The organism is Caballeronia sordidicola, assembly GCF_002220365.1.
Taxonomy (GTDB): domain Bacteria; phylum Pseudomonadota; class Gammaproteobacteria; order Burkholderiales; family Burkholderiaceae; genus Caballeronia; species Caballeronia sordidicola_C.
This window is the reverse complement of the sequence record NZ_MTHB01000102.1, coordinates 1-57,671: the sequence shown is the minus strand read 5'-3', so window position 1 is coordinate 57,671 and position 57,671 is coordinate 1. Positions and strand designations below refer to the sequence as shown.

Annotated in this window: 45 protein-coding genes and 4 pseudogenes (1 of these 49 running past the window's edge); 13 read left to right on the top strand and 36 right to left on the bottom strand. The window is 56.7% G+C overall.

Annotation, left to right across the window (positions count from 1 at the left end; all coding sequences use genetic code 11):
- The 11 genes from BSU04_RS15715 to istA form a co-directional block, all read right to left on the bottom strand.
- Nucleotides 1-869, bottom strand: the 5' portion of a protein-coding gene (locus tag BSU04_RS15715; RefSeq protein WP_089161461.1) for a dihydrodipicolinate synthase family protein. It extends 22 nt beyond the left edge of the window; the window shows 869 of its 891 coding nt (coding positions 1-869); it begins with the start codon at nucleotides 867-869; its stop codon lies beyond the left edge, outside the window.
- 135 nt (nucleotides 870-1,004) lie between these two features.
- On the bottom strand, nucleotides 1,005-2,300 hold the full coding sequence (gene glyA, locus BSU04_RS15710; RefSeq protein WP_089161460.1) for a serine hydroxymethyltransferase: 1,296 nt from the start codon (nucleotides 2,298-2,300) through the stop codon (nucleotides 1,005-1,007).
- Nucleotides 2,301-2,450: 150 nt separating this feature from the next.
- Nucleotides 2,451-3,332, bottom strand: coding sequence for a glycine betaine ABC transporter substrate-binding protein (locus tag BSU04_RS15705; protein ID WP_089161459.1), 882 nt, complete (start codon nucleotides 3,330-3,332; stop codon nucleotides 2,451-2,453).
- A 102-nt stretch (nucleotides 3,333-3,434) separates the two neighbouring features.
- Complete coding sequence (locus BSU04_RS15700; protein WP_089161458.1) at nucleotides 3,435-4,322, bottom strand: ABC transporter permease; 888 nt, start codon at nucleotides 4,320-4,322, stop codon at nucleotides 3,435-3,437.
- Complete coding sequence (locus BSU04_RS15695; protein ID WP_089161457.1) at nucleotides 4,319-5,602, bottom strand: quaternary amine ABC transporter ATP-binding protein; 1,284 nt, start codon at nucleotides 5,600-5,602, stop codon at nucleotides 4,319-4,321. The genes BSU04_RS15700 and BSU04_RS15695 overlap by 4 nt, the downstream gene beginning before the upstream one ends.
- A 548-nt stretch (nucleotides 5,603-6,150) precedes the next feature.
- A complete protein-coding gene (locus BSU04_RS15690; RefSeq protein WP_089161456.1) occupies nucleotides 6,151-6,846 on the bottom strand; it encodes an ATP-binding protein in 696 nt (231 codons plus the stop codon).
- Entirely contained in the window at nucleotides 6,833-7,729 is an 897-nt protein-coding gene (locus BSU04_RS15685) for a Mu transposase domain-containing protein (RefSeq protein ID WP_256982813.1), read from the bottom strand. The genes BSU04_RS15690 and BSU04_RS15685 overlap by 14 nt, the downstream gene beginning before the upstream one ends.
- A 41-nt stretch (nucleotides 7,730-7,770) precedes the next feature.
- On the bottom strand, nucleotides 7,771-8,766 hold the full coding sequence (locus BSU04_RS15680; RefSeq protein ID WP_089161455.1) for a tyrosine-type recombinase/integrase: 996 nt from the start codon (nucleotides 8,764-8,766) through the stop codon (nucleotides 7,771-7,773).
- Nucleotides 8,759-9,700: a tyrosine-type recombinase/integrase gene (locus BSU04_RS15675; RefSeq protein WP_086383060.1), complete on the bottom strand. Its 942-nt coding sequence runs from the start codon at nucleotides 9,698-9,700 to the stop codon at nucleotides 8,759-8,761. The genes BSU04_RS15680 and BSU04_RS15675 overlap by 8 nt, the downstream gene beginning before the upstream one ends.
- Nucleotides 9,697-10,938, bottom strand: a complete 1,242-nt coding sequence (locus tag BSU04_RS15670) for a tyrosine-type recombinase/integrase (protein ID WP_075358822.1) — start codon at nucleotides 10,936-10,938, stop codon at nucleotides 9,697-9,699. The genes BSU04_RS15675 and BSU04_RS15670 overlap by 4 nt, the downstream gene beginning before the upstream one ends.
- Before the next feature lie 65 nt (nucleotides 10,939-11,003).
- The gene (gene istA, locus BSU04_RS15665; protein ID WP_256982812.1) at nucleotides 11,004-11,759 is read right to left on the bottom strand and encodes an IS21 family transposase; all 756 of its coding nucleotides are present in this window, start codon (nucleotides 11,757-11,759) and stop codon (nucleotides 11,004-11,006) included.
- Nucleotides 11,760-11,971: 212 nt separating this feature from the next.
- On the opposite strand from istA, the gene BSU04_RS15660 reads away from it, so the two are divergent.
- Nucleotides 11,972-12,190 carry a hypothetical protein gene (locus BSU04_RS15660; protein WP_062003996.1) on the top strand — a complete coding sequence of 73 codons (219 nt, stop codon included), beginning with the start codon at nucleotides 11,972-11,974 and terminating at the stop codon, nucleotides 12,188-12,190.
- Between the two features lie 1,134 nt (nucleotides 12,191-13,324).
- Nucleotides 13,325-13,816 carry a DUF883 family protein gene (locus BSU04_RS15655; RefSeq protein ID WP_306427194.1) on the top strand — a complete coding sequence of 164 codons (492 nt, stop codon included), beginning with the start codon at nucleotides 13,325-13,327 and terminating at the stop codon, nucleotides 13,814-13,816.
- A gap of 164 nt (nucleotides 13,817-13,980) precedes the next feature.
- Here BSU04_RS15655 and BSU04_RS15650 read toward each other — a convergent pair.
- From BSU04_RS15650 to BSU04_RS15640, 3 genes and pseudogenes are all read right to left on the bottom strand, one after another.
- A pseudogene (locus BSU04_RS15650) lies at nucleotides 13,981-14,403 on the bottom strand (transposase); the annotation flags it as partial.
- A gap of 111 nt (nucleotides 14,404-14,514) precedes the next feature.
- Entirely contained in the window at nucleotides 14,515-15,987 is a 1,473-nt protein-coding gene (ltrA, locus tag BSU04_RS15645; protein ID WP_089161453.1) for a group II intron reverse transcriptase/maturase, read from the bottom strand.
- Between the two features lie 557 nt (nucleotides 15,988-16,544).
- A pseudogene (locus tag BSU04_RS15640) lies at nucleotides 16,545-17,126 on the bottom strand (IS5 family transposase); the annotation flags it as partial.
- A gap of 80 nt (nucleotides 17,127-17,206) precedes the next feature.
- Between BSU04_RS15640 and BSU04_RS15635 the strand changes: the two are divergent.
- A pseudogene (locus BSU04_RS15635) lies at nucleotides 17,207-17,332 on the top strand (GlsB/YeaQ/YmgE family stress response membrane protein); the annotation flags it as partial.
- A 147-nt stretch (nucleotides 17,333-17,479) separates the two neighbouring features.
- Here BSU04_RS15635 and BSU04_RS15630 read toward each other — a convergent pair.
- The 6 genes and pseudogenes from BSU04_RS15630 to BSU04_RS15605 form a co-directional block, all read right to left on the bottom strand.
- The gene (locus BSU04_RS15630; RefSeq protein WP_089161452.1) at nucleotides 17,480-18,097 is read right to left on the bottom strand and encodes a TetR/AcrR family transcriptional regulator; all 618 of its coding nucleotides are present in this window, start codon (nucleotides 18,095-18,097) and stop codon (nucleotides 17,480-17,482) included.
- 201 nt (nucleotides 18,098-18,298) lie between these two features.
- Complete coding sequence (locus BSU04_RS15625; protein WP_089161451.1) at nucleotides 18,299-18,967, bottom strand: MarR family winged helix-turn-helix transcriptional regulator; 669 nt, start codon at nucleotides 18,965-18,967, stop codon at nucleotides 18,299-18,301.
- 225 nt (nucleotides 18,968-19,192) lie between these two features.
- Nucleotides 19,193-20,223, bottom strand: a pseudogene (locus BSU04_RS15620) (threonine aldolase family protein).
- Between the two features lie 107 nt (nucleotides 20,224-20,330).
- A complete protein-coding gene (locus BSU04_RS15615; RefSeq protein WP_089161450.1) occupies nucleotides 20,331-21,140 on the bottom strand; it encodes an AraC family transcriptional regulator in 810 nt (269 codons plus the stop codon).
- Between the two features lie 24 nt (nucleotides 21,141-21,164).
- Nucleotides 21,165-21,458 carry a DUF1330 domain-containing protein gene (locus tag BSU04_RS15610; protein WP_089161449.1) on the bottom strand — a complete coding sequence of 98 codons (294 nt, stop codon included), beginning with the start codon at nucleotides 21,456-21,458 and terminating at the stop codon, nucleotides 21,165-21,167.
- A 385-nt stretch (nucleotides 21,459-21,843) separates the two neighbouring features.
- Complete coding sequence (locus BSU04_RS15605) at nucleotides 21,844-23,103, bottom strand: aromatic ring-hydroxylating oxygenase subunit alpha (protein ID WP_089161448.1); 1,260 nt, start codon at nucleotides 23,101-23,103, stop codon at nucleotides 21,844-21,846.
- 520 nt (nucleotides 23,104-23,623) lie between these two features.
- On the opposite strand from BSU04_RS15605, the gene BSU04_RS15600 reads away from it, so the two are divergent.
- The 3 genes from BSU04_RS15600 to BSU04_RS15590 all read left to right on the top strand — a co-directional run bounded on the left by BSU04_RS15600 (nucleotide 23,624) and on the right by BSU04_RS15590 (nucleotide 26,979).
- A complete protein-coding gene (locus BSU04_RS15600; RefSeq protein WP_218827294.1) occupies nucleotides 23,624-24,502 on the top strand; it encodes a LysR substrate-binding domain-containing protein in 879 nt (292 codons plus the stop codon).
- A gap of 238 nt (nucleotides 24,503-24,740) precedes the next feature.
- On the top strand, nucleotides 24,741-25,976 hold the full coding sequence (locus BSU04_RS15595; protein ID WP_089161447.1) for a M24 family metallopeptidase: 1,236 nt from the start codon (nucleotides 24,741-24,743) through the stop codon (nucleotides 25,974-25,976).
- Nucleotides 25,977-25,995: 19 nt separating this feature from the next.
- On the top strand, nucleotides 25,996-26,979 hold the full coding sequence (locus BSU04_RS15590) for an Ldh family oxidoreductase (RefSeq protein WP_179258331.1): 984 nt from the start codon (nucleotides 25,996-25,998) through the stop codon (nucleotides 26,977-26,979).
- A 65-nt stretch (nucleotides 26,980-27,044) separates the two neighbouring features.
- On the opposite strand, the gene BSU04_RS15585 is transcribed toward BSU04_RS15590, so the two are convergent.
- The 9 genes from BSU04_RS15585 to BSU04_RS15540 all read right to left on the bottom strand — a co-directional run bounded on the left by BSU04_RS15585 (nucleotide 27,045) and on the right by BSU04_RS15540 (nucleotide 41,617).
- Nucleotides 27,045-28,103 carry a proline racemase family protein gene (locus tag BSU04_RS15585; protein ID WP_089161445.1) on the bottom strand — a complete coding sequence of 353 codons (1,059 nt, stop codon included), beginning with the start codon at nucleotides 28,101-28,103 and terminating at the stop codon, nucleotides 27,045-27,047.
- Between the two features lie 430 nt (nucleotides 28,104-28,533).
- On the bottom strand, nucleotides 28,534-29,757 hold the full coding sequence (ltrA, locus tag BSU04_RS15580; RefSeq protein ID WP_256982808.1) for a group II intron reverse transcriptase/maturase: 1,224 nt from the start codon (nucleotides 29,755-29,757) through the stop codon (nucleotides 28,534-28,536).
- Between the two features lie 537 nt (nucleotides 29,758-30,294).
- Nucleotides 30,295-31,497: a formaldehyde dehydrogenase, glutathione-independent gene (gene fdhA / locus BSU04_RS15570; protein ID WP_089161443.1), complete on the bottom strand. Its 1,203-nt coding sequence runs from the start codon at nucleotides 31,495-31,497 to the stop codon at nucleotides 30,295-30,297.
- A gap of 175 nt (nucleotides 31,498-31,672) precedes the next feature.
- Nucleotides 31,673-32,803 (bottom strand): hybrid-cluster NAD(P)-dependent oxidoreductase, encoded by a 1,131-nt coding sequence (locus tag BSU04_RS15565; RefSeq protein ID WP_089161442.1) that lies wholly within the window; start codon nucleotides 32,801-32,803, stop codon nucleotides 31,673-31,675.
- Nucleotides 32,804-33,249: 446 nt separating this feature from the next.
- Entirely contained in the window at nucleotides 33,250-34,326 is a 1,077-nt protein-coding gene (locus BSU04_RS15560; protein WP_218827293.1) for an ABC transporter substrate-binding protein, read from the bottom strand.
- 138 nt (nucleotides 34,327-34,464) lie between these two features.
- Entirely contained in the window at nucleotides 34,465-38,193 is a 3,729-nt protein-coding gene (gene putA / locus BSU04_RS15555) for a bifunctional proline dehydrogenase/L-glutamate gamma-semialdehyde dehydrogenase PutA (RefSeq protein ID WP_089161474.1), read from the bottom strand.
- Between the two features lie 65 nt (nucleotides 38,194-38,258).
- Entirely contained in the window at nucleotides 38,259-39,095 is an 837-nt protein-coding gene (locus tag BSU04_RS15550) for an ABC transporter permease (protein WP_089161440.1), read from the bottom strand.
- 3 nt (nucleotides 39,096-39,098) lie between these two features.
- Nucleotides 39,099-39,974: an ABC transporter permease gene (locus BSU04_RS15545; protein WP_256982807.1), complete on the bottom strand. Its 876-nt coding sequence runs from the start codon at nucleotides 39,972-39,974 to the stop codon at nucleotides 39,099-39,101.
- A 557-nt stretch (nucleotides 39,975-40,531) separates the two neighbouring features.
- Nucleotides 40,532-41,617: an ABC transporter ATP-binding protein gene (locus tag BSU04_RS15540; RefSeq protein ID WP_089161439.1), complete on the bottom strand. Its 1,086-nt coding sequence runs from the start codon at nucleotides 41,615-41,617 to the stop codon at nucleotides 40,532-40,534.
- 653 nt (nucleotides 41,618-42,270) lie between these two features.
- On the opposite strand from BSU04_RS15540, the gene BSU04_RS15535 reads away from it, so the two are divergent.
- Nucleotides 42,271-42,954 (top strand): TetR family transcriptional regulator C-terminal domain-containing protein, encoded by a 684-nt coding sequence (locus tag BSU04_RS15535; RefSeq protein WP_256982806.1) that lies wholly within the window; start codon nucleotides 42,271-42,273, stop codon nucleotides 42,952-42,954.
- A 31-nt stretch (nucleotides 42,955-42,985) separates the two neighbouring features.
- Here the strand turns inward: BSU04_RS15535 and BSU04_RS15530 are convergent, their stop codons facing one another.
- Nucleotides 42,986-44,659 carry an electron transfer flavoprotein-ubiquinone oxidoreductase gene (locus BSU04_RS15530; protein ID WP_089161472.1) on the bottom strand — a complete coding sequence of 558 codons (1,674 nt, stop codon included), beginning with the start codon at nucleotides 44,657-44,659 and terminating at the stop codon, nucleotides 42,986-42,988.
- A 351-nt stretch (nucleotides 44,660-45,010) separates the two neighbouring features.
- Between BSU04_RS15530 and BSU04_RS15525 the strand changes: the two genes are divergently transcribed.
- The 4 genes from BSU04_RS15525 to BSU04_RS15510 are packed head-to-tail and all read left to right on the top strand — an operon-like array spanning nucleotide 45,011 to nucleotide 48,511.
- Nucleotides 45,011-46,198, top strand: coding sequence for an NAD(P)/FAD-dependent oxidoreductase (locus tag BSU04_RS15525; protein WP_089161437.1), 1,188 nt, complete (start codon nucleotides 45,011-45,013; stop codon nucleotides 46,196-46,198).
- The gene (locus tag BSU04_RS15520; RefSeq protein ID WP_089161436.1) at nucleotides 46,176-46,835 is read left to right on the top strand and encodes a HutD/Ves family protein; all 660 of its coding nucleotides are present in this window, start codon (nucleotides 46,176-46,178) and stop codon (nucleotides 46,833-46,835) included. The genes BSU04_RS15525 and BSU04_RS15520 overlap by 23 nt, the downstream gene beginning before the upstream one ends.
- A complete protein-coding gene (locus BSU04_RS15515; RefSeq protein WP_089161435.1) occupies nucleotides 46,832-47,581 on the top strand; it encodes an electron transfer flavoprotein subunit beta/FixA family protein in 750 nt (249 codons plus the stop codon). Before BSU04_RS15520 ends, BSU04_RS15515 begins: the two co-directional genes overlap by 4 nt.
- Nucleotides 47,582-48,511, top strand: coding sequence for an electron transfer flavoprotein subunit alpha/FixB family protein (locus tag BSU04_RS15510; RefSeq protein ID WP_089161434.1), 930 nt, complete (start codon nucleotides 47,582-47,584; stop codon nucleotides 48,509-48,511).
- Nucleotides 48,512-48,603: 92 nt separating this feature from the next.
- On the opposite strand, the gene hutG is transcribed toward BSU04_RS15510, so the two are convergent.
- From hutG to BSU04_RS15490, 4 genes are all read right to left on the bottom strand, one after another.
- Nucleotides 48,604-49,410 (bottom strand): N-formylglutamate deformylase, encoded by an 807-nt coding sequence (gene hutG, locus BSU04_RS15505; protein ID WP_089161433.1) that lies wholly within the window; start codon nucleotides 49,408-49,410, stop codon nucleotides 48,604-48,606.
- Nucleotides 49,411-49,585: 175 nt separating this feature from the next.
- Nucleotides 49,586-51,199, bottom strand: a complete 1,614-nt coding sequence (gene pruA / locus BSU04_RS15500; RefSeq protein WP_089161471.1) for an L-glutamate gamma-semialdehyde dehydrogenase — start codon at nucleotides 51,197-51,199, stop codon at nucleotides 49,586-49,588.
- A gap of 183 nt (nucleotides 51,200-51,382) precedes the next feature.
- Nucleotides 51,383-52,384, bottom strand: coding sequence for a LysR family transcriptional regulator (locus BSU04_RS15495; RefSeq protein ID WP_179258334.1), 1,002 nt, complete (start codon nucleotides 52,382-52,384; stop codon nucleotides 51,383-51,385).
- Nucleotides 52,385-52,457: 73 nt separating this feature from the next.
- Nucleotides 52,458-53,354, bottom strand: a complete 897-nt coding sequence (locus tag BSU04_RS15490; RefSeq protein WP_179258330.1) for an N-formylglutamate amidohydrolase — start codon at nucleotides 53,352-53,354, stop codon at nucleotides 52,458-52,460.
- 301 nt (nucleotides 53,355-53,655) lie between these two features.
- Between BSU04_RS15490 and BSU04_RS15485 the strand changes: the two genes are divergently transcribed.
- Nucleotides 53,656-54,588 (top strand): DMT family transporter, encoded by a 933-nt coding sequence (locus BSU04_RS15485; protein ID WP_089161469.1) that lies wholly within the window; start codon nucleotides 53,656-53,658, stop codon nucleotides 54,586-54,588.
- Nucleotides 54,589-54,656: 68 nt separating this feature from the next.
- The gene (locus tag BSU04_RS15480; RefSeq protein WP_089161431.1) at nucleotides 54,657-55,247 is read left to right on the top strand and encodes a dimethylsulfonioproprionate lyase family protein; all 591 of its coding nucleotides are present in this window, start codon (nucleotides 54,657-54,659) and stop codon (nucleotides 55,245-55,247) included.
- Nucleotides 55,248-56,207: 960 nt separating this feature from the next.
- Here BSU04_RS15480 and BSU04_RS15475 read toward each other — a convergent pair.
- A complete protein-coding gene (locus BSU04_RS15475) occupies nucleotides 56,208-56,477 on the bottom strand; it encodes a hypothetical protein (RefSeq protein WP_089161468.1) in 270 nt (89 codons plus the stop codon).
- A gap of 99 nt (nucleotides 56,478-56,576) precedes the next feature.
- Nucleotides 56,577-57,671: tyrosine-type recombinase/integrase (locus BSU04_RS15470; protein ID WP_144021247.1), on the bottom strand; the 1,095-nt coding region annotated here is incomplete at its 5' end.

The following is a 57,671-nucleotide window of genomic DNA, read 5'->3' as shown; positions in this document are numbered from 1 at the left end:
GGTTGCACAAGATTCGCGAAATCGCGTTTTTCAGCTTCCGTGAGCACACCGAGCGGCTTGCGAGCATCACCCACAGCTTTTCCGGCCAGCTCACATCCGTAACGGACATACTGGATAAACTTACCGCTGCGCTCAAGCAATTCCAGGACAGGCAGCAGTTGCGTCATCAACGCACGCGCAGCAACGAAGTCACCCTTTTTAACGCAGGTTTCAAGCAACTCAACGTGGACTTCCGGGAGGAAATTCGCAGCACCGGCCACCCAGCTTCGTGCGCCCCAAACGAAGAATTCGAGCGCCTGGTCATCCATGCCACAACTAAGGATGAGTTTCTTCTCGAAATGCGTAGCCAGATGGTGAAGATGAGCAATATCGCCCGTGCTTTCCTTCATGGCTTGGAAGTTCGGACGCTCGAGCAGCTTCTCGAGAACTGCGTCGCTGATGTCGGTCCCCGTCCGCGCTGGAAAGTTGTAAAGCATGATGGGCATGTCGAGACTGTCGTCAATCGCAAACAGGTGCGCCAACAACTCGTCCTGAGTCGGTTGAGCGTAGTACGGCGCCGCCACCAACAAGGACGAGAGCCCCGCGCTTTTTGCTTCCTTGCCGAGCCGAAGCACTTCGTCGGTGGTGGTCGCGTTGATGCCAGCGGTAAGATGAGTCTTGTCGCCGGCTGCTTCCACAACCGTATGGAATGTACGCACGCGTTCGTCGAAGCTCAATGCATAATATTCGCCCGTCGTGCCGCCGACGCCTAGGCCCGTGAGTCCGCGGCCAGCGAGGTCGACTGCATGTTTCCCTAGCAGCTCGTGATTGATTTCACCGTTTGCCTTGAACGGGGTGATTAATGGTGCGTGTACGCCTTCGAAGCTCATGTCTTTCTCCTAGATGCGACAGCGAGCAAGCCCGAGTCTTGGCAGCGAAGTGAGAGCTGCGCTGCCAGGGCTGGCCAACTGCCGTGTTGGGTCAATCGCCGATATGCGGATGTCCTGAGACGCCCGGCGCGAGTTTTAAATCGAAGCGTCCGCGTACGAATAGATGGGGAAGCGGCTGCACAGGTCGCGTACTCGGCTTCGAACAGCCAACTCGACCGCTTCATCGCCATCCTGTCCTGTTGCAAAAGCACCCAAGACCTGAAGGATGAGCGTGCCAACCTCTTCAAATTCCGCTGTCCCGAAGCCCCGCGTCGTCCCGGCCGGCGTTCCAAGCCGAATCCCCGAGGTTATGGTCGGGCTTTGCGTATCAAAGGGAATTCCATTTGCGTTGCAGGTAATGCCTGCCCGCTCCAGGGCTTTTTCAACCTGAGTCCCCGTCAAGCCTCTGGAACGCAGGTCGACCAGCAGAAGATGGTTGTCAGTACCGCCGGTCACAAGGTTCACACCGCCGAGCTTTAAAACCTCTCCAAGGGCTTGGGCATTCTTGAGGACTTGGTCGATGTAAGCCGTGAAATCTGGGCGCAGCGCTTCACCGAACGCCACCGCTTTCCCCGCAATCACGTGCATTAGCGGACCGCCCTGCAACCCAGGGAACACAGCGGAATTGATTTTCTTGGCGATGTCGGCGTTATTAGTGAGAATGAAGCCGCCTCGTGGGCCGCGAAGGGTCTTGTGCGTAGTAGACGTCACAACGTCGGCGAAGCGCACCGGATTTTGGTGTCGGCCAGCGGCGACGATGCCCGCGATATGCGCCATGTCCACCATGAGCATTGCCCCGACGCTGTCGGCGATTTCGCGAAACTTGGCGAAATCGAGTGCGCGCGGGTAAGCCGAATAACCCGCGATAATGAGCTTGGGACGATGCGTCTCAGCCAAACTACGAATCTGGTCGTAGTCGATAAGAAAAGTTTCTGGGTCGACACCATACTGCACGGCATTGAACCACTTGCCAGACATAGCCGGGCGTGCGCCGTGCGTAAGGTGGCCGCCGGCATCCAGAGACATGCCGAGAACCGTGTCACCTGGCTTTAGCAGCGCAAGCATTACCGCTCCGTTTGCCTGAGCGCCGGAGTGGGGCTGAACGTTGGCGTACTCGCATTCGAACAAGGCTTTCACCCGGTCAATTGCCAGCGCCTCGATGCGGTCGACATGCTCGCAACCACCGTAGTACCGCTTTGAAGGGTAACCTTCCGCGTACTTGTTCGTCAGCACAGTCCCCTGTGCTTCCATTACCGCGGCCGAGACAATGTTCTCGGACGCAATGAGTTCAATTTGGTTCTGCTGGCGACGTAGTTCAAGCATGATTTCAGATGAAATCACCGGGTCGCGGTCTTGCAGGGCCTCAGAGAAAAATCGAAGGTTATCGTTCACAGACGTACTCCGTGTTGCTATGACAGGTTCATATCAGGCACTGACTTATCAAGGTGCTGCGCCGGCACTACGGCCGACGTCTCTCAATAAACGGATAGCCTGCCATGGGACGGACAGCGAGGTAACCCCGCCGTCGCGCCCGCAAAAATTTTACTGCTGAAGCCATGCGCTCACTTTGTCCGGATGAGCATCAACAAACTTCTTGGCCGCCGTCGCGTAGTCGTTCGTGGAGTTACCCTCGAGCTCGATGGCCTCGACGTCAGCAAGCGTCAATTTGAAATGTTTCATGAAAACATCGGCACGCGGAAACTTGGATGCGAATTGCTTCGAGGCAAAAGCGTGCACCTGTTCTTCGCCGCCCAACGTGCCCTTCGGGTCCTTGAGATAGCGCATTGGGAACTTCTGGAACAACCAATGGGGGCTCCAAACCGTCGCAACAATCCATTGCTTGGACTGCGTCGCGCGCTGGAGTGAAGCAAGCATGCCCGCTTCACTCGACGACTGCAGGGTGTAGCCTGCCAGGTTGTATTCCTTGATGGTCTTTTCGGACGCAGTCATCAAACCGCCGCCCGGCTCGATACCTTGAATCACCCCCTTCGTCTTGGTCTTCACATCCGGCTTGTTGAGGTCTTCAATCGACGATAGCTCAGACTCCGGCACGTATTGGGGCACGGCCCAACCGTTCTTGGCGCCGGAATAGATGATGCCTACGTCATCCAGGGTGTCTTTGTATCTCGCGTAATACGCTGCATGCGTCACCGGAAGCCAGCCGCCGACCATCAGGTCTACGTCCCCACGCGATACGCCCTGATATTGAATGCCGATGTCCGCCTGAACAAACGTGACAGGCTGCTGGAGCTTCGTTTCCATGACATATTTCGCAACGTTTGCAACGGCAAGAACGTCTGCCCAGTTGGTAATCGTGATTTTCACGGGTTCTGCTGCAACTGCAGCACTGCCATAAAGGCCCAAAACACACAGCGCCGACGCGGTCAATTTCGTAAGATAAGACTTCAGATTTTCAATTGTCATTTGGTACTCCTCTTTATGTAAAGTGGTTGCTTTTTTGCTTTATTTTGGTACTTTGCTGCGCCTTTGTTATGCCTTGCAAGAATCTACGCGACGTATGGCGAACTAAGGCTGGGCTTGCACAGTTTCAGTAGTGGACTGCTTGATAGCGCGCACCTTGGACTTCTTCTTGGCAGATTTAATGCCGAAGCTTTCAGTCAGCCGGTCGAGAATAATCGCCAACAATACGACACCGAGGCCTCCCTCAAAACCAATCCCGATATCCAGGCGCTGGATGCCACTCAGAACATACTCACCAAGACCACCAGCACCAATCATCGAGGCGACGACAACCATCGAGAGCGCCATCATGATGGTCTGGTTAATGCCAGCCATGATGGAAGGCAGCGCGTTCGGAAGCTGAATCTTCCACAACAATTGCGAATCCGTGCTGCCAAATGACCTACCCGCCTCGACGAGCTCCTCGCGGACTTGCTTAATGCCGAGAGTAGTCAGTCGGACGACTGGAGGCATAGAGAACACAATCGTAGCGATGACAGCCGGTACCCGACCGAGTCCAAACAGAATCACTGCGGGAATGAGGTAGACGAAGGCCGGCATTGTCTGCATGAAATCGAGCAGCGAGCGTAAGCCGACTTCGGCCCTTTTGTTACGCGCTCCCCATATTCCAAGCGGGATACCAATTATCAAACTGAAAAATGTCGCAGCAATTACCAGAGCAAGAGTGGACACCGTTTGGTCCCAGAGCCCCATGAAATGGATGGTCATAATCGCAAGGCCGACGAAGGCCGCGAAGAAAATCCCCTTCCGCCAAAGAGCAAGCGCCATGAAGGCTACTAGCATCACTACAAAGGGAATCGCAGCAAGCCCGTCCTGAAGAAGCTTAACAACCGCGTCCAGGGCTGCCGAGAAGGTGTCGAAGCCACCGCGAAAATGCAGAAACAGGAAGTTCACTCCATGCTCTGCTGCCTGTCCGATGAATGATGAGTTCAAGCTGCCCTCCGTTCCATAACCTGTTTCAGAATCGTTCGGCAAGACACGATGCCCGCAAACTTGCCCGTGGCATCGACGACCGGTACATCGTGTTCTTGTCTGAGCGCGACGGTCGATAACTCGTGTAAGTCAGCATCAACGGATACTGAAGCGATGTCGCGGAGTAAGGCATCTCGAATCGGCGCGTTGCCGCACTTACGCAACGACGTGGACGTGACCAAGCCTTGATATCGCCCGGCCTCGTCGCAAACGTAGCCGCACTCAACGCCCGCGTCGACCAGGGTGTTCGCATAACCTGCCGCAGATACCCCGGTGTCACACGTGATGACTCCCCGGTCAACCCTTGATAGAAGACTTGCTGCCTTTTGAAAGCGCGAAGTGTCGACGTTCCGGAAAAAGTTGCGAACGTAGTCGTCAGCGGGCGACTGAATAAGCTCAGCCGGCGTGCCGACCTGCACGAGCCGGCCATCCTTCATCACGCCCACGCGGCCACCAATCTTCAACGCTTCGTCAATGTCATGCGAAATAAACACAACCGTCCGCTGCTCTTCTTTTTGCAAGCGAAGGAGTTCATTTTGCATCTCGAACCGAATGAGCGGGTCGAGGGCCGAGAATGCTTCATCCATCAGCAGCACAGATGGATTCACCGCCAGCGCGCGAGCAAGACCTACACGTTGCTGCATGCCACCCGAGAGCTCGCTCGGATACAGCTTTTCGTACGAGCCGAGACCCACCCGTTCAAGCGCACTACGTGCAACTTCATATCGCTCCGCCTTCTTTTGTCCGGCTACTTCGAGACCGTAGGCCACGTTCTCGATAACAGTACGGTTCGGCAAGAGAGCGAAAGACTGAAACACCATCGCCATCTTCCGACGCCGCACTTCGCGCAATTCAGGGGTCGACATTGGGGCGATATCGCGCCCTTCGAGGACTACCTTGCCCGAAGTCGGCTCGATGAGGCGGTTCAGGAGGCGCACGAGTGTCGATTTACCCGACCCCGATAACCCCATGATGACGAAAATCTCTCCGGCACGAACATCGAGGCTGACGTTGTCAACCGCCACCATATTGCCCGTCTGCTGAAATATTTCGTTCCGTCCAAGTCCCTGCTGGAGCATTTCGGCCGCGCGCTCAGGCTTCGGCCCGAATATCTTGGACAAGTCTTTAACGGTGAGAATTTCGTCTGCAGTCACAGGCGCCGCGTCCAAAGAAGTTGAGCGCAAACCGAGCGCGCGCGGAGGAGCCGCTTGGTGCGATTCGAATGTAAGGTTTGTGGGCATTCTTTCATTCCAATTAGCAGTTCCAGGTTCTGGCAGCGCGTTGTTCAATGACTTTCGGAATTGCACCGTCGATACAAAGGCCCTGTTGAAACTCACGCGCGAGAGAAAAAGTCGAAGAGCGGGTAAGAGTTGTCGCGCAGGCAATTGCTCGCATAAGATTCGAATTAAATGATTTAAGCCAGATTAAAGCGCTTTATACTTCCAAATTATCGTGAATTCTTGCGTCTAAACAAGAGTAACTCGCCAATTTGACTTGCCCAGCTACATTTTTTGCACGCTATGCCCTACCTGTGGTTATGGGTTGGAGAATCACACGCAGCAAGACACCCAGCCAGTCAGCGGAGAAGTCCGCCAGCAAACGGTTCCAGAGCCGGTGTGCCCAAAACTTGAATATCCGGCGTCGCGACGACATCGGGAAAATACTGAGTCGGATATAAGTGTCGGCAGAGGGTGAAAAAGACCAACTGCGAGCTGTACCCCGGCAGTCGCAAGTAGATAGCGCGCGGTCGCCCTACTCCCGGCCCTTGGCAAGTGCTCAAAGCGCACGCTCAAGCCGTTTTATCCACGCTCATCCTTCGCTTTGGACATCGCCGACCTCGGTCGTCGCGGTGCGGCCGTCTTCGTCTTGTCAACGTGTGCGTAATTGAGCGGTTACCTTTAAATGGTCTGTTTGTCGTAACCACGGTCGAGGTGACCCCGTACCTTCTGCTGACGAGTTCGAACAGCAGATCGGCGTGGCGGTTTGAGTACGAGAGGTAGCCAACCTCGTCGATCACGAGCACATCGGGCGAGGCATAGCGATTCAGTCGGCGGCGCAGGGCAGAATCGCTATCGAGCGCGGCCAGTTCACCGAGCATCTGGCCGGCGGTGGTGAACAACGCTGTGTGGCCACCTGCGATTGCCTGATAGGCGAGATTGAGCGCCAGTGTGGATTTACCGACGCCGTTCGGGCCGATCAGTACGACGTTGGCGGTGTCTTTGATGAACTCAAGCGACATTAACTCTTCGACGGCGACACGATCGCACCGCTTAGGCCAGGCCCAATCAAAGTCGCACAGCGGTTTGAAGCTGCCTAAATGCGCGTCACGGATACGGCGCTCCAGTGAGCGGCGACCGCGCTCGTCCTCCTCCCACTGCAGCAGAGGTGCGACCCACTGTTCGCCCGCAACGTCGGGCCAATGCGCCAGGAGTCCATACAGGCGCAAGGCGTGCGCGCGGGTTTGTAGTACATCAGGCGTGTTCATCAGAGTCTCCCGTGATCTGGTCGTAAATGTCGAGCCGATGGGGCGTTACCAACGTGTCCTTCTTGCGTACGTGTTCGGGCAACGGGACTGCGACGGGTGGAGGCGCTTGCCGCGCCGCGCGCCGGCGCTCAAGCGCCAGACGTACCGGATTCGGATGAGGTGCCGCGCCACTGGCGAGGGTCTCCTCAATGGCCGCCTGCAGTTCGGCGGCGCCATAGCGATCGAGCAGGCGCAGCAGATGAGATGTGATGTTGCCCAGATTACCGCCGCGTTCAGCGGCACGCAGCATCAGGGCCTGACTGGCCGGCGCGGCCCGGCTCAGATGGTCCAGGCCGCGATGATGACGTGCTTCGCGTTTGCGCTCGACGAGGCCGTCGATGTGCGCTGCAATCTCGATCTGTGCACCGCGATCGTAACTGCGCTCATGAGTGGCGAGCAGATCGGCTCCGTCGAGAATGCGGACCTGCCGCGGATTGGCCCGTACCGTGAGCGTGCGCCGCACGTGCGTATGCGGGATTGTGTAGTCGTTCAGATCGAAGCGAACATACGGCGTCTTGTTGACCTGCACAGCCAGTTGCAGTTCGCAGGGGTACGGATTCTCCGGCAGGGCCAACAGACTGGGCTGTTCGCGGGCGAAGGCCTCACGCACGGTGATAGCGGGCTCTTCCCGGCACGGTCGATCGGCCGCAGGTCCGGCGCACCAGAGCGCGGCCTGGGCATTGAGGTCGTCGAGGTCAACGAATTTGCGCGCGGCAAAGAAGTTCTCGCGTACAAACCGGATTGCCCTCTCGACGCGCCCCTTCTCGTTGTTATGGGCTCGAGCCCATAAGCACGAGTATGGTGTGGTAAAAAAAATGTGCTGGTCGATAACCGACGAGGCCAAGGAAGCCTCTTTGCGGGAACCGAACAGCACATATTATTCGGCTACAGGGTACGGAGGAAGGCCATCAGGTCGGGCTGATCACGCCATTGTTTTTGTACTTCGGCATTGCCTTGCACTTCGCATGTCGCCAGCGCCCGCGCCTTTGTTTCCAGATTGATCTCGGCATAGATGTTGGTCGTCTCCAACGACACGTGCCCAAGCCAGCCGCGTATCGTATTGATGTCGACACCGGCTTGCAGTAGTAGCGAAGCGGTTGTATGCCGAATCACATGTGGGTGCACGTTCTTGCCGGCGAGTGATGGCGCGCTGGCTGCAGCACGAATAGCGCAGCGCTTCACCAAAGCATGAATGCCGGAGCGCGTCATCGTCTGATGGAACCGGTTGAGGAACACAGGTTCGGCGGCGGCCCTGCCTTCAGTCTGTGAGCGCAACGCCTCGATTGTGGATTTCCAGAGCGGGCAGCGGCGATGTTTGTTCCCTTTGCCGACGATGCTGGCCGAACGCGTGTGCCAGTCAATGTCGCCAATCCTGAGCTGCGCGGCTTCGCTTGCACGCGCTCCTGAATTAAACATGAAGAGCAGTAACTCATGTTCGCGCTGCCCCTGTGCTGTATGGATGTCAGAGGCTGCGAGCAGGGCGTCCATTTCCAGCCTGCTAAGGTAGCTGATCTCCGGCCGACTGGTTTTCTTGACAGGAATCAGATGAATCTGTGCCCACCAGTCGACGTATTCCGGTGCATGTTCGCCGATGAAACGAGCCAGCGCATGGATGCCGCCGAGCCGCTGATTTCGTGTGCTGACCATACAGTGGCGCTGTTCTTCCATGTGCGTCAGGAACAGGCGGACCATTTGCGCGGAGAGATCATCCACGCTCAGGCGATCGATCCGTTTGTCGACCTTGGCGGCCAGATACGGAAGCAACAGCATGAGCATGTCGCGGTAACTTTTTTGCGTATTGATGGCAAGGTTACGTTCGCCCACCAGATACTCGATCAAGAACCGCCGGATCCACGGACCTAGCAAAGATGAGTTATTCATGATGCACCTCAAGGAAGTAAGTTTCAAAGCGCGTGCCCGCTTCATTCAGCAACTCGGGCGTCAGAGTGAGGTAGCGCTGGGTGCTCGCGAGATCGATGTGGCCGAGATAGGTGGCCAGCTGCGGTAACAACAGTTGCAACTCCACGCCACCGCGATACCAGGCGATTAGCCGGTGCACTGCGCCTGAGTGCCGCAAATCATGCAGCCTCGGCTGGCAGGACGCACCGCCTTCGCGTTGGATGTTTGCCAGGACGCGCTGTCGCTGAAAGGCCTTGCACACAGCTTTCTGGGTCACAGGGCGACCATCGCGGAAACAGAAGAACGGCGCAGCCGGTGCCTGCCCAAATCTCTGGTTGCGTTGCCGAGCATAGGTTCGCATCGCACTATTCAGATCTGTGCCTAGCGGAACGAGCCTCGATTTATAGAATTTGCTCTCGTGCACGTGCAAGACGGCTTCGTCGAGATTGACGTCCTGCATGGTTAGCCGCAAGGCTTCGCCATGGCGCAGGCAAGCCCCATACAGAATCAGAATGAGTGCACGTAAGACATATGCATCCAGCAGACCGTATGGACTGCATGCCGCCGGAGCCACGTCGAGCAGGCACTTTAATTCCTGCTGCGAATAGATATAGGGTATCAGCGGTGGCGGCAATTCCGGACTGTAGGGAGAAAGTGGAGAAGCCGAGACATGCCCACGCGAGAGGGCAAAACGAAACAGGCAGTCAAGTACCGACCTTCTCTTGCGCCAATGGTTAGTCAGCGGCCTGTTGCCAGTCAGGAAGTCATGTACCTGCCTGAGCGTGACCGCCGTCACATCAATGTTGCCATCAACCCGGCGGCAGAATGAGGCAAGCGTGGCCGCTTCGGAATCAAAGCGCATGCCCAACGCCCGTTTGTGGCTCACGTATTGGGCGACAAGTTCGGAGAGCGTCATAGCAAACTCCCCAGATCGATTTCGGCCACACGCCTAAGTCCGCTCAGGTCAACCTTCGCATAGCTTCTCGTTGACGAAGCGCTGCGATGGCCGAGATGATCGCCGATCTCCTTCAGGGCAAAACCAGCATCGAGTAAGTGCCGGGCATTGGCATGCCTCAGGCAATGTGCGCCACGCCGCGGGATGTCGATGCCAAGCACTGCGAGACGCGACCGGACAATGTCGCTTACGCGCGCAGGTGACAACGGTCGGATCGGCGCCTCAACAGACAGGAACAGCTCACGATGAGCGCTTCGTGGACGCGCTTCCTTCAGGTAACGCAGAATGGCATTCCCAACTGTTGCCACCAGCGGATATTGCTGTGTGCAACGCTGCTTGGGACGATGGACATGAAGGATCTCGCCGCACCAGTCTATATCCTCCAGACGGAGCAGTACCACCTCGCCGCGCCTCAGTCCGTAGACAACCAGCAGCATGATCATCGCACGGTTGCGTAGATCGATCGCACTCTCGCCGACAAAACTGTCGACGAATCTTTGCACGTCCTCCCAATTTGGCCCGAGCGGCAAACCCTCCTCCCTATACACCACGGGTGCTTCAATGCCGCACGCAACGTTGGTAGCCCAGCCTTGTCCTTCTGCATACCGGAAGAAATTGCGCAGCGTGCTCGCAAGCGCGTGCAATGACACTCTGGACCAGCCATGGTTGCCCTGGTACGCGAGGTAGGTGTCGACGTCGTGGATAGTGAGAGCATCAATTGCCCTGTCAGGGCGGCAGACCATCGCCAGAAAATGACCGATCTCATCACGACAGTTTGAAATCGTAGCAGGAGAGAGTCCTCGCTGGTCGCGCATGAAATCGACGTAGTGCTCAACATAGCGAACAAATGGTTCTCTCGTGGGATGCCGTTCCTCCAGACGTCCCAGAAAACACAGCCAGGCCGTGGCGGTATGGATGAACAGAAGCCGCGAGCTGCGGGACTCGTTCGTGCGCTCACTTCGAACGAGACGAATCCGGTGGTCAACCGCAAACGCGATTTCCTCGTGCGTTATTAACTGCGGGCGGGACAGATCCATGCTCTGCGAAAAAACCAGCAGGACCCACGCGATCTTGCGGATCGACTTAGGCGGATAACCCAGTTCCTGACAATGTACTAGGAAGCGTTTCCTGGATTCCACGCAGGGCGCGAGCGTGTGGGCAGCAAGAACATGCGGACGCGTAAAGAGAGTCTCAAACATGATATTCCCCAATGTTGATCAGCGGAATATCAGTATCAGCCTGAAATTATGTCGCCATGAACGCGTCAACCTGACAGGTAATACAGGGTCATTAAGAGGCACCGCGACATTTTTTTTACTACACCATACTCGTTGCCTCTGGCTACGGCCACGGCCACGGGCCGCGGTTCATAGCGATGATGTGCGGCGAACGCGAGCAGCGTTGGGTTGAAGCGGATCGCGTCGCCCTGGCGTTCGAGCACTGCACTTTTAAGGTTGTCGTACAGGATGACCCTTGAGACGCCGGACCATGCCGCGAAGGCACCGGCGTGACCGGCCAGGAAGCTGTCCATCCGCGCATCGAGGAAGAAGTGCAGATAGATCTGTCGCGACCACGACAGCACCATCACGAAGGCCATCAGGGGTCGACGCGCACGTCCGATTTGCAGATGGCCGAAGCTCCCCCAGTCGCATTGAGCTTGCTCTCCAGGTAAGGTGCGTAGCCGAAGGTACGCCTCGGCCACCGGGCGCGGACGATGAAGCGAAACCAAGTGTCTGAAGTGGTGCTGTCCGCCGCGGTAGCCGCGCTCATAGACCATGGCATACAGGCGGCTGGCCGTGAGCGACGGAAACCTCTTGAGCGTTTCGAGGATGAATGGGAGATATGCGTCGATCTGCGAGGGCCGCTGAACGGTGCCAATTCGGGGCAGTCCGGCCTGAGCTAGCACGCGCTGGACGGTGCCGCGGTGCACGTGCAACTGGCGCGCGATGGTGCCACAGCGCCACTTCTCAACATGGTAGTAGCGAAGGATTTGTGCTTCAAGTTCGGTTCCAATGGTCATGGGTCATGTCCTGTGTAATGCGTAGGAATGCAAACATCATGGAAGACCCGACGGCGAAGTGGCCCGAGGCGTACGAAGCCCGAACAGACGCATTGGCAGAAGTGGCAATGCTCAAGCACAGGTGGGGTGGTTATGGGTACCGGTGCTGTGGCCGCCGACGTCGTCGAAGTCGGTGCCAGTAGAGCATCGGCGGCAGGCATGACGGAACCGTGATGCGTCACTTTATTCCGGCGGCTGCGATAGCGGCGCATCCGTTCGGCGTGTGCAAAGCGGCCATGGCGGCTGCGCTGGTAGCGCCGGCCGGCCTCGCGCATGCTGGAATGGCGCGAAAGCTCGGCGCAGTCGCTATTGCAATAGATTTGGCCGCGGTCGCAACGGCGGCAAACAATGACCTGCGCCCGACAGCGCACACACACGAACAGTCGGCCTGACGCCGGCATCGAGAATCCCCGTCAATGCCGATGCAGTATCGACAGGGCTAACGAGGCGTGCAATACTTGGCGCGCACTCGTGCCCCGTCGTACGCGTGTTGGGTTCGACACCGGAATGAACCTGGCAGTTTGGGCCGGTGTCGGACCTGTTTGTTCGGCGGTAGGTAAAACCTTCTTCTACCGCATACCGACTCCTGCGTCACCCCATTCAGAAGTGAACCGCACCGGGCGCGTCTACACTCGCCCTTCGGGCTCCTTCCGACGCACCCGATACCCGCCCATCGGCACCTCCGCCAGCCGCCGAAAACCCGCTCTGAAGAACAAGTAATTTAGCGTTTCTGATTGACGCCGCCATCTGGTGTCGCTTTCCGACCACCGTTCACAACCAAGGCTCAGAGCAACAATTAGTGAGGCTCACTCGCTAGCCGCAAATCCCCGACCTCGGAAATCGGTGACCGAAACGAGCCACCGTGGCGCACGGCGTAAGTGCAACCGTCTGACCAACGAGCGACCTTCAGCGTGACGGCCTCGAATCCTGTATCCTCACAACACCGGTGCATAACCGAGGGGAGATTTGGATACATCCATCCGGCGACACTGCCGTCCTGGTAAGCCAAGTCCCAAGCCATGAAAGGTTTCCGTCCGCGCCGCAGGCACGAGATGCATGCCTCAGCGGCGGCGAGCGTAGCGAGTTGCTTCCGCGCGCGGGACACTGATGGTTTGAATCTCTCTTATTAATGTTTAGCTTCCGAAAATTCTGGAAAAACTCCGTGAGACGCTCTGTGTTTTGCATTGCAGCCTAGCCGTAAATCCTCGCCTTTTAGCCATAAATCCCTCGCCATTTAGCCACAAATCCCCACAGCATATCGGGCGCGATGGTCGACGCCCATTCCGCCCGCGCCATACTAGCAACGAGCGCAGAAACGCAGGTGCAGCGTTATGAAAACAAGTCGCGATTGACCAGTACGAAGCCGTGACATTGTCTGCAAAATCTCGCCTTCCGCACTTTGCCGGCATGCATACGTGCGAGTGTCGGGCGTCGAGATACGTGCAGCGAGCATCTGCGTTCGCGGCTCATATGTACGACGGACTTGGTGGGTTTAAGCGCGAATTGTTGTGCCTAAAACCCGAAGCATGTCGCAATGCGAGGGCATGCCGTTTGCGAGTACTTGCGCACTTGCAAACACAAAGGAGAGACAAATGTCTGACGTCAATAAGAGCCTCGGAGCTGCTAACACCCCAACAGGTAGTTCAAGCGGTTCCAACGAAGCGGCGCCGACCACATTCAGCTCCTCTACATCGTCCACCAGCGGCGGCGATGCTGCGGGTGCGACGACAGCGACGCCGCCGACCGGTGCAGGACGTGCTGAAGCGACTGGAGACGCGAGGCATCCAAAAGCATCCGACGCTTCGTCCGTAGTCGACGGGGGGGAAGATGCGACCTCAGGCGTTGGCGCTAAGGTGGCTTTGGTCCGGGACAAACTCGCTGACGCGCGAAACGTCGTGCAAGACCGGTACCACGTTGTCTCCGAATCCACCGATGACTTCGCACACGAAAATCCTTGGAAAGCTATCGCCCCTGCAGCGCTCGCTGGGGTCATCGTCGGAATGCTCGCTGCCCGTTAAACCCGACCTAAGGAAAGTCTGAACAACTCGTTTTCAGCGTGACTGTTCAGCACATTCGAAATTGGTGTGTCTCCGAAGACGTATTTGCGTTGCAAAACTGAATGAAAACGAACCTGAAATTGAGCTTAATGTTTGTGGATCGCCGCTCTTGCGGCGTCTACCACTCACATTTTCATCAGCTTGCGACGTGCCATCCAGAGATTAGACAGCGCGAACAGCGTTGTCAGTTGCGCGGTGTTTTTCTTCAGACCACGGTAGCGTGTTTTCGCGAAGCCGAACTGCCGTTTGATCACCCGAAACGGATGCTCTACCTTGGCTCGAACGCTTGCCTTAAGGTATTCGATTTCATTGACGATGCGATCAAGCGCGTCGTTCTTGTCCAGCGCCGCACGCTTGCCAGGACACATTGCGACCATCCATTGCACTGCCTTTGTGTTCGTGCGTTTTTGTATGCCGCGATAGCCCGCGTCACCGTACACAACAGTTTCCTCGCCGTGTAGCAGTGCGTCCGCTTTGACAATGTCGTGCACGTTCGCCGCCGTTGCCTCAACGGTATGTACCAGCCCGGATTCTGCATCTACGCCGATGTCGGGTAGCAGCAGCGCATTGCTGCGCCACCGCCCCCTAAGAACCGGACGTGCGAGTCACCCCGCATCCGGCTCAAGCCATTCCTCAGCCCCTATAGTAGGACCGAGCAATCAATCATCGATCGCGGCTTCGCGACGAGCAAAGTAAGACGACCACGCAGGTTCAAAGGGATTTGCCTGCCCACGTATCTTCACGTGGCGAACAATTGAAATCATCGTGGCTCGGAACAACCGAATTACTCCGCGGTCGTTAGTCCGCGCCGTAAATGCCCAAGTACGATTTCCCTCTACCCGGAAGTATCTGCTCCTCACCCATCCTGCGCCTTTATTGGGATGCCGACGCATGGCCCAGGTCCATAAGAGGCGCCAAATGTAAGCATCTATCGACGTAAAGCAAGACTTGGAAACCACATGGCGGTGGTACATGGCCCAACCTCGAATAACAGGGTTGAGTAGTAAAATAAGATTCGTCTGTGTGGCGCTTCTGTTCTGCCTCACGATTTCCCTAACCTTTTCCAACAGGGCTTTCACGTTCTTGTTGGCCGGTTTGATGAGCAGCTTACCGCTGTACTTACGTACATTCTGCCCAAGGAAATCGAACCCATCGGCGATGTGAGTGACTCTGGTTTTCTCTTCCGAGAGTTCCAGACCCCGAACGATCAGGAATTGCTTGATCGCAGGGAGTACGTTTTGTTCCAGAATCTCTTTCGATACTCCGGTTACGACGAAGTCGTCGGCATACCGATTGACGTTGACTTTGACTTTTCGGCGCGCGCGTGGCGTCGGCCCTACGCTGGCATCTACTGCCGCTTCAAGTCCATCCAACGTCATGTTTGCGATGACGGGCGAGATGATGCCCCCTTGCGGAGTTCCCGCCTCAGTCGCGAACAGGGTGCCTTTGTCGATAAATCCGGCCTTAAGCCATCGCCGCAGGACCACCTTATCCATTGGTATATGTTTGAGGATCCAGTCGTGGCTAAAATTATCGAAACAACCACGGATGTCTCCCTCTAGAACCCACTCTGGTGACTTACGCTTCGCCAGCGTGGTAAAACAACATTCAATGGCGTCGGCAGTCGAACGTTTTGGGCGGAACCCATACGAGTTTGGATCCGCCAAGCTCTCCGCAATGGGCTCCAACGCGAGCTTCCATAGCGCCTGCATGGCTCTGCATAGCATGCGGGGAATTCCTAACGGACGCTTCTTGCCGTTGCTCTTTGGGATGTAGATACGTCGAAGCGGTAACGCACAATAGCCGTGGTGTTGCATCGCCTCCATCCCTTTCCATTTGGCCGCCGGAGTTGGCCAAATCTTGCCGTCAACGCCCGGCGTTCTCTTGCCGCGATTTTCTGTCACCCGTTTCACGGCTAGCATTTTGCCGCTATGCGAGCGGGTCAGCAGACGCTGCAGGGCACCTACTTTGCCCCATCTGCCTTCCTTGGTTGCCTGAGCGATACGTGCCTGGAGTCGTTTCACCTCGTCCTTGATGCGAGGCCAATCAGCCTGACTCCACATCCTGGTGGGGCGCGAGGGTGCACCAGCGCCGAGCGACGCTGCTTGCGCAGTACCGTCGATTGCCGTCATCTGCTTTCCCTCGTATAACGATTAATCAAGTTCTCTCGCCATGAACGGCCACACGGAAGTCTGCCCGCTTTCGCGTCCGGCCATCGTGCAGCCGATATCCATCCCATTACAGGAGGGCGTTCGCTTTTTCCGCCATCCTTTACCCGCAGCACCAACAGCGTTCCTTGCGGTTCGCCTGCCGTCGCCGGCAGCACTACGGGCTTACCCTGTTCCGCAAGAATTTCAGAGCGGGGCGGACCCCTCCTATCCGCCGGCGGCGCAATGTCCATGATGGCCCAGCACACAGAGGCCATACCTTGCCGCGTGCCATTTTGGCTCAAGCCTGTCAGCACATTTGGCTTGTTCAATGATGACGACGTTTGTAGAGGTTCACTTATGTTGGTCGTTACCGCTCGTTCCTAGTTCCTCACCGCCCTTGTGCTGGCAGATTCTGCTTCCCCTCGCGGGTCTGCGTACCGATACTATCGGTGGTTACATTGTCCCCAGAGCTTCACACCGAGCCGTTGCCGGCTCCGCATGTCTGGGTAGGAAACGGATGATGGAACAGCCGGTTCAATCGCAACGGCACGTTGCGTCGAACAGAAATTCAAGCGACTTTCAGGTCGCACATGCGCTTTCATCCCAAAGTACCACTGATTACCTTTCTTGGTCGAGCTCATCTCCGGATCGCGCTCACCGCTCGCGTTCTTGGTCGAACTGGGCGCTGGGATCAGCGTAGCGTCGATTGCCGTACCCGCTTTGAGCAACAGCCCTTTGCTGCTCAGCACCGCATTGACCACGTCGAGCATCTGGGCGGCAAGATCATGCCTCTCAAGCAGATGCCTGAATCGCAAGATCGTGCTCTCGTCAGGCAGACGCATGTTCCAGTTGTCCAGCGCAGCAAACTCTCGAAACAGCGGCACGTCGTGCAACGCTTCTTCCATTGCAGGATCGCTCAAGGAGAACCACTGCTGCATGAAATGGATCCGCAAGATCGTCTCCACTGGAAACGGCGGGCGCCCTCGCTTGCCTTCGGGGGCATGCGGCGTTATCAGCGCCACCAGTTTGCCCCACGGAACCACACGGTCCATCTCGTCGAGGAACTCCCGCTTACGCGTTCGTTTGGTCGTCAAATCCAATCCCAGATTAGCTTGTTTCATTCCACAATCGTCGCAGTCGTCGGTCTATTTGGCAACTCAATCCTGCACCATTTATGCAGACCTTCCCTAAGGAGGGCGTCATGGAACCTGTCTCGCATGGAATTATTTTTTGGCTGGTTATCGGTGGTATTGCCGGCGCGTTAGCCGGACGCATTGTTGACGGAGGAGGATTCGGAATCGTTGTTGACATCATTGTCGGAGTTGTCACACAGTCCATTCGCAAAAGTTGCGTTTGAGACTTCGCACCTCGGAGAGGGTCTCAACGTGCGGCGTCGCTAATGACCGTTACACGGACTTTAGCCAGTCGCCATCGTCTGCAACGGAGGCATGAATTATGATCAGGGACGTTCAGATTAACCGTTTATTCTGGAAAAAAAACGTTGAAGATCCCGGTCTCCAGACTTCAGGCCTGTAAATACTTCGACATAGTCTGCGACGCGCATCATGCGAATCGAAATATCCTCGCGGGCTTGCGTCGACGCATATCCTATCTGTGCGAGGTACATGGCTCTGGCCCGTACATCAGCGGTCGCTCTGCCGTAGTCAAACCGCTCGAACAATGCAATCAAGGCGGCAATTCGCAACCTGTCGTCCTCGGCCACCTCTCGCGCAACTTCAGGGGACTGGAGTGCCCAACCCCGAATAGCAGACTCAAACGGCGAGTCGAAGACGGAGTCGTCGAACCAGCAATCGAACACGTTCAGTACCGCTTCGCAGACGTTGTCTGCGTATACTTCGGTTCGAGTGATCCAGTTTCCGGTGTTCTTCGACTTCCAGCGTCCTAGCAACGCATTTAGCAATGCATCACGGTCTTCGAAGACCCAATAAAAGCTCGTTCTCGACAACTTAAGTTTCTTTGCTAGAGGGAGTATGCGAACAGCTTCGACCCCTCCTTCAAGTAGGCTTCCGTAGGCAACATCCAGCCACATTTCGACCGAGCCGTGCTGGGGATCGGCGCCGCGTTGCTCCATCACAGAGATTCCTTTTCGTCATTGGAGGTTTCCAGATGATGCGGGTTGCAGCATCCGTTTACCTCGTGAATCTTTGATCATCGATAGATGGGACCCGTACAACCCACGCGTCTCTAGGGCGCGCAAAATGTCATTCTCGGCATCGACTGTCTAGATGACCCGCGATCTCATGAAGCAACTTGATCGGCAGGACTGTGCGCGTTACAGAGGCCAGCTATGCCGATGCTCAATGAGTTTGTCGAAAATCTTGTCAAGGACCGCTCGTTCCTTCTCGTTCAATGCGTCGAGCATGATGTCCTGGAACGCAGATGCAATCGGAAAGAGGCTCTTCAGCATGTTCTGACCGCTTCTTGATATGGCAAGACGCACGTTGCGACGGTCATCGCAGTCGGCCTGCTGTGAGATGAGTCTCTTGTCCGACAAGGTTGTCACCGCACGACTTATGCTATTTTTCGGTCGCGCGGTGACATCACAGATTGTCTTGGCCCGCAGGGCGCCATACGTGCCCAAACAGACAAGCACGCTAAATTCATCGTGCGATATGCCATGACGAGCGGTCATTTCGGCAAATACATTTTCATGCCACGCATTCGACCAGAGAGCGATACTCCATGCAGTTTTAATCGGGCCATCCTTCACCGCGGAGCGGAATACTTCATCATTTTCGATACTCGACAGCGCTCTTTCCGCTGCTTTATTTTCGTCCGCGCGTCGCGAAGCGTTAAATATCTTGATTGTCGGCACGTATCCTCCAGCTTTGTTCACCCAGTTGCCAGCGCCTTGTCCGGCATCTCCCGACTCCGCACTACCTCTCGCAAATCCACGCTGGCCCATTACCACCTGCTTGACCGCCGCGGCGGGATACTCCACCGTGTACTTCCGATTCTGTCCTGATTCATGCCATCCTCCATAAGGCTGATTAACACCCTCATGGCGTCCACTTTTCGGGGATCAGATCAAGGTCGCTCACGAGAGTTACTCAGTCCTCGCGAAAACAGTCGTCCGAGTCCGTCACGTTGGCCTTTAGTCGCGCCATTTTCTGCCAGATCATGGTGCGACTTGGACGGCGAAAGGCAACCATGGGTGAGAGTCAACTCACAGCAGTCGACTCAAAGAGGCATCGACCTGACGTTCTTCTGTGGCCCACGACGTTACCAGCCGAATCGCGGAATGATTGACATGCGCCGGGCCCCATACGTAAAACGCGAAGTTTTGCTTCAATGCAGTGACGACGGAATCCGGCAAGATCGCAAATACCTGGTTCGTCACCGTTTCTGACTGAAGAGCGTACCCGCTCGACACGATCCCGGAGGCGAGCCTCGCCGCCAACGCATTGGCATGTTGTGCATTGGCGAAGAAGAGGTTGGCGCTGCCGAACAGCTCCTGAAACTGGATGCCCAATAGCCGGCCTTTCGCCAGCATGCCGCCACGCTGCTTGAGGTGGAAAGCAAAGTCATCTTTTAAGGCCGGATTGCAAACGACGATCGCTTCACCCAAAAGCGCACCAGCCTTAGTTCCGCCGATCCAAAAAATATCTACGAGAGCGGAAATATCGGCCAGGGTCGCATCGTTCTTGTCTGAAGCCAAGGCGGCTGCGAGGCGTGCACCATCCAAAAACAAAATGAGACCCCGCTGCTTGGCCAGATCGGATATTTTCCGCAGTTCCGCCAGCGTGTAGATCGTGCCCGTTTCGGTCGCGTTTGACAGATAGATCAGCCGGGGTTTAGCCATGTGTGGAAAATGAGCATTGCTGGCAAGCGCGGACTCGATAAGCTCAGGTGTGAGCTTGCCATCGACGGGGGGACGGTGATGAGTTTGTGGCCCGTTGCCTCGATCGCACCAGCCTCTCTCACCACAATATGCCCTGAGTTCGCTGCGATGACGGCTTCGTGTGGCCGAAGGCAGCTTGAGATCGAAACGATGTTCGCTATCGTTCCACCCGCAACGTAGTAGATCGCCCCTTCGAAGCTGTCGGCGAGTCGAGCCTTGATCCGCGCCGTTGCCTCGGCTGAATAGGCGTCGTCCCCGTACGCCGCCTCCTGGATGAAGTTGGATTCAGTCAGGACGCGGAGTATGTCGGGGTGCGCGCCCTCGCTGTAGTCGTCGAGAAAGCTGAAAGTAGTCATTCGGTTCTTCTGCGTTAGATGAAGGCCGTCCAGGATTGGGCTAGGCCGGAAATCGCAGACTACTGATTCGTTACCTGTTCGCCTTGTAAAAAATTGCTGTGCGGAGGTCAGAACCGCGCGGGCGTCACACCGTAAGCATCGCGAAAAACGCGGGTGAAATGGCTTTGATCGAAGAAGCCGACAGCGTGCGCGATTTCGGTGATCGGCATCTGCCTGTTCGCGGTCATTAATGCCACCGCTTTTTCCAGCCGCATCCGTAGCAACCAGGCATGAGGGGTCATACCGACAGCGCGCTTGAAGAGCCTCAGGAAGCGGAACCGGTCGAGGCCGATGAGGAGAGACAGATCCTCCAGAACGATCTTGTCGGCAAGTTTCGCGTCCACGAAATCCCGAACCAGCCGAAGATGCTGCGGCGACAGTGCGCCGGAATGACGCCGAGGTGATGGCTGCTTCATTCGGGCAAACAATGATTCCAATAGTTCGAAGACTAAAATTTCATTCGTCATCCGGTCGGCTGTGGCGTGCTGGAGAGCCGTGTGCATTTTGAGCAACTGGCCGGCGAGGCTGCTGTCTTTTAGCACTGTCGCGGCCTGAGAGGGAAAGTAGTGCTTGCCGGTGATTTCTTCGCCAAGTCCATGTAACAGCGCGGAGGACACGCGAAATGTCTGTAAGGTGTACGGGCCATCCGAAGCGGCGATACCGTCATGGACTTCGCCCGGAGGCATAAGCTGAATGGCGCCCCGCGTGAGTAAGAGAGTCTCGCCACGGAACGATTGACGCTGCACGCCACTCCCAACAAGCCCTATATGATAGTCGAGATGGTAGTGAGGTTCGAAGCGAAACTCGGCATACCGGGCTGTGCCAAGTGTTAAGCCGGGCATGCTGATGGAATGCCTATACTGGACTTCTTCGGACATAACTCACGCTCAATACTCGACGCGCTACGCGAGGTCACCCTCGACAATCAGTAGTTCTCGCTTCGAAGCTTTCATCGCGTACTGTTTCGCTTCTTCGTAAGCCGGGTCCGCATAGCAAGCCTTGGCCTGTCGGTAGGATGGAAACTCAACGAGTACGACCCGCGTTGTTTGCTCGGCCTCCATAAGAACAGCTCCAGGTTCCAACGATGCGAGCTTTGCGCCATATTTTTCGGCTATTGGAGCCCATAGCTTGGCATAGTATTGCTGCGACGCCTGGTCCGCAAGGTCGGAACCGAGAACAATCCAGTATCCTTTCACTTTTTGTACTCCTGATTAGATAAGTGCAGAAACGCTTCCCTTTTTTCCCGAGTTTGATAGGCCTTCGCGTATGGAGGCACGGGTACCGCGCGGTCGAATGAGGACGCGCGTGGTGGACAACATAAAGCTCGACATCGCGACGTCACGGCCTCAAGCGCGTAGAAGTTGCGTTCGTCATCCATTTCACAATCTTTACCTGGCCCAGCGACACTGCCTTCGCGAATTCATAGCACGGTTAAATTGCCGTAAAACTGCCTCCACCGGCGGCCGACGGACGAGGAATTGCACACGAGCCTATGGCCTACATTCGCAACGGCAACGGCAACGCCTATTTTTGGCCGGCAGGGAGCGTCGGACCCGCAGGACCGACATCGTTAGTGATCGATTAGATGCCGTGCTCTTTCAGCTTCGCCGAATACCAACGCGAATACTCGTCGAGCGCGCCTTCCGTGTACTGCGAAAAAGGGCCCGGGATATACGCTGGGTCTTGGGTGCCTGCATGCACGTTCTGGACGAGTTCCGCATCCTGCCGGGTTGTCGCAACCCAGACCTCGGTCAGTGTCTTGAGGTCATAGTCGACTCCTTCCACGGCATCCGCGTGCACGAGCCACTTCGTGCGAACAAGCGTCTTGTCCGGCGCGACTGGAAGGATGAATGCGATCACCGAATGGTCACTCATCACGTGAGTCCACGAATTGTGCCCCCACATGTGCACGTCACCCAGGTCGCGTCTTTGCAGATTGCCAAGCAGTTTCGAGCAGGCAATCTTTGTGCTCAGCGTCTGGGATTCGTTGCTGCCGGCGATGACGAGGCGCTGGGTGCGGAAGTTGGTATGTACGCTCTCGTCGAGAGACTCGAAAATCGAGCATACATACCCGTCCTTCTCCCAGTTCTCCTTGCTCGCAGCATTGCGGGCAACGTACGTTTCGTAGGCCGCGAGCGCTTCTTCTCCTAGGCCATCAGGGCAGAACCCAAAATCTTCGGGGAGGAACGAATTGGTCAACTCCGGATGCGTAGCCTCGCAGTGATAGCACTCCCGGTTGTTCTCCATGACGAGCTTCCAGTTGCCATTTTCAATGACATCCATCTCGTAGGCGATTTTTGTGCGCTGCATGTCATACGGTGCGAACCGGGGTGTCATGACCTCCTCGAGCTTCGCAATGTCGGCCGGGGGTTCGTCAGACAGACAAACGAAGATGTGAGCGCCGACCACCTTGGTGTGCACCGGAATCAGACTCTTGCATGAGCGGTCGAACTCCTGTCCCATGTGTTTGGCATGCTTCAGGCTGCCGTCGAGGTCGTACGTCCACTGGTGATAGGGGCACACGAGCATGCCAACACTTGTCTTGCCCTGTTCTTTCATAATCCGCGACCCGCGGTGGCGGCAGATATTGCGATACGTACGGATGTTCTCGTCTTCGTCCCGAACAATCATGATGGATGCCTTGCCAATTTCCACGGTCGATACGTCGCCGGGCTCGGGTACGTCCGCAGTTACTCCAGCGAGAATCCACAGCTTCTGGAAAAAGACATCCACGTCGTTTTGAAACGCGTCCTGACGGCCGAACAGCTCGCCAGGTAGTCCGTGGCCGGGTTCACGGCTATCAATCAGTTCGCGATGAGTTTTGATGGGGATGAAAGACACAGTAGCGCTCCGGAGGACGTTATTCTCAGTCTCAAGCTTCTGTTTGAAGCCTTGCTATCAGTATTGAAGTGCAAATTTTGAGCGTCAACCGCCTTTATTGTCTCCGTCGTATTACTTCAAGTTATGCAACATACTGTGGTGGCGTAATTGGCACGCAGGCCCTGGTCCAAGGCCTGCCTCAAGTCTTCGTGACCATCTATTTGAGGCGCCGAAAATTGCTGCTTCAGGCGTCGTCTCCCCCTGGAACAGCCGAAGGTGTGGGGCAATAGTGGCGACTTGACATGATGCGGAATTCCTAACAGGATGCCGACTCGCCGCGGCGAACAGGCTGGACGAATGCGCAAGGCGATCCCTCTAGGATGACCTGAGGTTGCGACGGCATCGAAAAAGCTGGCCTGTCCCTGAGTGGTCCAGACTTGCGATGAGAGCCGCTATTAAATTTGATTGAAGGCTGGCGAAAGAAGGTAGAGAAATGAAAATTACAAGAGGCCCGAAGGGCTACCGAAGAGTCATCCCCTCCATGACTGCGCTTGTCGAATTCGAAGCAGTTGCGCGCCTAGGTAGTTTTACCAATGCCGCAAGCGAACTGGGTGTCAGCCAGGCAGCCGTGAGCCGGCAGGTGAAATTTCTCGAGGGCACCCTCGGCGTCAAACTGTTCCATCGTCTTCATCGCTCGATTTCCCTTACGAGCGAGGGCGAGTCCTTGTACCTCGTGGTCGCCGAGTCGATGCAAAAAATAGCCGGCGTTTTCGACCGGTTGTCGACAGGTGTCGAGCAGCGCGAAATCGTTCTCGCGTCCACCGCAGCCTTCTCGCAACTGAGGCTTCTACCGCGCCTAGCCAATCTCAAGAGCCTGGAGCCGAACCTGCAACTGCGTCTGACTACCAGCATGTTCACAGCGGACCTTCGTCACAATGAAGTCGACGTCGCCATCAGGTTCGGTGACGGGTCGTGGAGAGATGGAAGCTCGACCCTGCTGTTTGATGAAGAAGTGTTCCCGGTTTGTTCATCTCGCTGGCTCAAGTCGAACAAAGGTCCTGAGTCTCTGGAGGAGCTTGCCCGGTTGCCGCTCATCGAATCCGATTCAACCTCGGAGGGATGGATGGGTTGGGAGGAATGGTTCAACTCGGTCGGACACAGGCCATCCCGGCTCAGCTACTCGTTGCGCTGCAGCATTTATACGGATGCAGTACAGGCTGCGCGCTATGGACAAGGTATCGCTCTTGGTTGGGGGCGCCTCGTGCATGACTTGCTGGTCTCCGGTGAGTTGGTGCGACTTCAAACCGCAACCAGCAAACCGGTGGATTCGTATTTTCTCATCGTACCGCACGGACGCTCAATTACGTTCTCCGTGCCGGCCCTTATCCAGTGGCTACGAGACGACCCTATGCCCTTGTAGGTTGGTTGGCACACCAAGACGGCCTCGCGCCGTCCGACGGATAACTTGAAGTAATGCGATATGGAAAATAAAGCGGATTGACGGCATTTTTAGACATTCCAATACTGGCATCCTGAAGGTTCTGTAACCGCTTATCCGCGGCTTTCCTCAACCTTCACATCCCACTGTACCCTGCGGCGACAGGCCTTCGGCTTCTAAGCACGGTTCAGCGCAAACCCATGCCGGTTTTGGAGAAAGAATGTCGACTTTGAAAACCATTCATGCCTTGTCTGACCCGTTCGCCTGGAGTCCTGACAGCTCCGATGAGGTCCTCGAGAGCGTACGCGCATATCGGCTCGGCCGCCTCCGGGAGCAGCTTGTCATGCATGAATGTCCAGCAATCATCCTCTACGACCCGGTCAACATTCGATACGCCACCGACACATCGAACATGCAGATTTGGACAGGACGGAATCCGACGCGATATGTGGTTGTGTTCGCATCCGGCCCTGTCATCGCGTTCGAGTTCCACAGCTGCGAGCATGTATGGCGTGGCGTCGATTGCGTCTCCGAGATACGGAGCGCGACCTGCTGGAACTATTTCAATGCCGGTCCGGAAGCCGCTCGACGTGCCGGGCAATGGGCCGAAGAAATCGCAGACCTGCTCCGCACCTACTCGACGGACTTATGTGTAGCAGCAGACCGCCTGGACCCGGAAGGGGTGTATGCCCTCGAGAAGCTGGGAGTACGCGTGGTTGATGGTCAGGCAATCACGGAACTGGCTCGATGTGTAAAGTCGCCGGAGGAAGTTTCAGTGATGCGGCGGTCTATAGCGGTCTGCGAGAGCGGCATCCAGCGTATGCACGAGGCACTCGTTCCAGGCATCACTGAGCAGGAATTGTGGGCCCATCTCCACTTCGAAAACATCAAGCACGGCGGGGAGTGGATTGAGACGAGATTGCTTGCCTCCGGAGAGCGGACGAACCCGTGGATGCAGGAATGCAGCGCCAAAGTTTTGCGCGAAGGCGAACTGTTAGCGTTCGACACTGACCTCGTGGGTCCGTATGGATATTGCGCTGACATATCTCGTACCTGGACGGTCGGCCATGTTCGACCGACTGATGAGCAAAGACATCTGTACTCTGCAGCTCACAAGCAACTCCACTTCAACATGGACGTGCTTCGAGTCGGCATGTTGTTCAGCGAGTTTTCGGAACGCAGTTGGAAAATTCCGGCGCGGTACGCGCGTAACCGCTATAGCTGCGTCGCGCATGGCATTGGCCTTGTCGACGAGTATCCGTCGATTGCACACTACTCGGACTGGACGAGCGGTGGATACGACGGGCGCTTCGAGAGCGGCATGGCGCTTTGCATTGAAAGTTACATTGGTGATGAAGCCGGCGGCGAAGGGGTCAAACTGGAACAACAGGTGTTACTGACTGATGCTGGTATCGAGCCGCTCTCGACGTTCCCTTTTGAAAAAGCTTGGCTCTAATGGTAGCCGCGGAGAGCACATGATTAGCATTGACGACGCATTTGCGCTTTGTAAGAGCGCCGCGCTGGGCGCTGGCGCATCGGAAGATGTAGCCTTGTCTCTGACGACTGCAGCGGTCGCCGCCGAGAGCAGAGGACAGAAGTCGGTGGGCGTGAGCCATTTGTTTGATTACCTTGACGCCATGAAAGAGGGTCGCCTTGACGGACGAGCAGTGCCCGTGATTGAACGACCGACTGCTGCTGTCTTTCGCGTCGACGCTCGCAGTGGCATCGCGCAGTTAGGCTTCGACCGGGTTTTCAACGATCTTGTCGATGCCGCTCGCACCGTAGGAATCGCGCTCTTCTCAGGGAGAAACTCATACACCTGCGGCGCGCTTGGCTACTATGTCGAACGCCTAGCCGAGAAAGGTCTGGTCGCACTGGCTACTGCAAACGCGCCAGCGGCGGTCGCTGCGATTGGCGCAAAGCGAGCGCTGTATGGAACGAATCCAATGGCATTTGCTGCGCCACAAGGAGGCGGTCCGGTTCTATTGATTGACCAGGCGTCGAGCGCGACAGCATATGTCAACGTCCGCATGGCTGCGAAACAGGGAAACTCCTTGCCCGAAGGCTGGGCCATCGACAAAAATGGTGAGCCGACGCGAGACCCCGTCGCAGCGCTGGCAGGTGCGCTCCTTCCTTTCGGGGGAGTCCGGGGCGGCAACATAGCGTTGATGGTTGAAGTGATGTCAGCGATGTCTGGCGCCAACTGGTCATTGGACGCGCCTTCATGGGTTGACGGAAACCAATGTCCAGGAATTGGCTTAAGCGTAATCGCGTTTAACCCGACGTTGCTCGACCCATCGTTCGAATCACGACTGGCCAATCATCTCGCGATGTTGCGTTCAGTCCACGGCGTGTTTATACCTGGCTTCGAGAAAGCCGATGCGCTTGCGGCATCGGTCAACCGCGGACTTGACATCGACGATGATATGTTGCAAAAGCTGCGGACCATGGCTGGGTGAACAAGGCCGTCGCCGAAGAAAAAGCCGCCCAGACCATCGGGCGGCTGTTTTTTCCGCGCTTTAGCTCAACTTTTCGCCCAAATATCGCCAATCGTGTAACCGTTAGGGAAAGGGTCCGTCGGGTCGAGGACATAGGTGGCGAAACCAGTAATCCATGATTGTCCGCCAATGGTCGGGATGACTGCGTCGTAGTCTCCGACCTTCGTTTCCTCGACGAGCCGACCATTCCAAGGCAGCCCGAGTGGACTCTCGTTACGGAATGCTTCGTCGACTTTCAACTGACCCTTGGCATGCAGAGTGGCCATCTTGGCGCACATTCCAGTCCCGCAGGGGCAGCGGTCCAACGTCCCGGTCCAGGTGGCCGGATTGTCGAAGTCAACCGGGCCGCTCGCGACGGTGACGGCGTTTTTCCAGTTGGAAGGCGAACCATCGATTTGCCCCGAGAGTTGAGAAATTGTAATGCCCATCTCCGGGAAGTCCGGATGATGCACCTGCAACTGGTCCTGAGCCGCTTTGAGTATCAACGAGGACACCCGAGTAATCTCGCGCCCCATTTCGGGAACCAGTCGGAGATTGTCAAACTGTTTGACGTCGGCGATGACATAGAACATGCCGCCCCAACCTACGTCTACGGTGACCTTACCGAGATGCGGAACGTCAATCACAGCGTCGAGGTGAGCGGCAAACGCCGGAACATTCTTAAAGGTGACCTGCGTCACCTTGCCGTTGCTGCATTCAGCGCGGATGCCGATAAGGCCTGCCGGGGATTCAAGCTGGAACTCGGTTACTGGTTCCAGCATCGGTATCATGCCCGTCTCGAGCAACACCGTTGCCACGGAGATGGTGTTGCCGCCGCTCATCAGCGGATACTCTACCTGCTCCATGATGATGTAGCCAGCGGCCGCGTCAGGATGCTTGGGCGGAACAATGAGATTGCAACATACCGGAGGGTAGCCCCGCGGCTCACGAAGCATGAGCATACGAACCTGGTCATCGTTCTTTTCCAGCCAACGCATCTGTTCGTAGACCGTGTTTCCTGGGATGTGGGGGACGCCACCGGTGATAACCCGCATCGGTTCGCCCGAGTGTGTATCCACTGCTGTGATGGTTCTCTTGAATGCCATGTTGCTTCCAGTTTGAAATGGTTGACTGCAACTTCCGTTATCGGTCCGGCTGCTAAATCTCCGAGATGGTTGAGTATTTGGTTGTACAAAAAGAGCGTCAATGCGCTTTATATTCGCTCTGACATTACGTCATGTTATGCGTGTCAGTTTGCCTGTGAATTTGCCGGTGACGATTTTTTAGTCTCTCGTGAAAGAATCGGGATAGGGGCAGGCCTCGCGGCCCGACCCCTCCCACACCACCGTGCGTACGGGTCCGTACACGGCGGTTCGGATCGGTTGACCGGCTATGTGCGTAACGATGGAAGACCGAGGGAGCCGAGATAGCGATTGGTGAGCGCCCGTTGCAAAGCGGGACTGTTACTCAGTCGCCATGCATCGTGTGGAGAGCCGACCGTCTGGGCGGCCAGATCCCGATCGACACCGCGCGCTGTCAGTTCCCGGAAGCGGTTGGGGCTTGTGTCCCCCATTGCTTCCAGAACACGCAGCGAATACGGCGTCGTACCCACTCATCCAGCCGCTGTAGCGTGCTGGGCGTCTCGCAGAAGCCGAAGTAGCCGCGCCACCCGGTGAGGTAGCGTTTCAGCCGCTCCATCAACTGTTCGATGCTGATCCCTCGTGTGCGTTGCGTCAGCTCCCGGATTCGGTCCTTGAAGCGAAGCAGTGCCTTGGGCGCAATGCGCCGTTTGACATGCCCGCGGGTCAGGAAGGTGAATCCCAGAAACTTCCGCGTGTGAGGTTTAGCCACCGCACTCTTCGCCTCGTTGACCTTCAGCTTGAGCTTGCCGGTGAGGAAGGCTTTCAGCCCTGCCATCACCCGCTGACCCGCGCGTTCGCTGCGTACGTAGACGTTACAATCGTCGGCGTACCTCACGAATCGCAGCCCGCGTCGCTCAAGCTCCCGGTCGAGATCGTCGAGCATCAGATTGGACAACAACGGTGACAGGGGACCACCCTGGGGCGTACCCTCGTCCGTTGCGCCAACCAGTCCGTTCTCCATCACGCCCGCCGTCAGGAAGGAGCGGATCAGCTTCAGCATTCGCTTGTCGCTGACCCGCCTTGCCACCCGACTCAACAGGATGTCGTGGCTCACGCGATCGAAGAATTGTTCGAGGTCCAGGTCTACAACCCAGCGGTGTCCCGCCTGAATGTAGCCCTGCGCGCGCTCCACTGCCTGATGGGCCGAGCGTCCCGGACGGAAGCCGTAACTGGACTCCGAGAACGTCGGGTCCCACTGCCTTTGCAGCACCTGCAATACCGCCTGCTGAACGAATCGATCAAGCGCACAAGGGATGCCGAGCTTGCGCACGCCACCGCCATCAGGCTTGGGTATCTCGACCCGTCTCACAGGTTGGGGCCTGTACGTGCCGTTCAGCAGCGTGTCCCGTATCGACGGCCAGTGCTCACGCAGGTACGCTGGTAATGCCTGAACCGTCATACCGTCCACGCCCGGTGCACCTTTGTTCGCCTTCACACGCTTCAATGCCTGCTTCAGGTTTCCCCTTTCGCAGACCTCTTCCATCAGTCGGTCACAAGCCGACGGGCTTTCAGGTTCGGGGGACGCCGCCATAGGTTCAGCCCCTCGGGCGACAGTCATCCGGGCTTCACCCAGACCTCCGTCGTCAAGGACGCTTTGCGTTTTCTGCTGCTCTCCCATGTCGAGTTCTCCGGCTTACTCGCCGCTCCTCTCCGTTTGGGCCTTCCAGCGTTGCCGCTGTACTATGCCCGCTGCTGACTCCTGCACGATGGTCAGCGACCCTTGCGGGCCGTTCAGTCCTGATTCCAGGACATCGCACAGGCCTCCCGAGGTAAGCTCAACCGCCTTCGCCACACGCCTGCCAGATCTACCACCCCGGACCTTGATGGTTATGGACTTCGCGATCATCGGCTCGCTCGTCCGCCCGGGTAGGCCTCACATCTGGTTTCTGTTCGTCAGGTCGTGGCTTTGCTACACGCTTCCTTCAGACCCCGCCTCGCGACGACGCCCTTGCGTTTCACTAGCCCTTCACCACCATCAGGTTGGGCAGGGGACTTGCACCCCCAAGCTGTTGCGCATGCTCGGCGCACCAAAAAGAAGCCGGCGTGAGCCGGCTCAATTTCAACCTTGGAGTGGTGCGCGTAGCGCCTGCGTATTCCCGACCTTCAATTTGACAAACGGCAGGGGAAGCTCGGTCTAACCTTTTTGAAACCGGCCTCAGGCTGCTGCTTTGAGGCTGTTGTGCGGGTCAATTACGAATTTCTTGGATACGCCCGAGTCGAATTCGGCGTAGCCACCGGGCGCGTCGTCAAGCCTGATTACTGACACGTTGACGATTTCGGCGATATTAAGGCGGTCCCAGAGAATGGCCCGCATCAAGTTACGGTTGTACTTCATCACAGGTGTCTGGCCTGTAAAGAAGGAATGTGATTTGGCCCAACCAAGACCGAGCCGAACAGAAAGGTTGCCATGCTTTGCGGCGGCATCCACACCGCCGGGGTCGTCGGTAACGTACAGGCCAGGGATGCCTATCTTGCCCGCGACTCGCGTAACTTCCATCAGTGAGTTGAGCACGGTTGCCGGTGCTTCGGCCTGTGAGCCAGCATGACCGTGCCCGCGGGCTTCAAAGCCGACGCAATCAATGGCGCAGTCCACTTCCGGCTCGCCCAGCAGGTTAGCAATCTGGTCCGACATGGAAACATCGAGCGACAGGTCGACGGTTTCGAAACCAACCTTTCGGGCGTGCTCTAGTCGCGTCGGATTAACATCCCCGACGATGGTCACGGCGGCGCCAAGCAGTCGGGCGGAAGCGGCAGCCGCCATGCCTACAGGACCGGCCCCTGCAACGTACACGGTTGCGCCAGGCGTGACGCCGGCTGTTACGGCACCGTGATAACCCGTCGGTAGAATGTCTGATAGGCAAGTCAGGTCCCGAATCTTCGACATTGCACGGTCTCGGTCTGGGAATTTGAGCAAATTGAAGTCCGCAAACGGAACCATGACGAACTCGGCTTGCCCGCCAATCCATCCGCCCATGTCGACGTAGCCGTATGCGCCGCCTGGCCGACCTGGGTTGACGTTCAAACAGACGCCCGTATTCTGCGCCTTGCACATCGGACAGCGGCCACACGCGACATTGAACGGCACCGAGACAAGGTCGCCCTTCTGTAGCGTCATCACATCCGAGCCAACCTCGATTACCTCGCCAGTGATTTCGTGGCCAAGCACGAGGCCGGCCGGCGCGGTTGTGCGGCCGCGAACCATGTGCTGGTCGGACCCGCAGATATTGGTAGCCACAACGCGCAGGATGACGCCGTGATTGGCTTTCCGGCCGGATGGGTCCGTGAGTTCCGGAAAAGCGATACTGCGTACTTCGACCTTGCCGGGCCCGACGTAGACGACTCCGCGATTTCCTGACATAGATGTCTCCAGTTTTGTAGATTCACGAGCCGCGACTTTTGTCGAAGCTGGCACTGCACCGCAGCCAGACGTATTTCGGAGGCTGCGTGACTTCAAATGCCGCCCAACACTTCAATAGGGATACTTTTCGCGGCAGGCCCTCGAACGGCACCTGCCTATGCGCTTGATCGAAGGATTACAGTTCTAGGACGAGGTCTGAAGTAGGTCGGCTGCAGCAGAGGAGTCTGAAGCCCTTCGCAACCTCTCGTTCCCGAATTCCGCCGTTGTGTTTCATATCGACGGTGCCTTCGAGCACTTTGGTTTTGCAGGTTCCGCACATCCCTTGGCTACACGACGAAGGAATGGCCACGCCTGCTTTCTTCGCTGCCGAGAGTACGGTTTCCGACGGGCTCATTGTGAAGCTTCGTGATGAGCGGGAAAGTGTGACTGTGAATGTGTGCTGCGCGGGTATTACCTGAGCCTCGACGGGCTCGGGTGCAACATCAGCGGTGATGTCGAAGCTTTCCTGGTGATAGCGTGCCGGGTCGTGGTTGCCGCTTCGCAGAATGTCTCTTACGGCGTTCATGTACCCGGCGGGGCCACACGTGAACACCTCACGATCTGCAAGGTCCGGTACCCACTCAGAGAGCTGCAGTAGGCTGAGGCGACCAATCGGGCCAGTCCAATCAGCTTCGTTGCCGGTGCCCTCGCACACGAAGAAAACTCGTAGACGGGACGAAAGCGCCACCAGGCGTTGCAGCTCGTCTCGGAAAACGATGTCTGCCGGCGTTCGAGCGCTGTGAATGAAAATGATGTCGCGGTTGAGGCCTAAGTCGATGCTCGAGCGCGTCATCGACATCAACGGTGTGACCCCCGAACCCGCAGACAGATAGAGAAGCTTCGGGGCCTTGGACGCTGTCGGCGTGAACGCGCCCGACGGGCCATACGCGAGCAACTGGACACCGGGCTTCATATTGTCGTGGAGCCAGTTAGACACTACGCCGCCGGGAACGCGCTTTACAGTGATGGAAACGAGGAATGGTCGGGTGGGCGGCGACGAGATGGTGTAACAGCGTTGCACGGATTGACCGCCGACGGTGGCCGAAATCGTCATGAATTGACCGGGCTCGAAGCGAACCGGCAGACCATCGGTGGTCCGGAACTCGAAAGTCCTAACGTCGTGAGTTTCGTCGACCACGCGACAACACTGTAGCGCTTGCTGTTCGCTACTTGCCCATTGGCGAGCGCCGTGCTCCCAAGTACCGGGATTAGCGAGCCGGTCGCTGTCGGCAGATGCGGGGTCGAAGATTGGATCAAAGAGATTCATGGTATGTCTGCGTGTTTAGTGCTCGGGACAACGCTCAGACACCCGAGGCCTGCTTACGGATTGATTTGGCATGCTGGCAATTCATAACAGCAGAAGCGAGAGTCGCGTCGCTGCGGATACAGTCGAGTGCCTCGGAATTACATGTCTCCAGCCACGATCTAAGTATTGGATTGACGAAAAGGACCGTCAATGCGCTTTATTCTTTCTAATGCCATTACTTGAAATTATGCGAGACTCAGAAACATGGCCGTCCGCACCTTGCGCACGGGTTGATGTGGCCCGCTGCGCGCTGGCATCCGAGCGTCCTCCATCGTAAGTTGGTCAGCCATCAGCCCGACCGTCCGGCGGTCGGGGTTTCAGCTTGCCCGCTGCTACGCTGAATGAAGTTCGGCGAGCCCGTGGTTTGCCCCGCCTGCAATCGCCGTGAGCAAACCCCGAGAAAGCCTTTAATTCGTTCCGAGCCACACCGCAAATTTTTGATTCAGGTCGTCGGAATGGTCGGCCCAGAAACTGATGTCTGAGGCGACCGCACCCTTCGAGTTTGCCGGATTCGTCGGCAGATACGGCGCCACCTTCGGGTCGACCAGTGCAATCGAAGACTTTCGCATCGGGCCCAAGCCAGTCGCGGAAGCGAGTTTCGCCAGCGATTCCGTGTTCGTTGAGAACTTCACAAAATCCTGGGCCGACTTGAGGTTTTTCGTTCCTTTGACGATGGCCAGACCCTCAATGTTCATAACCTCACCATCCCACAGGAAGCCGAATGGTTTCTTGTCCTGTTGAACTGCGACGAGAATGCGATTCGGATACGCGCTAGTCATCGTGACTTCACGGTCCGCGAGGAGTTGCGGCGGCTGAGCGCCTGCATCCCACCAGACAATCGACGATTTGATGGTGTCAAGCTTCTTGAACGCACGGTTAACGCCCTCTGGCGTCGCCAGGACCTTATAAACGTCGGCCGGCTTCACGCCGTCCGCCAGCAAGGCAAATTCGACTGCCGTCTCCGGCGATTTTTTCAGGCCACGTTTTCCGGGAAAACGCTTCAGGTCGAAGAAGTCGGCAATCGTCTTCGGTTCGCCGCTTTTGAATGCATCCTTGTTGTAGGCAACCATCGTCGACCACGATACATTGCCGACCATGCAATCCGACAATCCACCGGGCAGAAAGTCAGCTTTGGCAGCCGCCCCACCTTTTGCTGGTGGAAGCGACGCGGAGTCGATTTTCTCGAGCAGTCCCTCATCACAGGCGCGGGTTGCATCGGCGAGTTGCATGTCGACTACGTCCCAGGTCACGTTATTCGTTTGAACCTGACTCCGAATCTGTGCAATGCCGCCGTTATAGGTGTCGGTCTTGACATTGGTGCCGGTCTGCGCACCAAAGGGCTTCGACGCCAGTGCGACCTGTGAGTCCTGGTACGAGCCACCCCAGCTTGCAAACACCAGGTCGCCTGCACTAGCAGACAAGCTCACTGTGCCAAAAGCAACGAGGGCGATAGCCTGCGCGGTCAATTTCGTGTGAAATTTCATTTCGTTATGTTCCTTCTCGTCGTCAGATGGTACGAAATCGCCCATCGATTTCCAGGGTTAAGAGATTACTTCTACTGCTTCCGACTTCACCATCAACTCGAAGCTTCCCTATCATGGGCAGGAAGCACCGGGCCATCGTTACAAGGCACCTTCGCTTAGCACCATCAACTGGGTATTTCCGCCTGCTGCACTGGCGTTCACCGTCGTCAATCTTTCTCTTATGAGGCTTGTGAAGTCACAGCCGCTTGCGAAATCTGTCTCGACAACGGGGATCCGTCCATTCATGCATGCGCCCGCAAGGCCATCAGGGAGCAGCGTCCTCGCCGGAGTTAAAACGACAGCAACAGATGCCGCGGAGCGTCGACCCTCGACAAAGCTTTGAAACTCCGCCGTCTCGGCAATGAAACAACGCTCACCCAGTTCGCCTTTAACTGCTTGAGCACTCTCGCACGGTGCAATCAACACGCTGTTACCGAAAGCACTAGCGATCATTGCCTGAAATACAACCTCATCGTCTTTTCCTGATACGCATAGCACCATTCCGCGGGGCAAGAATTCGAGCGTATTTTCTTCTCCCGCGAGCGCTGGCAAAGTGACTGGGTCCGACCGTGCGATGAGGCGGGTGAGTTCGTCCCTGAGACCGGAGCTGCTTGACCTGCCAGCAACCGACATCATTGCGAAAAGTGCATCGACCGACTTCCGGCGACGAGCTTTCTCCGTCGCCAATGCGTCCCGCCGGTCATGGAATCGGCCAGAACCGTTCTCGATGGGAAATTCATAGAATTTGCTCGCCAGGTTGTTGGTCGAGACGAAAGGACCTTCTTCGGGAGCAAGTTGATGGCTACCTTGTGCGGTCAGGGATGACAGCGAAAGCGGGCCTGCCATCATCGGGCCGCTACCGGTGGCCCCGAAACCCCCGGACGGCTGCATGCCGATAAAAGTGGAATGCATCGCGCGATTCACGCAGACGCTGCTAGCCGTCGTCTTCGAGAGCAATTTGCCTGTTGCCTCGTTGATTCGGGTATGCAGGCCCAGCACACCGCACCCGACTGCGTTGAGCCGCTCCACAAGGTCGGCCAATTCGCCTGTCCGGTAACGCACGACGTGAAGAATTGGGCCGCTCACGCCAGGAACCACCGAGCTGATGTTTTCTGCGATGCCCAGGTCTACGATAGCTGGGCACACGAAGTTTCCATTGCGCATATCCTTGACTGGCCGGCCACGCGTCACCGCAAATCCCGCCTGCTGCAGTCGCTGAAGGTACGACTCGGCAACCGTCTTGATGTCTTGGGTCGCTACAGGCCCGATGTCAGTAGCCGCGTCCAGCGGATTCCCAGTGGCACGCTCGCTGAGTATGCCCTTCAGCATTTTCAGAGTTTTTTCTGCAATGGAGTCCTGAAGACACAGAATTCGCAGTGCCATGGCCGACTGACCAGCGGAAGTGAACGCAGAGACTGTCGCGTCAAGGATCACCTGCTCGGGCAGAGCAGAACTGTCGACAATCATCGCGTTCACGCTGCGAAGCGAGAACAGCAGTTTGGGTGGCTGCGCCAATGCGGATACTTGGGTGGAGATTCTGGCCGCTGCGTCCTGGCTTCCAGAAAACATAATTGCCTTGACACGGCGGTCCATGACTAGAGCACGTCCCGCAGACTCTCCGTTCCCAAGCACCAGTTGCAGCGCGAGCGATGGAACCCCCGCACGCAAAAACGTGGTCACGATTTCATAGGCGACAAGGGAACCGCATTGCGCCGGCTTTGCAATAACGCCGTTCCCCGCAGCGAGCGCCGAAGACAGCTGCCCGACCAACGTCATCAACGGATTGAAACTCGATGCAATGCAGACAACAACGCCAAGCGGCCTGCTATTCTGTAGCCATCGTTCGGCGCGAAGTTCGTACGCATAGAGACGACACATATTGACCGCGCTTCGAATCTCCTCCGCGGCTTCGGCCATCGTTGCGCCAGTCTCAAGTACAAGCAGCGCTCCAAGCGAAGCACCGCGCTCCTCAAGGTTGTTGGCGACGTTTTCGAGCACGGTGCCGCGGAATTGGACGCCGGAGTCGCTCCACTGCGCCCAACCCTCGGTCGCTCCCTGCAAAGCACCTTCGATTGCGCCGGGACGACAGGTATCGATGCTGCCGATTACCTCTGTCGAATCTGCGGCGCTATAGACCAGATTGGTCGCATCCGAGTCAGTCACAACACCACCGGCAACTATCGACCGTACATTTACACGTGCGCTTCGCAGCTCGCCGACAGCCTTGGCAAAGCCATCAGAAGAACTTAAACGGAGCGCTGCAGCATTCACCCGTCCCGGCAAGACGTTGCGCGGGCTTGGAATACCGTCGTGCATCCGGCCATTCGTGCGCGCGGCTTTTTCGAGCGGACTTACAACAATGTCGGCGATGCTGACATTCGGGTCGACGACCTGATTGACGAAAGACGAGTTGGCACCATTTTCGAGAAGGCGTCGAACCAGGTAGGCCAACAGCGTCGCATGTGGGCCGACGGGAGCATACACGCGACAAGCGCGGCCCAATTTGCCTGGCCCGACCACCTGGTCGTAAACGCTTTCCCCCATGCCATGCAGGCATTGGAATTCATAGTCAATGTTGCCTGCGAGCGTATGGACGGCCGCAATCGAGAAAGCATTGTGCGTCGCGAATTGCGGGAAAATGGCGTCAGGGGCAGCAATCAATGCCTTTGCGCAAGCGATGTAGCTGACGTCTGAGTGAACCTTGCGAGTGAAGACCGGATACCCTTCGCTACCAGCATCCTGGGCGAGCTTGATTTCAGTATCCCAATACGCACCCTTGACCAGGCGCGTGTTGATTCGTCGGCCAGTTGAACGAGCCAAGGCAATCAGCCAGTCCGCCACGAAACGCCCGCGCTTCTGGTACGCCTGTAGCGAAATGCCGATTCCATTCCATCCAATCAGACTAGGCTCAAAGCAAAGTCGTTCAAGCATCTCGAGCGTCAAATCGAAACGTGCCGATTCCTCCTGGTCGAGGTGGAAGCCGATTGCATATTTTTTGGCAAGTTGAGCAAGGCCGAGCAGCCGGGGATACAGTTCTTCAATGACACGTTCACGTTGCGAAAGCTCGTATCGAGCATGCAGGCCTGAAATCTTGACGGACACTCCCGGACCTTCAATCACGCCTCGTGTTAAGGCATCCTTACCAATTGCTTCAATAGCGTGTCGATAGGACTGGAAATACGCTTCAGCATCTTCTTCCGTCAACGCGGCTTCACCTAGCATGTCATAGGAGAAGCGGTAACCTTGACCTTCGCGCGATTTCGCGACGCCAATGGCTTCCTCAATCGTTTGTCCCGTTACGAACTGTTTGCCCAGCAGCCTCATCGCGTAGGCCACGCCGGACCGCACGACCGCCTCGCCACCCTTACGGACGACGCTGGTCAGCGCTTCTGAAAGCGATTTTTCGTCCGGCTGCTTGAGCAGTTTTCCCGTAACCAGCAGACCCCAGGCGGTAGCATTCACGAACAACGAGGGAGATTTCCCGAGATGTGCGCGCCAGTCCGCATCGACAATCTTGTCGCGAATCAGTTGATTGCGGGTCGGTGTGTCCGGAATGCGAAGCATCGCTTCGGCCAGACACATCAACGCGATGCCTTCGCGGCTGTCGAGAGAGAACTCCTGGGTCAGAAGGTCTACGCCGCCAGCGTCTATCCGTGTGTCGCGCACACCTTGCGCAAGACGCGTTGCAAGTTCCTGTACACGTGACAGTGTCTCTGGGTCCAGATACGCCGCTTTTATCAACTCACGGACGACCACGTCTTCGGGCAAATTGGATGCGTCCTTGATACGTCGCCGCAGCACCAACAGGTCAGACGTCTGTTCCTGCATTTCATGAATTTTCGACAGCATGATGGAATTGGACTGTAAAAGGCAAAGGTAGCGTGACGTCGAACTCAGACGGCACCGTTGATTCCGCGAAGTCGCTCAGAACGGCGACGCAGAAGCTCCAGCGTGATAAGCAACAGCGTTGAGATTGCGACGAGCAAGGTGGCAACAGCCAGGATGGTCGGACTTAGCTGTTCTCTGATACCGGCCCACATCTGGCGGGGAATTGTGCGTTGGTCCGGACCAGTGAGAAATAGCGCGACGACGATTTCATCGAACGACGTTGCGAAAGCGAACAACGCACCCGACACAACACCGGGAGCGATAAGCGGAAGCTTGACCTGAAAGAAGACGCGAAGTGGAGACGCCCCCAGATTGCGACCTGCCCGAGTAAGGGATTCGTTGAATCCCGCGAGTGTCGCGGTAACCGTCACAACAACAAATGGAGCCCCGAGCGCAGCGTGTGCCAGAATCAGCCCAAGCAGGCTGCTCGTCAGTCCGAGCGGACTGAACGCGAAATAGACGCCAACTGCAGTAATGATGAGCGGAACAATCATTGGCGAAATCAAAATGCCAGTGATGATTGCCTTTCCTCGAATCCGACTGCTTGTCAGACCAAGGGATGCAGTAACACCCAGGAACGTAGCGAGCACCGTCGATGCGACGCCGGTGATAAGTGTATTCTTAAGCGCCAGCATCCAATCCGAGTTGCCAAAAAACTCCTGGTACCAGCGAAGACTCAATCCCGGCAAGGGGTACGTGAAGTACGGCTGCGAATTGAAGGATAACGGTATCACCACCAGTATTGGCAGAACGAGAAAAACCAGTACCGCCAAAGACAGGGCGACATAGGAGATGCGCCCAAGCCTTCCCCAGACGGTTACATACGCAGGAAAGTTGAACATGTTTTACCCCAGTTTCACACCGGCGCCGCCGGTGATACGAACAAAGATTCCGTAGATGAGCAATACGCCCGCAAGAAGAACTGACGCCAAGGCACTGGCCAAGCCCCAGTTGAGCGTCGTGTTGACGTGGTTGGCGATGAAGTAGCTTGCCAACTGGTCATCGGGACCACCCACAATGGCCGGCGTAATGTAGTAGCCAACCGCAAGAATGAAAGTAAGCATTCCCGCTGCGCCGATGCCTGGAAGCGTTTGCGGAAAGTACGCCTGAAAGAAAGCGCGAATCGGGCCTGCACCGAGCGAGCGCGCGGCTTTCATATAAACCGAAGGGACGCCTTTCATTACGCTATAAAGCGACAGAATCGCGTACGGCAGCAGAATGTGCGTCATCGCAATCAGGACACCGAACCGGTTGTAGATAAGGCCCATTCGGGGGATACCAAGTTGCGTGAGAAAGTCGTTCACCACGCCATGCGTCTGCAGCACAACAACCCATGCCGTAGTCCGGACGAGAATCGAAGTCCAGAATGGCAACAGAACCATAATCATGAACAAGTTGCTGTAGCGCGCTGGAATGTTGGCGAGAAAAAAAGCGACCGGGTAGCCAAACAGAAGACACAGGAAACTCACGAGCATGCTGACCCATGCTGTCCTGATGAAGACTCCGACATACAGCCGTTGATTTTCCGGCTGCTGGACGATTGCACCATTAACGTCGCGCTTGAAGTCGAACGCCTTAAGGTAGTAGTCGAAGGTCCAAGGCGATGACGCGTACTTCAGAGTTGTCCAGGTGGCCGGCTCGTCCCAACGTGAATCGACTGATGTGAACCATGAGTGCCACGAACCTGTGCGTTCATCGCCTACGTGACGCGCAGTCTTCATGATTAGGCTGCGCAGTCCCGCTTCATCGTAATTCAGACGAGCTGCAACACGGGTCACGCCGTCGTTCGCCTTCGCAGTGACAAGGTCTTTTCCAAACGCGTCAAATACAACCTCAGAAGGCAATTTCCCATCCGCAGGATTCCAGCTTCGCAAGAGCGCCGCCGCGTGCGGTAATTCTTGCGAGACCGTAGGGTCTCTGACGCTTTTGAGCAGCAGGTTTCCAATCGGCACGAGGAAAGTAACCAGCAAGAAAGCTAGTAACGGTAAGACCAGCATCGTGGCCTTAGCGCGTTCCTTTCGTTCGGCCCTGCGTAGCCGTGCCTTTAGACCTTTAGAGTCGTCGACATTCGACCCAAGAATATCGGTCGTCGAAACTGTCATTTCAGTGGAATGAATCATTTCTCAGTTCGGCGGAAAAATCGCCTTCTCTGGTTAGGCAATGTCATTGCGGGGCATCGTCCGGAAGGCGCCTTCTCGTGGCAGAACCCGATTCGCCACGCGACCAATTTAAAACTGTTAGCTGCTCTGGACGTCTCTGACAACTCTCTTCGTCACCGCTAGTGGAGTGCTACCAAGGCTCTACACGAGTCGGCCATCCATCCCACGTGTACCGCATCTCCAACGCGCAATTGGCGCGCGGCGCCATCGTTTGGCAGCTTCACGATGAAGTCGTCCTTCCCGCAAATTTGCATTACCAGCCGGAGATGGTCGCCGTAATAAATCAAATCCTTTACTCCGCCACTAAAGACGTTGTCGCACACTTTGGCCGGCTCACCGATTGCAATGCGTTCTGGTCGCAGGGATACGCATGTGCTGTCAGATGGCTTGATTGCGGCACCAGTACTTGCCTTTATGGTGTGGCCGCCATCCAGCTTCACGGTGCAACGCTCGCTCTCGACCGCGGCGATAACACCCTTCAACTCATTGCTTTCACCAATGAAGCGGGCAACGAACGCATTCTCGGGTCGCTCGTACAGACTCGAAGGCGTTGCGAGTTGCTGGATAACTCCGTTGTTAAAGACAGCGATTCGGTCCGACATCGTCATTGCTTCGCTCTGGTCGTGCGTGACATACACGACTGTCAACCCGCTCTGAGCGTGAATTTGCTTGATTTCATATTGCATCTGCTCGCGCAACTGCTTGTCCAGCGCTCCAAGCGGCTCGTCCATAAGCACAAGAGCTGGTTGGAAGACGAGCGCTCTTGCAACTGCAATACGTTGTTGCTGTCCGCCAGAAAGCTGCGCCGGCATGCGATTAGCGAACTTGTCCATGTTCACCATCTTCAAAGCCTGCTGAACCTTTTTCTCAATATCGGCCCTGCTCATCTTCCGGACCTTCAGCGGGAACGCGAGATTCTCGGCAACGGATTTGTGAGGAAAGAGCGCGTAGCTCTGGAAGACCATGCCGATATTGCGGCGCTCGGGTGGAATGCGGTTGATTGGCCGGCCTTGCAGCAAAATCTCCCCATGAGTTGCAGTCTCGAACCCTGCGAGCATCATCAGGCACGTCGTCTTTCCAGAGCCCGACGGCCCAAGCATGGTCAGAAACTCCCCCTCTTCAATATCGAGGTTCAGGTTTTTCACCACAAGCGTTTCGCCGTCGTACGTTTTTTGAACGTTTTTGAAAGAGACAATCGTCGACATCACTGTTCCTCATGAAAAGCTTTACTACAGACCAATCCTGGCTCTGGCGCGGACCGGGTCAAACTGGGGTCACGCGGGGCAATTCAGGACGCGCATAACATTCCGTTCAACACCCTCTGCCTCAGACGTTTTTCAGCAATCATTCAATCGCTGCCTCAATCGCCTTACTCATTAGTTGTGCTTATTGCGAAAAATACATTTTCAGAACTAATACGTGGCTTCGACTGGAAGGGCGATTTGCTAGCCCTCTCAGCGGCGCCGCAAGCGACAACGGCAGCGTCGGGCTCATCGTCGCCTCCTAATCTTGGCTCATGCTGAACAACTCATAGCATTAAAAGGCATCCACACCCAGTTGCAAACCGACTATACCCTGAACATCTGTTCAACTCTGTCAGCGTTTCCCCTACTATATACATGTCTCAATCGAGTCAAAAATAATTTAACTAGGGTTTTTGCTAACCAAGAGGGGTTATCTTTCGACGGCGTTGGGTATTTTTCTTAGGAATCTTACTTTTCACAGTGAACATGCGTTCAACATTTGCGTGCATCGATGCCCGTTTTTTGTGAACGTTTGTTCAATCTCGGGTCGTTCGGTAACATGGTTGGCACGATTGGCTGACCAACCGTTGAAACAGAGTGACCATGGCTTGGTCATGAACCCAATTATCAGGAATTTTTCAATGAGAGTGACGACGCCAGAAGTCGCGACACCGGACCCCCGACGTGAGGAGCTTCAGTCTGACGGCATGAGGGTCAGACTGCTTGACGCCACTTTGGCAGTCGTAGGCGAACTTGGGCTTGAGAATCTCACCATAAGGAAAGTCAGCGACTACGCAGGCGTATCGTTGGGCCTTGTCCATCATCACTTCCAGAACAAGAGCAACCTTGTCTACACCACGTTCGTCCATCTGATTCGGCGCATGCGAGACCAACTCACAAGAGGCCGGCGAGGTATCGCCGACCCTGTCGAACGGATGAAATTTACGGCGGACATGTGCTTCAATCATGAGGTCATGAGTCCAGGTGCCGCAAATGTATGGCCTCATATGTGGAGCTCGTCGGCCCATGAAGTTGAAGTGCAGCGACTTTGTTCGGCATTTTCGAGGCGACTTCGCTCCAATTTCATTTACGACTTGCGTCAGGCTGGCTGTGACCCAGCGATGGCCAGGATTCACGCCATTCAGGCCATGGCGCTCGTTCATGGTCTGTGGATTGAGCATCGTGTCGCTGCAAGTATCTCGATGGATGAAGTCATCGGCATCTTTCATGGGATGATTGACAACGCTACTCACTGGGTCTGGAAGTCGAATCTGCAGAAAGCGGCGATGTCTCATTGAGAACCTCTCCAGGCGATGGAACATTCGGCCTCTACATGTTGGAATAGTTCGGACCGCCGCCCCCTTCGGGCGTCACCCAAACGATGTTTTGCGTCGGGTCTTTAATGTCGCAGGTCTTGCAGTGCACGCAATTTTGGGCGCTGATTTGGAGGCGGTCGCGTCCGCTTTCGTCTTTCACAAAGTCGTAGACACCTGCCGGGCAGAATCTGCTTTCTGGACCGGCATAGACCTGAAGATTGACATTCACAGGCACTGTGGGGTCCTTCAGGGTTAGGTGGGCAGGCTGATTTTCCTCGTGGTTCGTGTTTGAAATGAACACCGATGAAAGACGGTCAAAGGTCAGCCGACCATCAGGCTTTGGATAATCGATTTTTTTGCACTGCGCCGCAGGTTTAAGCATCTCGTGGTCCGAGTGCCGATGATGCAGCGTCCACGGCACGTTGCCGCCCAGCAGCTTCTGCTCGATACCAACCATCAGCGTGCCCAGGTAAAGACCTTTCCCCATCCACTGTTTGAAGTTACGTGCCCGGTACAGCTCCGCGTACAGCCAGGATTCTTTGAACGCTTTGGGATAGGCGGCCAGCTCGTCATTGCCACGCCCAGCCTGGACCGCTTCGAATGCTGCTTGCGCGGCAAGCATTCCGGTCTTGATAGCTGCGTGCGATCCCTTGATTCGCGACGCGTTCAGGAAGCCCGCGTTGTCGCCAACAAGAGCGCCCCCCGGAAACACCAGCTTGGGCAGAGACATCAAGCCACCGGCGGTGATTGCACGCGCGCCGTAGGACACACGCCGTCCTCCTTCAAGAAACTTGCGGATTTCCGGATGCGTTTTGTAACGTTGGAACTCCTCAAAGGGAGACAAGTACGGATTTGAGTAGCCCAAGCCGACTACGAAACCGACGACGACTTGGTTGTTGTCCATGTGATAGAGGAACGAGCCTCCGTAGGTGTCCCGTTCGAGCGGCCACCCGGCGGTATGCAATACCAACCCCTGCCGGTGTCTGGTCGGGTCAATCTCCCAGACTTCCTTGATACCGATGCCGTAGACCTGCGGGTCAATGCCATTACGGAGGCTAAACTTGTCGTGCAACTGGCGACCCAGGTGTCCTCGCGCGCCTTCGCAGAAAAGTGTGTACTTCGCGTGCAGTTCCATCCCAGACTGAAAATTCTCGGTTGGCTTACCGTCCCTCCCAACACCGAGATTGCCCGTCGCAACTCCTTTTACCGACCCATCGCTGTTATATAGGACTTCCGCAGCCGGAAAGCCCGCGAAGATTTCAACGCCAAGCCCTTCCGCCTGCTGACCTAGCCAACGTGTCACGTTCGCCAGGCTGACAACGTAATTGCCGTGGTTCTTGAAGTTATCGGGAAGCGCCCAATTCGGAACGGTCGTTGCGCCGGATTTCGACAAAAAAAGGAAGCGGTCTTCTGTCACTTCCACGTCAAGGGGCGCACCCTGCGCCTTCCAGTCAGGAATAAGTTCGCTGATTGCCCGCGGGTCCATGACTGCGCCCGATAGGATATGCGCCCCAATCTCTGAACCCTTTTCCAGCACACACACACTAAGTTCCGCACCGGCTTCCAATGCCAGTTGCCTCAAGCGAATAGCTGCCGCCAGTCCCGCAGGGCCGCCGCCGACAATGACCACGTCGTATTCCATCGATTCGCGTTCCACCCATTGGTCAGCATCCGTACCTGTGTCCATTGCAGAGCCCATTCATCTATCGATTGGCGTCCATCCTAGAGGCGGCTGCGATGTCCTGTCACGTTATCGACATTGTTTATGCTGCAAACAAGCAACTGTTGAATTGCGAAACATTGCTCGCTTGCATTGCTCCCGTCCCGCGCGACCAGTGCGCGCCAAGTCTTCGGACAGTTCGAACCGCACCCGAACAGTGCGGCGTTCTACGGCTGCGGGACGCCCGGTTGCTTGAGCCAGAAACTCACAACACGCAGCGCGCTTCTGCTAAACATCGTCCGCATTTATATTCGCGCCGATTCTTCCGGGAAATCGCACACTGCATGCACGGTCGGTAATCAATAAGGAAGCGGAATCGTGGATACCTATGATGTAGTGGTAATCGGCGCCGGCGTAATCGGCACTTCGGTCGCGTTTCATCTCTCAAAACTTGGCGCAAAAAAGGTGCTCGTGCTTGACCGCGCGACCATCGGCGCAGGTACCACGTCTCAGTCGTCCGGGATATTGCGTACGCACTACTCCGTGAAAGAGAACGTCGAGCTGGCTCGTAAGTCGTGGTCAGTGTTCAACGACTTTGCGACGTACCTCGGCGACGAAGAAGCGTCGTGCGGCCTGGTCAAGTGCGGCTACATGATTGTCGCCGCTGAGGGTGACAAGGTCGCCCCGCTGCGCGCCTCGCTTGAGCAACAGATGCAACAAGGCATCCCGCTGGAACTACTGGACGCCCGTCAGGCGGCAGAGTTGATGCCCATCGCGCGGTTCGACGACGCGGCACTCATTGGATTCGAGCCGGAAGCGGGCTTCGCTGATGCCTACTTGACCGCGACCAGTTTCGCGCGTGCAGCGCGCCGGGGCGGGGTCAAAGTTATGGAAAACGTGACGGTCAACAAGTTGCTTATCGAAAATGGCCGCGTTGTTGGCGTCTCAACGAGCGCTGGGGATTTTGCTGCTTCTACGGTGGTCAGCACGCAGAACATCTGGACGCCGGAACTTGCAGGTTGGACCGGTCAAGAATTGCCCGTCGCTCCGGAGAGGCATGCAGTCCTTGCCCTCGAATGTGACGCCGCGCATTACACATTCAAAATGCCCGTGTTCAAGGACCTGGCCTCGGAAGGGATGCTTTATTACCGCAGCTACGGCGGCAAACAAATGCTGGTGAGCGAAGGTGTCGTGGGTGAGAAACTTAACTCTGCCGACACCGAACAGGGCGATATTCCGGTGGACTACATCATCGATGTCGGCACACAGGTCGCCGAGCGTTTCCCGGCATACGAGACCGCGGGCATCGCATCCTCATGGACGGGCGTCTATGATGTGACGCCGGATTGGAACCCAGTGCTCGGCGCATTGCCAGGCATTGAAGGCCTAATTGTCGGATACGGCTTCTCCGGCCACGGATTCAAACTTTCCCCGACTGTTGGGAAAGTGTTAGCGCAGGCGGCTCTCGGCATGCCGACCGACGTCTCACTTCACCCCTACTCAATTGAACGTTTTGCGTCGGGCAAGCTTCTGACGGGCAAATATGGCCTCGGTGCCGTTTCCTGATGCGGGTCTGCCGGTCGGCGTTGTGACCCGGCCTCTAACATCCTTCGAGACGCAAGCCTGGCGCAACGGCGGCGGCAAAACGCGTCCGCTCGCAGAGGAGTCAGGCGCCAGCTGGCGAATCAGTCTGGCCAACGTTGAACGAGATGGGCCGTATTCACGATTCCCTGGCATGACGCGCCAATCACTCATTGTCAAAGGCGCTGGGGTAACACTTCAACATGAGGCGTCCCGAGTCGAACTTGTACCAGGACGATCCATTGAATATGACGGCGACATGGAGTGGTGGGCCACGCTTCGCGACGGTCCGGTCGTGGCACTTAATACGATGGTCGACCAAAGCCAGTTTCGAGCCGAAGTTATTTTGCTGCGTAAGCCGTTGCTGGTTCCATCAAGGTGCTTTGCACTCGTGCTCCCTCTTAACGGTAGCTGCGCATGGCGCACCAGAGACCTGGCGACTGCAACGATGCTTGACGCGGACATGGTGATGACGCGCGGACACGGAGGACCAGACATCCTGCTCATACCTCTTGGCGATTTAACGCAAGACGAACGATATGCAGCTGGTAATTCTACCGCGCTAGTTCTGATCGAAGATTTAGCCGAACCGATGCCTTTAGATACAGGAATTCCTAAATGAAAGTCTTTGCTGCAGTTAAACGCGTCGTGGACTACAACGTGAAGGTCCGCGTAAAAGCGGACCAGAGCGGCGTCGACATCGGCAGCGTGAAAATGTCGATGAACCCGTTTGACGAGATTGCGGTCGAGGCGGCGACGCGTCTGAAAGAAGCAGGCCACGCGAGCGAGGTTATCGCAGTGACGTGCGGACCGGCTCAAAGCGTAGAAACGCTTCGCACTGCGCTTGCTATCGGCGCAGACAGAGGCTTACACATCCAGACAGACGTTGAGTTGCAGCCGCTCGCGGTCGCGAAACTGCTCAAAGCAGCAGTTGAGCGCGAAAAGCCACAGCTCGTGATTCTTGGCAAACAGGCCATCGACGACGACGCGGGCCAAACCGGCCAGCTACTAGCCGCACTACTTGACTGGCCTCAGGCAACCTTCGCCAGTCAGATCGAAATCACGAACGAAACTGCGACGGTCACCCGCGAGGTGGACGGTGGCGTGGAAGTTATCGAGTTGCAGCTGCCTGCAATTGTCACAACGGACCTGCGCCTGAACGAGCCGCGCTATGTGACGCTGCCGAACATCATGAAAGCCAAGAAAAAGCCCATCGACACGACGAGTCCTGCCGAACTTGGCGTCGACCCGGCACCGCGTCTGAAGACCTTGAAGGTCGTGGAACCAGCATCCCGTGCGGCGGGCGTTCGTGTGCCAGACGTCGCGACTCTGATTGAAAAACTGAAGAACGAAGCGAAGGTAATCTAAATGACCACTCTCGTTATTGCTGAACACGACAACGCTCAAGTCAAGACGTCAACCCTGCATACGGTGACAGCGGCACGTCAGCTAAACAACGACGTGCATGTACTTGTTGCTGGTCATAACGCAGACTCAGTTGCACAAGCCGCGAGTGCAATCGAAGGCGTCGACAATGTGATATCCATCGATGCCCCCCATCTTGCCGACGGTCTCGCTGAGAATGTCGCCGCTCAGGTGATGACACTCGCCACTTCCTACTCGCACATTTTCTTCTCCGCAACTGCTGCAGGCAAGAACGTGGCTCCGCGCGTCGCGGCAAAGCTTGATGCCTCTCAAATTTCGGACGTGATTGCGATTCACTCCGCCGAGACATTCGATAGACCGTTTTATGCGGGAAATGCGATTGCCACAGTTCAATGTGACGACGCGGTAAAGGTAGCCACAATCCGGACAACCGCTTTCGACGCCGCTGCGGTCACTGGAAGCTATGCACCCGTGGAAAAGAAACAAGCTGCGGCGGCCGCTGGCCAAGTGCGTTTCGTTCGTCGCGAAGTTGCGACCAGCGAGCGGCCGGAACTAACATCCGCCCGCATCGTGGTGTCGGGCGGACGCGGCATGGGCAGCGCCGAGAATTTTGGCCTACTCGACCCTCTGGCCCAGAAGCTCGGTGCAGCGGTCGGCGCCTCACGCGCTGCTGTAGATTCTGGCTTCGCTCCCAACGACTGGCAGGTTGGCCAGACCGGCAAAATTGTTGCACCGCAGCTTTACATCGCTATTGGCATCTCGGGTGCTATCCAGCATCTGGCCGGCATGAAAGACTCGAACGTCATCGTAGCGGTGAACAAGGATGCCGAGGCGCCCATCTTTAGCGTTGCGGACTACGGCCTCGTCGCTGACCTGTTCGAAACTGTACCGCAAATTACGCAGTCGCTTTAAATCAATCGAGGGCCGGGTTCCAGTTGTTGTTGTTTTCGAACCTTGCGTTGCCGTCACCGTTGAATCCGGTGACGGCTTTTTTACGTATTGAGTCAGCGCGAAATCTGTTGCATCGCTTCAACAGCGGCGGTCAACATTCGCTCGACGACGGGTTGCACCTTCCGAGCGAGCTCTGGGCGGTAGTCGAATGACGCGTCCTCGTTCATGTATGTCGACTGGCACATTTCAAGCTGGATCGAGTGCACGCCTTCCTCAGGCCGACCGAATTCTCGCGTAATGTAACCTCCTTTAAAGCGGCCATTTGCGACCCACGTGAATGGCTGGTCCCTGAGCGCTTGGGCGACGGCATGGAGAATCCGGGAATCACAGCTTTTACCCGAGTTCGTTCCAAGATTAAGGTCCGGAAGCTTCCCTTCGAACAGTCGCGGCAGGACGCTCGCGATTGAATGCGCTTCCCAAAGCAGCACCGCGCCGAAGCGTTCGCGCATCTCCTTGAGAGTTTCGCGCAACTTGGCGTGGTACGGCGTGTGGAAACGTGCCAGACGAGCTTCTTTCTCGACCGACGTTGGCTCGCGACCATCGCGGTAGACTGGCACGCCACGGAACGTTTCTGTCGGATACAAACCGGTCGTTGTTTGCCCAGGGTAAAGGCTTTCGCCCGAGGGCGGACGGTTCAGGTCAATGACATAACGCGAAAACCGCGCGTTCAGCACAGATGCTCCCGCCTGCGCGGCGAAATCATAAAGCCGGTCGAGATGCCAGTCTGTGTCTGCGACGGTGAGCGCAACATCGGTGTATCCGTCGCGAAGCTCTTCGGGAATCTCTCTACCCAGATGTGGAATCGACACGAGCAATGGCAACGTGCCAGCCTTAAAATCAAATACTGGACTACCGGTCATGGTCCGAGCCCCTGAATTGGTGATGTTGCTCCCAAGTCGTCTAACAATGAATCCGGCTAGTGCCGGTTGTGAGACTCACTGGGGAAGTGCACAGGCCAGCGAAGACAGCGATTTTTGGCTCAACAAATGAAAATGGCCGCGCGAAAATCCGCGCGGCCATCCTCGCTACAACCGATTAGTTTCCAAAAGTCCACTCTCGCGGCGGCAGGTAGGTTTCCTTCACGACGCGCGGCGAGGACCAGCGCAGGAGGTTCAGATACGAACCCGCCTTGTCGTTGGTGCCACTTGCACGACCCCCACCGAACGGCTGCTGGCCAATCATGGCACCCGTCGGCTTGTCGTTCAGATACAGGTTGCCTGCCGCATTGACAAGTGCAGCTTCGGCTTGGTGCAGTGCGAAGCGGTCCGTACAGAAAATTGAGCCGGTAAGCGCATACGGACTCGTCGAATCGATGAGCGTAAGCGTGTCAGACCACGTGTTATCCGCGTAGACAAATAGCGAAAGGACAGGACCGAACAACTCTTCAGTCATCAACGGGTGCTTCGGGTCCGCCACTTCGAGCACCGTCGGCTCGACGAAGAAGCCCGGCTCCGACCAGGTCTTGCCACCGGAAACGACCGTCACCTTGCTGTCGTCCTTCGCTGCGTTCAGCACGGCTGTCAGCTTCGCATGCGAAGCTTGCGAAATCACCGCGCCCATAAACGTTTTGTTCAGATCAGCCGGGTCGCCAACCTTCAGCTGGGCGAGGCGCTCAACGAGTTGTTCGCGCACGGCCGGCCAGAGGCTCTGCGGAATGTAGGCGCGCGACGCAGCGCTGCACTTTTGCCCCTGATATTCAAAGGCACCGCGAATCAGTGCGATTGCGACTTCAGCCGGATTTGCGGACGGATGAGCGAGCACGAAATCTTTGCCGCCAGTTTCGCCCACGAGGCGCGGAATTGTGCGGAACGCGTTGACCTTCGACGCGACGCCCTTCCACAGCGACTGGAACACCGCCGATGAGCCAGTGAAATGAATGCCAGAAAGGTCGGCTGAATTAAGCACGGCGCGAGTGGTCAGCTCTGCTTCGCCCGGTACGAAGTTGATGACGCCCGCCGGCAGGCCGGCTTCTTCCAGCGCTTCGTAGAAAATCCAGTTGGCAAGCGCCGATTTCTCCGATGGCTTCCATAGCACCGTGTTGCCCATAATCGCAGGCGCGGTGGTGAGGTTGCCGCCAATCGCTGTGAAGTTGAACGGCGACACGGCGTAAACGAACCCCTCAAGAGGTCGCCAGTCCGTCCGATTGACGGCCGTCGACACGGACATCGGCTGCTCGGCATAGACGCGCTGCGCGTTATATGCGTTGAATCGAAGGAAGTCGATGAGTTCGCAGGCTGAGTCCGGCTCTGCCTGGTCAACTGTCTTGCTCTGGCCCAGGATGGTCGCAGCGTTGATACGCATGCGCTGCCGCGTAGCGATGATGTCGGCTGCGCGATGCAGAATGGTCGCACGGCTCGCGTACGGAAGCGCGGCCCAGTCGCGCGACACAGTCTTCGCGTTGGCAATTGCTTCGCCAATCTGAGCTTCAGTCGGGCGGTGAATGCGCGCAAGCAAACGAGACTGGTCGTGCGGCGCCCGCACTTCAACCACGTCGTTCGAGAAGTGCCGCTTGCCCCCGATTACCGTGGGAATCTCTACGACGTCGCGGACGCTCAGCGCCTTTTGCAACTGCGCGGCGGCATCTGTACCTGCTCCAAAATGCACTTCGGCTTCATTAGCCGGCAACGGGAAATTAGGACTGGAATTCACCCCTGCTCCTTCGAAAACGGTGGGACGGATGGCCGGCCGACGCAAAGGCGAATTCGACATCGGAAATCAGGTCTTCCGGTCGGTCGGGCGTGGATATAAGACTAACCTCTCCGCAGAAGTGCAGTAACTAAGCCAACTGCAGTTATGTTTAGGATAGGCTTCGCTTGTGAAGAGCCGAGGTTTTCAAGCCTCGTCTATCGTGTAGATATCTTCAGGCTTGAGAGACAGCGCCTTCGAGATGTCCCGTGAAACCTGACGTTCAAACGTCAGCTTGAGCAGCTCGTATATCTCGATAGGTAGACGACCGAGCTCGTTTTCTCGAAATGCGAGATAGAAAGAACGGCTGAGGGTCTGATAGGGCCTGCCCAGACGAGAAAAAGCAGAAAGCGGCAACACACGCACTTCGGGCAAATACTGCCGGGATTGCCACAGACACATCGGGGTGGTCAGCGCAAACCCTAATCCCGCCGCTACGAGGCTCAACAGCGGGTCTGTCGCGTCCAGTTCATACGTGCGTTCGATCGTCTCTGCGTTCGCGGCGAGATAGCCGTCCACCTGCTGCCCGATAACGGACCGCGCGCTATAACGGATAAGCTGCAAATGTCGCGCTAACTCGGTGAGCGTCCCGTACCGGTCCATTTCGAAGTTTCGCGGCAAGACGACAAAGTAGGGCTCAGAAAACAGACGCTGACGAATTATTCCCGGCACAGTGGGCTGCCCGGAGGTGGTCACTGCAATATCAACCTGACGCGCTTCCAACTGGGCATCCAGAGTAGGCCCAATTCCTGACCAAAGCCGAATCTGATGTGAAGTCCCGGAAAGCGCCCGAATGACAATCGGCCCCATGGTAGCTGCGAAGGAGTCCACGCAGCCGAGTCTTACGATCACGCGCTTCGCCCGAGTGACACTTCGGACGCTCTCGACCATCTGACTCGCCCCTTGAAGCAAAACGGTCGCATGCTCGAACAGGCGTTGCCCTGCCGCGGTAGGCCGTGCTGGACGCGTCGCGCGGTCAAGCAACGTGGTATCAAGGAGCGCTTCCAACACTTTGATGCGATGCGAAACCCCGGCCTGTGAAATGGCAAGACGAGCCGCCGCGTCGGAGATAGACCCAGCCTCCACGACGGCGACCCAGCTCGCAAGGAGGTCCCAGTCAGGAAACTGTTCAAGGGCGCTTTCTTTCATATCCGGCAGCTCATGATGTTCTGATATTGCGTTGTGACCTCGTCGGCGTACCAAAGCTTTGCTGCAAGACCGACTACAATTGCTTAGCGTCTGCCCCGCCGCCCGCATCTACTCGTGAATTCCCGGACAAGTCGTACAGGGCGCCCAGTAGCTTTGCGAGAAGTGGCGCCATTGGGGCTCGGTCCTCGACGAGACGGTCACGTCGTAGCGTCGATAGCGCGGCGCCATCAGGCGGACCATCTACCAGCGCCTCGTCGACCTTGGCAGCGCAATCGACCCGCCATTGCCCCGAAGACTCGACATCCACCACATGAACACCCCCAGCAGGATTCCCATAATGCTCTGCCGTAAATACCTCAGCAATATTTCCATTCACGACCCATGAGCGACCTTGCTTCATGACCGTTTCAGTGAGCGTACTCACAAGGTTTCGGCTGCACGACCTGCCGTTGTTTGTGCCTACGTTAAATTCTCTGCCCGTCGAAGCATCCCGATACGGAGACAGCCACCAGCTAGCGTGAGACACAAACACGAGCACTTGCGGATGCATGACGCGTAGGCGTTGAATTTCATCCACGATACTTTGATGAAACGGCTGCCAGTACTCCCTCACCCGGGACGCGACATCTTCACTCGTCAACGGCGTTTGCGAGTCGTATAGCGACTCTCCCCGCGAGCTGTGGGTTCGACATAGGCCGCCCCGGTCCACGCCAACAGCGAGCGGGCGGCCATCAGCTGAGACCATGAAGTCGATGAAGCAGGGGTGATAGCGGGCAGAAATGAGCGAAGCACCCGCCTCGCGAGCGGCAGCATGAAGCGTCAGCCCGGCCGGGTCGGCCAGACGACCCTGTACCGGTTGCCATCCACTGTGCAACAGCAGCGCGTCGGGAATCTGGGTACCGGTATGCGGTGTGACGATTAGCAGCGGCGCATCACCGCGCAGCAGCAATTCGCATCCAGGGTTATGCATGTCATTTTCCATGGCCTTCGGAGCGCAACTGGGCCTGCTCTGGACGAACAGCCTCGAGCTCACGTTAGCACCCTGCGTCCAGCCCTGCAATTGCACAAGCGCGGCTTGCGCAGATTATAAGCACGATGATAGTGCGATCGGGCCTTGAAGTTCCGGACTAAGCTGTCGTTTGCTTTCCTGGCGACCGGTCGCCAGGGGGATTGCTATAAGCATCGTCTGCGTTTACCTGCTCGCGGTTGACGACCAACGAGCTGGCAAAAGAAGTCACCGCGAGAAAGACCACCTTACAAAGGATAGGGCCGTGATTAGGACGTATGCTGCCTTCTTGGTCCTCGGGACGCTTTGGGGCTCGAACTTCATTTACATGAAATGGGCGTCAGTCTTTCTCAGCCCCGGTCAAATTTCTTTGCTACGCGTATTTTTTGGCTTCGCCCCGCTGGCCATTCTCGCGTGGCGAAAAAAGGTTCTGAAATTCGAACAGGTACGGGATCTTCACCATTTCGGTGTGATGGCTGCGCTGGCGACGGCGTTCTCTTATTTCACGATGGCCAAAGGAACTGCACTTCTGCCTTCCAGTATTGCGGGAGTCTTGGGCGGCTCGCCAGCGCTGTTCACGTCCGTCGCGTCCGTCGTCCTGTTGCGCAATGAAAAGATGAACGGCCTGATGGTATCTGGCGTCGCGCTCGGAATGGCTGGGATAGCTCTTATTGCCCGGCCGTGGGCAGGGTTTGCTTCTGGAAGTGCCATTAGCGGCCAAGGCATTATGTGGATGTTGGCAGGGTCAGTTGCTTTCGGCCTATCGTACATATATGTGCGGAGATTCCTTGCTTCCGTCAATCTGCCTCCGCTAGCAATCGTAACGTGGCAGATGGGGTTGGCTTTTCTGATGCTGCTTTTTTCGACTGACATGACTGGAGCAAGCCGTATCCTCGAAGATTGGCAAGCGACCACGGGGCTCGTCGTTGGGCTCGGCCTGCTTGGAACCGGAGTGGCGTTTCTCCTTTACTACTATCTTCTGGACAGACTGGGTGCAGTGGCCGCTTCTGGCGCGGTGTATGTTGCACCGGTCGTCGCGCTTATTATCGGGCGACTTGTAGGCGAACGCGTTGGCGCCCTCGAATTCGTGGCGGTCCTGATTATTTTTTCCGGACTTGCCCTTCTCGAGTTCGGGCGCATGACAGCTGAACGCAGGAAAGAAAGCGTGGTTACATCTTCTGCTCTGAGTCTTGATTGAATATTTTCGGTCTCGCGACAAGCTGTTCGAGACACTCGGAATTGATTGCATCCCTTGCTGGAATGAAAATGTACACGCGACCGAAAGCTTTGCAGGATTTCGTCGACGCAACGGGCGCGGCATTTTGCAGCGATGCTCGTCCTGTCGCGGTAAGAGAATTTAGCAAAAGGGTGTTCGCACTTCTTACCCGAGAAAGCGATAATGGTATCCGCCACGGTGCGCGTTTTCCTGCGTGTAAATACCTCGACAATGCCCTTGAACAACTGACCGACGATAGGTCAGACCTTGGCGCGGTCGCTCGTTCAATCAAACCGTTGGAGTCTTTTGTCGGGTGGCAACGCCGAACATCTGGCGAAAACGGTAGCGTGGATTACATTGACAAACACGTCAATGGAATGATCATTGGCCCCGGCGGCATGGAGAGCCGATATGACGTCCAAGTTGGATTTTCTTTGCTAGCACCAGCTACCAGGTATCCTGACCACCGGCATCCGCCCGAAGAGGCTTATCTCCTGCTGACAGACGGTGAGTTCAAACAGGCGGATGGTCCGTGGTTTAGCCCGGGCGTCGGCGGCGGCTTGTATAACATGTCAAACATTCTTCATGCAATGAAGTCGACGGACGCGCCGTTCCTCGCGATGTGGTGCCTCCTAACCTGACGCCGGCCATCTCCGCACCGCTAACCCAATCTGCAACGGCAAACACCGCTGACTAACGGCCGGGCGGTGGCATTCTTTAAAATAAAGGAGTGCGCGTTATAGCGCCGACGGCAGCGGCTCGGCGACGCCTAGTCGCGCTCCACGTATTGATGTCCGTTATTAGCGCTAGCAGCGTCCAAAGGAGCGCTAATCGTATAGCGTATTAAAACTGTCCCGTTACGGTTCGGCCTCGTCGCTATCGCCGGACATGTTTCGTTGCTCCAGTGCTGCGCGCGTGCGTTCAACCTCTTCTGCAATCAGCGTTTCGTTTCCGGTTGGAGATTTAAGCTATGACGGGCGCCCCATCGTTTGCTGTCCTTTTGACTTTACTGTGCCTGCACAACGGGTTGTCGTTCCAGCGCTGCAGATCACACAGTTGCCGAGGCCGGCTGCCGCGTTTCTTGAGGTGATGCGCGACCGGTTCATGAGGTCCTGAAGAATCAAGTAGCGCAGGACTATTGAGCGAGTTCGTTACATTTGTCTCGTTGAATCGAAATCCGGAGACTGGCACTGTCTGTTGTGACTTCGAGACGGGATAGGCCAACGTCGGAACGACCGTTCCCAGGGCAGTTCCGACATTGGAACGTCCGTATGCGCACTCGATCGGATGACCGAAAGTGGCCGATTTGAGCAATTCGCCGCCAGCAAAAAATCTTTTCACGCACCCAAGGTGCTGCCACTGAAAGCCGGAAGGCATCGTCTAAATGCAACACTCGACGATTTCAAACGGCAACCCCACGTTAAGGCGGCGTTGCCAAGAGCGCCTCCGGGAATGCAACGCCGCTCCAGGTGCCTACTTGTGATTGGGCTCGAATTGCCATTCCTGTGGCGGACCCACGATTTTCGCATTGTGGACGGCGTCGTCTTATTGCCTGTGCTTCAAGCATCCCAAATGCCGATAAAAAGCCGTCAAAATTCGTTCTAAAGTTCGTTGTCGACCACATCGCCGAACAGATCGGACATCCCGCCGCTTGGTTGTGACATCGGCATTTTGCCACTCCGAACTTGACTTAGCGTTTCGTGCGGCAACCAAGTTTCTTCGATGGCGTCGATACCACGCTCGATCATCTGCTGCAGAAAAAATGACTGCTTGCGCCCCGTCGTCTCGGCCAGCAAACGCAGTCGTTGCTCAATCTGCGGATCAATGCGCACGGCGACAACTATCAACTTGTTTTCGGCGTTTCTTCTCACTGTGAACTCCGGTGGTGCATCCCATTCGCGCTCGTGCATCAGCGCCGTCCTTCCGGCATTATTGCTCGACGTCGGCGAGGTCGCAGCAACACGCGTACGCTAGCCGCCGTCTTCTGAATAGTATTGGGCCGCGGCATCGAGCATGCGCTGCCGTTCGGCGCGCACATAAATGGACGTTGTCTGCAGCGAGGCGTGACCGAGAACGCGCTGGACGACGTCGATCGGCATGTCCCGAGCAACGGCCCTTGTACCGAAGGTGTGGCGAAACGCGTGCGCAGAGGTGTCCAACAGCTGCGCATGGGCATCGTGCGATAAGACACCCTCCCGTAACAACTCACCGGCGAGCTGCTTCATGCCCTGCCTCACCAGCCGCGCGAGCGCATCTGGCGCATACGCCTTCTTCGCACGCGCACGATCATCGCCATCAGATTGCACTTCGGTCGGGTCTTCGCCCCGGTCGCCGTCTTTATTGCCGTGCTTGGCGCGGGCGGTCAGGGTCGCGGGGATCACCAGCGGGGCGATCAGCGGCGCATCGTCCTGAGCCGCATCGAAGTTTTCACCGCGATCAATCCAGTGCGCGCGCAACGCGCGAACCGTCGCGGCGCTCACCGGAACCGTCCGCTGCCGGCGTCGCTTGCCGACCACGCTCAATGCCCAGATCTCAACTTGCGCTGCCCCGCCCTCCCCCGCTTTTTTCGCGAAGCCCGCCGACGCCACATGACGGATTGAGCGCAGATCCTGGCGCCCCGCGTTCGCCGCTTCTTCGCGACGCAAGCCCGAATCGCCCATCAGCAAAATCGCCGCGCGCGCGGTTCGCCACTGTCGCACTTGTTCCGGCGTTTCGTTGAGCAGCTGATCCCCGCAGCGCTGATCGAGTGCCCGGCGCACAAGCACCCAAAGATCGGCCGTCAACGCACGGTCGACCTGCACGGAAACTTCCTTCGTTACCGTCGCGGGATCCGTCACCGCGCTCCACGGATTGCCCGCCAGATAGCGGACCGTCGTCAACCATGCAAACGCCGCGCGAATCGCACGCACCGCATACGCCTGACTGTCGGCCGACAGCCCCTCCGGCGTAAAAGGTCTCCACCGGCCGCTTGCTCGCGAGCGCTTCGGACCAACGAAACTCGCGACCGGCCCCTTTAAAAAATCTTTGTACGCCTCGCAGTCTTCCACCGTCATCGACGAGAGCGC

Bases quoted from the DNA above. Each gene is read 5' to 3' on its own strand.
- BSU04_RS15705 (WP_089161459.1), bottom strand. From the start codon at position 3,332: ATGACAATTGAAAATCTGAAGTCTTATCTTACGAAATTGACCGCGTCG.
- BSU04_RS15695 (WP_089161457.1), bottom strand. From the start codon at position 5,602: ATGCCCACAAACCTTACATTCGAATCGCACCAAGCGGCTCCTCCGCGC.
- BSU04_RS15690 (WP_089161456.1), bottom strand. From the start codon at position 6,846: ATGAACACGCCTGATGTACTACAAACCCGCGCGCACGCCTTGCGCCTG.
- BSU04_RS15680 (WP_089161455.1), bottom strand. From the start codon at position 8,766: ATGAATAACTCATCTTTGCTAGGTCCGTGGATCCGGCGGTTCTTGATC.
- BSU04_RS15675 (WP_086383060.1), bottom strand. From the start codon at position 9,700: ATGACGCTCTCCGAACTTGTCGCCCAATACGTGAGCCACAAACGGGCG.
- BSU04_RS15670 (WP_075358822.1), bottom strand. From the start codon at position 10,938: ATGTTTGAGACTCTCTTTACGCGTCCGCATGTTCTTGCTGCCCACACG.
- istA (WP_256982812.1), bottom strand. From the start codon at position 11,759: ATGACCATTGGAACCGAACTTGAAGCACAAATCCTTCGCTACTACCAT.
- BSU04_RS15660 (WP_062003996.1), top strand. From the start codon at position 11,972: ATGCGTCACTTTATTCCGGCGGCTGCGATAGCGGCGCATCCGTTCGGC.
- BSU04_RS15655 (WP_306427194.1), top strand. From the start codon at position 13,325: ATGTCGCAATGCGAGGGCATGCCGTTTGCGAGTACTTGCGCACTTGCA.
- ltrA (WP_089161453.1), bottom strand. From the start codon at position 15,987: ATGACGGCAATCGACGGTACTGCGCAAGCAGCGTCGCTCGGCGCTGGT.
- BSU04_RS15630 (WP_089161452.1), bottom strand. From the start codon at position 18,097: ATGGAGCAACGCGGCGCCGATCCCCAGCACGGCTCGGTCGAAATGTGG.
- BSU04_RS15615 (WP_089161450.1), bottom strand. From the start codon at position 21,140: ATGTCCGAAGAAGTCCAGTATAGGCATTCCATCAGCATGCCCGGCTTA.
- BSU04_RS15600 (WP_218827294.1), top strand. From the start codon at position 23,624: ATGACTGCGCTTGTCGAATTCGAAGCAGTTGCGCGCCTAGGTAGTTTT.
- BSU04_RS15595 (WP_089161447.1), top strand. From the start codon at position 24,741: ATGTCGACTTTGAAAACCATTCATGCCTTGTCTGACCCGTTCGCCTGG.
- BSU04_RS15590 (WP_179258331.1), top strand. From the start codon at position 25,996: ATGATTAGCATTGACGACGCATTTGCGCTTTGTAAGAGCGCCGCGCTG.
- BSU04_RS15585 (WP_089161445.1), bottom strand. From the start codon at position 28,103: ATGGCATTCAAGAGAACCATCACAGCAGTGGATACACACTCGGGCGAA.
- ltrA (WP_256982808.1), bottom strand. From the start codon at position 29,757: ATGGGAGAGCAGCAGAAAACGCAAAGCGTCCTTGACGACGGAGGTCTG.
- fdhA (WP_089161443.1), bottom strand. From the start codon at position 31,497: ATGTCAGGAAATCGCGGAGTCGTCTACGTCGGGCCCGGCAAGGTCGAA.
- BSU04_RS15565 (WP_089161442.1), bottom strand. From the start codon at position 32,803: ATGAATCTCTTTGATCCAATCTTCGACCCCGCATCTGCCGACAGCGAC.
- BSU04_RS15560 (WP_218827293.1), bottom strand. From the start codon at position 34,326: ATGAAATTTCACACGAAATTGACCGCGCAGGCTATCGCCCTCGTTGCT.
- putA (WP_089161474.1), bottom strand. From the start codon at position 38,193: ATGCAGGAACAGACGTCTGACCTGTTGGTGCTGCGGCGACGTATCAAG.
- BSU04_RS15550 (WP_089161440.1), bottom strand. From the start codon at position 39,095: ATGTTCAACTTTCCTGCGTATGTAACCGTCTGGGGAAGGCTTGGGCGC.
- BSU04_RS15545 (WP_256982807.1), bottom strand. From the start codon at position 39,974: ATGAAGACTGCGCGTCACGTAGGCGATGAACGCACAGGTTCGTGGCAC.
- BSU04_RS15540 (WP_089161439.1), bottom strand. From the start codon at position 41,617: ATGTCGACGATTGTCTCTTTCAAAAACGTTCAAAAAACGTACGACGGC.
- BSU04_RS15535 (WP_256982806.1), top strand. From the start codon at position 42,271: ATGAACCCAATTATCAGGAATTTTTCAATGAGAGTGACGACGCCAGAA.
- BSU04_RS15530 (WP_089161472.1), bottom strand. From the start codon at position 44,659: ATGGACACAGGTACGGATGCTGACCAATGGGTGGAACGCGAATCGATG.
- BSU04_RS15520 (WP_089161436.1), top strand. From the start codon at position 46,176: ATGGCCTCGGTGCCGTTTCCTGATGCGGGTCTGCCGGTCGGCGTTGTG.
- BSU04_RS15515 (WP_089161435.1), top strand. From the start codon at position 46,832: ATGAAAGTCTTTGCTGCAGTTAAACGCGTCGTGGACTACAACGTGAAG.
- BSU04_RS15510 (WP_089161434.1), top strand. From the start codon at position 47,582: ATGACCACTCTCGTTATTGCTGAACACGACAACGCTCAAGTCAAGACG.
- hutG (WP_089161433.1), bottom strand. From the start codon at position 49,410: ATGACCGGTAGTCCAGTATTTGATTTTAAGGCTGGCACGTTGCCATTG.
- BSU04_RS15495 (WP_179258334.1), bottom strand. From the start codon at position 52,384: ATGAAAGAAAGCGCCCTTGAACAGTTTCCTGACTGGGACCTCCTTGCG.
- BSU04_RS15490 (WP_179258330.1), bottom strand. From the start codon at position 53,354: ATGCATAACCCTGGATGCGAATTGCTGCTGCGCGGTGATGCGCCGCTG.
- BSU04_RS15480 (WP_089161431.1), top strand. From the start codon at position 54,657: ATGTACACGCGACCGAAAGCTTTGCAGGATTTCGTCGACGCAACGGGC.